Source organism: Duganella callida (assembly GCF_004614165.1).
GTDB lineage: Bacteria > Pseudomonadota > Gammaproteobacteria > Burkholderiales > Burkholderiaceae_D > Rugamonas > Rugamonas callida.
On sequence record NZ_SPVG01000023.1, the window covers coordinates 56,544 to 105,063 of the forward strand.

At 63.0% G+C, this 48,520-nt stretch carries 39 protein-coding genes (1 of these 39 running past the window's edge); 24 read left to right on the forward strand and 15 right to left on the reverse strand.

Annotated features, from left to right (window positions below):
• The 8 genes from E4L98_RS02295 to puuE form a co-directional block, all read right to left on the reverse strand.
• Nucleotides 1-1,204: the 5' portion of a bifunctional metallophosphatase/5'-nucleotidase gene (locus E4L98_RS02295; protein WP_135199950.1), read on the reverse strand. The gene continues 482 nt to the left of window position 1, outside the view; 1,204 of the gene's 1,686 nt are visible here — the first part of the coding sequence; it begins with the start codon at nt 1,202-1,204; the stop codon falls past the left edge of the window.
• Nucleotides 1,205-1,351: 147 nt separating this feature from the next.
• Nucleotides 1,352-4,768 carry a TonB-dependent receptor gene (locus tag E4L98_RS02300; protein WP_135199951.1) on the reverse strand — a complete coding sequence of 1,139 codons (3,417 nt, stop codon included), beginning with the start codon at nt 4,766-4,768 and terminating at the stop codon, nt 1,352-1,354.
• Nucleotides 4,769-5,332: 564 nt separating this feature from the next.
• Nucleotides 5,333-6,820 (reverse strand): amidohydrolase family protein, encoded by a 1,488-nt coding sequence (locus tag E4L98_RS02305; RefSeq protein ID WP_135199952.1) that lies wholly within the window; start codon nt 6,818-6,820, stop codon nt 5,333-5,335.
• A gap of 17 nt (nt 6,821-6,837) precedes the next feature.
• Nucleotides 6,838-8,145: a guanine deaminase gene (gene guaD / locus E4L98_RS02310; RefSeq protein WP_135199953.1), complete on the reverse strand. Its 1,308-nt coding sequence runs from the start codon at nt 8,143-8,145 to the stop codon at nt 6,838-6,840.
• 29 nt (nt 8,146-8,174) lie between these two features.
• Entirely contained in the window at nt 8,175-9,335 is a 1,161-nt protein-coding gene (gene xdhC, locus E4L98_RS02315) for a xanthine dehydrogenase accessory protein XdhC (RefSeq protein WP_135199989.1), read from the reverse strand.
• Nucleotides 9,335-11,668: a xanthine dehydrogenase molybdopterin binding subunit gene (xdhB, locus tag E4L98_RS02320; protein ID WP_135199954.1), complete on the reverse strand. Its 2,334-nt coding sequence runs from the start codon at nt 11,666-11,668 to the stop codon at nt 9,335-9,337. The genes xdhC and xdhB overlap by 1 nt, the downstream gene beginning before the upstream one ends.
• Nucleotides 11,669-11,679: 11 nt before the next feature.
• The gene (xdhA, locus tag E4L98_RS02325) at nt 11,680-13,149 is read right to left on the reverse strand and encodes a xanthine dehydrogenase small subunit (protein WP_135199955.1); all 1,470 of its coding nucleotides are present in this window, start codon (nt 13,147-13,149) and stop codon (nt 11,680-11,682) included.
• A gap of 3 nt (nt 13,150-13,152) precedes the next feature.
• A complete protein-coding gene (puuE, locus tag E4L98_RS02330) occupies nt 13,153-14,112 on the reverse strand; it encodes an allantoinase PuuE (RefSeq protein WP_135199956.1) in 960 nt (319 codons plus the stop codon).
• Nucleotides 14,113-14,221: 109 nt separating this feature from the next.
• On the opposite strand from puuE, the gene uraH reads away from it, so the two are divergent.
• The 8 genes from uraH to E4L98_RS02370 all read left to right on the forward strand — a co-directional run bounded on the left by uraH (nt 14,222) and on the right by E4L98_RS02370 (nt 22,438).
• A complete protein-coding gene (gene uraH, locus E4L98_RS02335; RefSeq protein WP_135199957.1) occupies nt 14,222-14,575 on the forward strand; it encodes a hydroxyisourate hydrolase in 354 nt (117 codons plus the stop codon).
• Between the two features lie 26 nt (nt 14,576-14,601).
• Complete coding sequence (locus E4L98_RS02340) at nt 14,602-16,095, forward strand: tetratricopeptide repeat protein (RefSeq protein WP_135199958.1); 1,494 nt, start codon at nt 14,602-14,604, stop codon at nt 16,093-16,095.
• A gap of 11 nt (nt 16,096-16,106) precedes the next feature.
• Entirely contained in the window at nt 16,107-16,556 is a 450-nt protein-coding gene (locus E4L98_RS02345; RefSeq protein WP_135199959.1) for a hypothetical protein, read from the forward strand.
• A complete protein-coding gene (locus tag E4L98_RS02350) occupies nt 16,550-17,182 on the forward strand; it encodes a VOC family protein (protein WP_135199960.1) in 633 nt (210 codons plus the stop codon). Before E4L98_RS02345 ends, E4L98_RS02350 begins: the two co-directional genes overlap by 7 nt.
• A gap of 10 nt (nt 17,183-17,192) precedes the next feature.
• Entirely contained in the window at nt 17,193-17,954 is a 762-nt protein-coding gene (locus E4L98_RS02355) for an APH(3') family aminoglycoside O-phosphotransferase (protein ID WP_135199961.1), read from the forward strand.
• Between the two features lie 114 nt (nt 17,955-18,068).
• Complete coding sequence (locus E4L98_RS02360; RefSeq protein ID WP_135199962.1) at nt 18,069-19,352, forward strand: HlyC/CorC family transporter; 1,284 nt, start codon at nt 18,069-18,071, stop codon at nt 19,350-19,352.
• Nucleotides 19,353-19,475: 123 nt separating this feature from the next.
• Nucleotides 19,476-21,206: a type IV-A pilus assembly ATPase PilB gene (gene pilB, locus E4L98_RS02365; protein WP_135199963.1), complete on the forward strand. Its 1,731-nt coding sequence runs from the start codon at nt 19,476-19,478 to the stop codon at nt 21,204-21,206.
• 11 nt (nt 21,207-21,217) lie between these two features.
• Nucleotides 21,218-22,438, forward strand: coding sequence for a type II secretion system F family protein (locus tag E4L98_RS02370; RefSeq protein ID WP_135199964.1), 1,221 nt, complete (start codon nt 21,218-21,220; stop codon nt 22,436-22,438).
• 11 nt (nt 22,439-22,449) lie between these two features.
• Here the strand turns inward: E4L98_RS02370 and tssK are convergent, their stop codons facing one another.
• The gene (tssK, locus tag E4L98_RS02375; protein ID WP_135199965.1) at nt 22,450-23,805 is read right to left on the reverse strand and encodes a type VI secretion system baseplate subunit TssK; all 1,356 of its coding nucleotides are present in this window, start codon (nt 23,803-23,805) and stop codon (nt 22,450-22,452) included.
• 125 nt (nt 23,806-23,930) lie between these two features.
• Between tssK and tssF the strand changes: the two genes are divergently transcribed.
• The 6 genes from tssF (at nt 23,931) to E4L98_RS02405 (ending at nt 33,574) form a co-directional block, all read left to right on the forward strand.
• Nucleotides 23,931-25,760, forward strand: coding sequence for a type VI secretion system baseplate subunit TssF (gene tssF / locus E4L98_RS02380; protein WP_135199966.1), 1,830 nt, complete (start codon nt 23,931-23,933; stop codon nt 25,758-25,760).
• Complete coding sequence (gene tssG, locus E4L98_RS02385; protein ID WP_135199967.1) at nt 25,724-26,770, forward strand: type VI secretion system baseplate subunit TssG; 1,047 nt, start codon at nt 25,724-25,726, stop codon at nt 26,768-26,770. Before tssF ends, tssG begins: the two co-directional genes overlap by 37 nt.
• A 90-nt stretch (nt 26,771-26,860) precedes the next feature.
• Nucleotides 26,861-29,599, forward strand: a complete 2,739-nt coding sequence (locus tag E4L98_RS02390) for a type VI secretion system Vgr family protein (RefSeq protein ID WP_135199968.1) — start codon at nt 26,861-26,863, stop codon at nt 29,597-29,599.
• Nucleotides 29,600-29,614: 15 nt separating this feature from the next.
• Nucleotides 29,615-31,612, forward strand: a complete 1,998-nt coding sequence (locus E4L98_RS02395; RefSeq protein ID WP_229257198.1) for a phospholipase D-like domain-containing protein — start codon at nt 29,615-29,617, stop codon at nt 31,610-31,612.
• A 70-nt stretch (nt 31,613-31,682) separates the two neighbouring features.
• On the forward strand, nt 31,683-33,308 hold the full coding sequence (locus E4L98_RS02400) for a tetratricopeptide repeat protein (protein WP_135199969.1): 1,626 nt from the start codon (nt 31,683-31,685) through the stop codon (nt 33,306-33,308).
• Nucleotides 33,309-33,319: 11 nt separating this feature from the next.
• Complete coding sequence (locus E4L98_RS02405; RefSeq protein WP_135199970.1) at nt 33,320-33,574, forward strand: PAAR domain-containing protein; 255 nt, start codon at nt 33,320-33,322, stop codon at nt 33,572-33,574.
• A gap of 13 nt (nt 33,575-33,587) precedes the next feature.
• On the opposite strand, the gene dctA is transcribed toward E4L98_RS02405, so the two are convergent.
• On the reverse strand, nt 33,588-34,925 hold the full coding sequence (dctA, locus tag E4L98_RS02410) for a C4-dicarboxylate transporter DctA (protein ID WP_135199971.1): 1,338 nt from the start codon (nt 34,923-34,925) through the stop codon (nt 33,588-33,590).
• Between the two features lie 133 nt (nt 34,926-35,058).
• Nucleotides 35,059-36,225 carry a mandelate racemase/muconate lactonizing enzyme family protein gene (locus E4L98_RS02415; protein ID WP_135199972.1) on the reverse strand — a complete coding sequence of 389 codons (1,167 nt, stop codon included), beginning with the start codon at nt 36,223-36,225 and terminating at the stop codon, nt 35,059-35,061.
• Nucleotides 36,226-36,318: 93 nt separating this feature from the next.
• On the opposite strand from E4L98_RS02415, the gene E4L98_RS02420 reads away from it, so the two are divergent.
• Entirely contained in the window at nt 36,319-37,263 is a 945-nt protein-coding gene (locus E4L98_RS02420; RefSeq protein WP_135199973.1) for a LysR family transcriptional regulator, read from the forward strand.
• A 23-nt stretch (nt 37,264-37,286) separates the two neighbouring features.
• Here E4L98_RS02420 and E4L98_RS02425 read toward each other — a convergent pair whose 3' ends face one another.
• Nucleotides 37,287-38,018: a sensor histidine kinase gene (locus tag E4L98_RS02425; protein WP_167761258.1), complete on the reverse strand. Its 732-nt coding sequence runs from the start codon at nt 38,016-38,018 to the stop codon at nt 37,287-37,289.
• A 211-nt stretch (nt 38,019-38,229) separates the two neighbouring features.
• On the opposite strand from E4L98_RS02425, the gene E4L98_RS02430 reads away from it, so the two are divergent.
• From E4L98_RS02430 to E4L98_RS02445, 4 genes are read left to right on the forward strand one after another with little or no spacing between them, the layout of a single operon-like run.
• Entirely contained in the window at nt 38,230-39,102 is an 873-nt protein-coding gene (locus tag E4L98_RS02430; RefSeq protein ID WP_135199975.1) for a prepilin peptidase, read from the forward strand.
• Nucleotides 39,099-39,749, forward strand: a complete 651-nt coding sequence (coaE, locus tag E4L98_RS02435) for a dephospho-CoA kinase (protein ID WP_135199976.1) — start codon at nt 39,099-39,101, stop codon at nt 39,747-39,749. Before E4L98_RS02430 ends, coaE begins: the two co-directional genes overlap by 4 nt.
• 60 nt (nt 39,750-39,809) lie before the next feature.
• Nucleotides 39,810-40,565: a cell division protein ZapD gene (gene zapD, locus E4L98_RS02440; RefSeq protein ID WP_135199977.1), complete on the forward strand. Its 756-nt coding sequence runs from the start codon at nt 39,810-39,812 to the stop codon at nt 40,563-40,565.
• 9 nt (nt 40,566-40,574) lie between these two features.
• Nucleotides 40,575-40,748 (forward strand): DNA gyrase inhibitor YacG, encoded by a 174-nt coding sequence (locus tag E4L98_RS02445; RefSeq protein ID WP_135199978.1) that lies wholly within the window; start codon nt 40,575-40,577, stop codon nt 40,746-40,748.
• 63 nt (nt 40,749-40,811) lie between these two features.
• Here the strand turns inward: E4L98_RS02445 and mutT are convergent, their stop codons facing one another.
• From mutT to argJ, 3 genes are read right to left on the reverse strand one after another with little or no spacing between them, the layout of a single operon-like run.
• Nucleotides 40,812-41,207, reverse strand: coding sequence for an 8-oxo-dGTP diphosphatase MutT (gene mutT, locus E4L98_RS02450; protein ID WP_135199979.1), 396 nt, complete (start codon nt 41,205-41,207; stop codon nt 40,812-40,814).
• A complete protein-coding gene (locus E4L98_RS02455; protein WP_135199980.1) occupies nt 41,204-42,073 on the reverse strand; it encodes an ATP-binding protein in 870 nt (289 codons plus the stop codon). Before E4L98_RS02455 ends, mutT begins: the two co-directional genes overlap by 4 nt.
• Nucleotide 42,074: 1 nt before the next feature.
• Nucleotides 42,075-43,313 (reverse strand): bifunctional glutamate N-acetyltransferase/amino-acid acetyltransferase ArgJ, encoded by a 1,239-nt coding sequence (gene argJ / locus E4L98_RS02460; protein ID WP_135199981.1) that lies wholly within the window; start codon nt 43,311-43,313, stop codon nt 42,075-42,077.
• Nucleotides 43,314-43,651: 338 nt separating this feature from the next.
• On the opposite strand from argJ, the gene E4L98_RS02465 reads away from it, so the two are divergent.
• From E4L98_RS02465 to E4L98_RS02485, 5 genes are all read left to right on the forward strand, one after another.
• Nucleotides 43,652-44,866, forward strand: coding sequence for a porin (locus tag E4L98_RS02465; RefSeq protein WP_135199982.1), 1,215 nt, complete (start codon nt 43,652-43,654; stop codon nt 44,864-44,866).
• A 16-nt stretch (nt 44,867-44,882) separates the two neighbouring features.
• Nucleotides 44,883-45,290, forward strand: coding sequence for a type 2 periplasmic-binding domain-containing protein (locus tag E4L98_RS02470; protein ID WP_135199983.1), 408 nt, complete (start codon nt 44,883-44,885; stop codon nt 45,288-45,290).
• 79 nt (nt 45,291-45,369) lie between these two features.
• Nucleotides 45,370-47,361: a sensor histidine kinase gene (locus tag E4L98_RS02475; protein WP_135199984.1), complete on the forward strand. Its 1,992-nt coding sequence runs from the start codon at nt 45,370-45,372 to the stop codon at nt 47,359-47,361.
• An 80-nt stretch (nt 47,362-47,441) separates the two neighbouring features.
• Nucleotides 47,442-48,149, forward strand: coding sequence for a hypothetical protein (locus E4L98_RS02480; RefSeq protein ID WP_135199985.1), 708 nt, complete (start codon nt 47,442-47,444; stop codon nt 48,147-48,149).
• Nucleotides 48,146-48,520: HAD family hydrolase (locus tag E4L98_RS02485; RefSeq protein WP_503826136.1), on the forward strand; the 375-nt coding region annotated here is incomplete at its 3' end. The genes E4L98_RS02480 and E4L98_RS02485, both read left to right, overlap by 4 nt.

A 48,520-nucleotide genomic window follows, 5' to 3' on the forward strand; every position in this document is an offset into this window, starting at 1 on the left:
GATTCTGCAGCGCGATCTGCGCGCCGAACGGACGGCCGGCGGACAGCATGGAATCGGCCACCAGGTCTCCCAGTGCCGACTCGCGGTCATGTTCCTTTTCGCGCTTCACCGTCGGCACGGCGATCGCCGCCACCGGACGCGCCAGCGCGGCGGCGCTGCGCTCGCGCGCCTTCCGCAGATACGCCGACAACACGGGATCGGCCGGCCACTCGCCCGGCGTCATCACCTCCTGCCGCGCGCTGACATCGCGCACGGTATTCGTATTGGTGTCCACCAGCAGGCGGATGCGGCCCAGCAGGTGGCCGGCCGTGTCGGACTGCGTCACCAGGCGGCCATCCACCTTGCACAGATAACCCTGGTGCGAGTGGCCGCTGATCACCAGCCGGATCGCCGGATCGAGGCGCTTGACGACATCGACGATGTCGCCGCTCAGGTGCGAACAATCCTGCTGATCGAATTTATCGGTGGTGTGTCCGCCCTGGTGGATCAGCACCACGAACACGCCCACACCCTGCTTGCGCAGTTCAGGCAGCTGGCGGTTGATGGCGTCCGCCTCGTCGCCGAACTCCAGACCGGCGATGCCGGAGGCCAGCGAGGCCTCGGCGGTTTCCTTCAGCACCGCGCCGATGAAGCCGATCTTGACGCCATGCGCGCTCTCCACCTGGTAGGCCGGCAGCAGCGGCTTGCGCGTGTGCATGTCGATCACGTTGGCGGCCAGGTACTGGAAGCGGGCGCCCTCGTAAGGGCCGTCGAACTTGCAGGCTTTGTCTTCGCGCGGCGATTTGCAGCCGCCCTTCTGCTGGCGCAGCAGCTCGACGCGGCCCTGATCGAATTCGTGGTTGCCCACCGAGGTCGCGCGCAGCCCGAGCAGATTCATCGCGCCTATGGTCGGTTCGTCCGCCCACATCGACGAGATGGCCGGACTGGCGCCGACCAGATCGCCGGCGCCGACCAGCAGCAGTTCCGGATCCTGTTTGCGCCACGCCTGCAGCGCCGCGCCCACGGTGTCGATGCCGCCGGCCTGGATCACCCGCTCGCCGCGGCCGGACACGCTGTCCAGCGTATAGCGGCTGGCTTCAAGGTTCCCGTGAAAATCGTTGAGCGCGACCAGCTGCACTTCGGTCACGCCGGGCGGCAGCGAAGCGCAACCGGCCAAGGCGGCAGCCAATGCAGCGGCCCACATCGGGCGCAGATATTTTTTCATTACTTAGCAAGCGGAGGTGAATCGAATATTGTACCGCCCAACCGGGCCGTCAAAAATGACAGCAGTTTTACGTTACAAAATAAAAAAACGGCTGATGTTGCCACCAGCCGTTTTTGTCAGACAGGGATCAGACCAGTCGTGCCGAGCTTAGAACTCGTACTTGACGGTAGCCTGGATGGCCCACTGCGATTCGCCTTTGACCTGGCGGATATCGACGGTCTCCACATCACGCACGCGGTAGATGTAGCGGCCCTGCGCATCCAGACCCTGGTAGTCGACGAAGCTGCGTGCCAGACCGCCGTTGGTCTGGAAGCCCACTTCATTGATGTGGCCCCACTTCTTGTTCAGCAGGTTGCCGAAGTTGAAGATGTCCAGCGAGAAGGTGCCCTTGTTACCCTTGAACAGGCCAGGGATTTCCTGAGCGATACGCACGTCGAAGCTGTTGGTCCATGGCGCGAAGTCGGTGTTGCGGCCGACCACGCCACCAGCCGATTTCTTCAGGATCGAATTGCCGTTGACGATGCTCCAGAACTTGTCTTCGTTGGCGTGGTTGGTCGCGGTATCGCCGTAGAACACCACCTGGCCCGAACCTGGCGCCGACGGGATGAACATCAGGTCGTTGCCGGCCAGGCCGTCACCGTTCAAGTCATTGTTGACGGTCCAGCTGTACGGCTTGCCCGAACGGCCTTCGTAGAAGATACCCAGGGTGGTGTTGTACGAACCGATCAGACGCTTGCGGAAGTTCACCAGCGCGCTGATACGGTCTTTCACCAGGTAGTTCGAGTTGGCGTTGACTTCTTCGTTAGGATTGAAGATCGAGCGGCTGGCGTAGTTCGACGACGAGGTCGACGAGGTCAGCGGCGAGACTTCCTTGGCACTGGTGTAGGTGTACGCCAGCGACCAGTTCCAGCCGTTCATCATCGGACGCGACAGCGACACGGTGGCCACGTTGGAACCGCCCTTGTCGGTCTTGGTGGCGACCAGCACGTTGTTGAAGGCCGAGTTGCTCAGTGCCTTGGCGGTGAAGCCCGTGCAAGCACCGTTGGTGATCGACGAACCGGTCGCCGACCAGCAAGCCGTGTTGTAGCCCTGCGCGTTGTAGTACAGCGGACGGCCGTCGGTACCGGTCTTGGTCGGCAGACCCAGGTTGGCGTTCTGGTAGTAGATCGCGTCCTTGGCCTTGGTGTTCAGGTATTCCAGACCCAGCACCAGGTTGTACCATGGCAGTTCGGTTTCCAGCGCGATGTTCGACTTCCACACCGACGGCTGACGCAGGCCAGGGGCCAGGACGTCGACGTTGGCGGCCGGGATCGAGCCGGTGAAGCTGGTGACCTGGTTGTTGATATCGGCACGGAACAAGCCATCGGTGGTCGGGCAGGCCGCGTAGCCCGAGATGCCGCAACCCACGGTGCGGGTCTGCACGCCGGTGTTCGAGAACGGGTTGGACAGCCACACGGTCAGTGCCGAACCCTGGAACAGGCCGGCGCCGCCGCGCACCTGCATCTTGCGCTCGCTGTCGAAGGTGTAGTTGAAGCCCACGCGCGGCTGGATCAGGTCCTGGCCGTCGAAGGTGTTGGTGTTGTCCAGGCCGAAACCGCCGGTGGCACGGGCGCCGGTGGCCGGGTTGCCGGCGACGGGCGCCAGCGCCACGGTGGCGTTACGCAGCGGACGGCCGCCGACGGCGGTCTTGTCGTAGCGGATGCCGTAGTTCACGGTCAGGTTTTTGTTGACGGTCCAGGTATCCTGCGCGAAGCCGCCATAGTTCTTCATGTCGAACTGGGCTACTGCGTCGTCCAGGGTCAGGCCCGGGTTGGCCACCTGCACGCTGTACGAGGTCGGACGGCCGCGACGGAAGTTTTCCAGCACGGCGGCTTCCACCTGCGCGTTGGTGGCGGTGGCGCAGTTGAAGGTGCTGCTGTTCAGGAACTGGTAGTTGACGTTGTTGATACAGCCGAAGGTGTAGTTACCCCAGACGTTCTGCAGGAACGCGTTGTACACCTTGTTCTTGCTGTAGTCGCCACCGAACTTGACTTCGTGGTCGCCCAGCGACCAGTTGCCGGCGCCGTAAGCGTCGGTGGTCTTGGTGCCCAGGATGTTGCGCTGGCGGCTGTTGTCGGTACCGAAGTTCAGGAAGCGGTTGGCCGACGACACGGTCGACGGGGTGCCGGCCGGCAGCGCGCCCGAGAACTGCAGGCCGATCAGCGGCAGGGTCGAATTCAGCTTCGGCAGCGAGTCATAGTCGCGGGTCGACAGTTTGAACTCGGTCGAGAAGGTCGGAGTCCAGTCGGACAGCAACTGCGCGACCTTGGTCTCGATGGTCTTGTTCTGCTGATACCACTCGGAGTTCAGCGAAATGCCGGTGGCCGACAGGCCGGTGAACTGCGGCTCGCTCTGGTCGGTCTTCGAGTAGCGGAACATGGCGCGGTGATTCTCGTTGATGTTCCAGTCGACTTTCACCAGCTTGTCGGTCACGTTCAGCGCGGTACCCGAGGGCACGTCGCTGTTGCCGATGTCGATGCCATAGGTGTTCTTGGCAATCGCTTGCGCCGAGGCGATGGCCGATGGGGTGATACCGACGTTGGTGACCGAGCTGCCCAGCGGGCCAAAGGCCGGCGCGGTACGGGTCGATTCCAGCTTTTCCCAGCCGGCGAACATGAACAGCTTGTCCTTGATGATCGGGAAGCCCAGGGTGCCGCCCTTGGTGGTTTCCTTGAACGGCGCCGGTGCGGCGTAGGTGTCGGTCGACGCGTTGTAGCGGTCGCCGGCCAGCTTGTCGTTACGGAAGACGTAGTAGACCGAGCCCTTGACGGTGTTGGTGCCGGACTTGGTCACGGCGTTGATGTTGCCGCCGGTGTAGCCCTTCTGGGTCACGTCGTAGTTGGCGACGTTGATCTGCACCGACTGGATCGCTTCGATCGAGATCGGCTGCTTGGCGGTCGGCGAGCCGGACGCTTCCAGACCGAAGGTGTCGTTCACCGACACGCCGTCGATGGTCAGCGAGTTATAGCGCGAGTTCTGGCCGGCCACGGACATTTCGCCGCGTTCCTTGTCGGTCTGCGACACGCGCGGGTCGGCACGGGCATAGTCCTGCAGGTTGCGGTTGATCGAACCCTGGATTGCCAGGTCGCTGGCGCTGATGCTGGTGCCGGCGCCCATCGCGGTGCGCGAGAACTTGTCCGAACGGTTGTTGCTGCCGGCCACGGTCACGGTCTGCATCGCCGCGCCCAGGGTAGCGTCCACGTTGGCGGTTTCGGCCAGCTGAATGTACACGCCTTCACGCTTCTCGGTCACGCCATCCTTGGTGATGGTGATGGTGTACGGACCGCCGGTACGCAGACCGCGCTGGACATAACGACCCTCGGCGTCGGTGACGACGTTGGTGACCGAACCCGATTCGTTGTGCACGATGGAGACCACCGCACCAGCGGCCGGCTTGCCGTCGCCGGTGACGATGTGGCCACCGATCGCCGACGTCGTGTTCTGTGCCATGGCCGGTACTGTCGCGAGTGCGATAGACAGGCTGAGCGCCATCTGCGTCAGCTTGAGCCGTTTATGATTGATCATTGTATAACCCCAATAAAGACTAATAGTTATTGAGACCCTGCGGTAACAGAGCCCCTCTTACGTTTGCTGCAACTGGTTCCGACCGTCCAAACCCCGGCGTGCCAGTGGGCAGCGGGTGAGTGTACATGGCCAATATGTCACGGTGATGACGCAGAAATCTGGATAAATAGGGCAAGAAACTTGCTGTTTTGGATCGATTTTTCCGAACTATGCCACTAAGCAAAAATGCATGACAAATACGATTTACCTTGGCAATTCAGATGATAAACGTCTAAATAAGTCATGCCGAGGTAACAATTTCATGCAGGAAGTGACAAGCGGAAAACGGGACGCCGGAATTATATGTCACAAGCTGTAACATGAATTCCTTTCATTGCCTATTTAATAATAATGTCGAGCGCGCATACTAAATTATGTCGCAAGATGGCCACATAGTTAGCAGAATTGAAGTTTCTCCTGATAACTACTGGCATTTGTGACAACGCGAAGAACAGCGTTGTGCGGGGCAGATTTTTGTAACAAGATGGCCGGTTGTGGGATCCATACGACAACCGGCCGACCGCATCAGCGTCCGGCGCGCGGCTGGGCGGTGCTGATCTCGGCTTCGAATTTGGCAAACTTGCCGTCCAAAGCCTTCAAAAGACGTTGTTTATCCGCATCGGCCAGGAAGGAATAACGGATGCTATCGTATGACAGTTTTTTGACTTCGGCGTAATCGGGCTGATATTGGGCCGCGTACTGCACGTACTCGCCCGACAGGTTGTTACGCGACACGCCGGCGTCGTCGGTCGACAGCACGAACGGCACACCGAACTTGCGGTACAAGGTGACCGGGTGGGCCTGCCCTTTTACGCCCAAAATAAAGTCGTTACTGGACAAATTGACCTCGACCGCGATCTTGTCATCGCGCATTTTTTTCATGATCGCCAGCGGGTTCGATTCATGCGCGATGTCCATGCCGTGGCCGATGCGGTTGGCACCGGCGACGTCGATGGCCTGCCTGATGTGGAAGGTCAGCCCCTCCGGCGGCACCATGCCCAGCGACAGTTCGCCGGCGTGCAGCGCCAGTTTCACGGTCGGATATTTCGCCTTCAGGAATTTATACATCTGCATGTGCAGCGCATAGTCGCGCATCGACACGTTGACGCTTTCCTGGCCGACGATGTTGATGCCGACGATCTTCGGATGGCTGGACGCCAGCACGAAGCTGGACAGGATCTGCGAATACACCTGCGACGGCGACAGGAAGCGCAGCGCGAACGGCTGATAGCGCAGCGTGAAGTTATCGTCGTCGATGCCCGCGCCTGCGCTATCGACATTGGCCTTGTACGAGGCGATCCAGCCCTGGAAAGCCTGATCCTGCTCCAGCCTGGCGCTGAGGGCGGCGAAATCCGCCTCGCCGACGCCGCCGGCCAGCGCCTTCCTGTCGAAGTCCACGTCCTGCGCGATCGGTGCGATTTCGTAGATGGTTTCGATGTAGCTCAGGTTTTCCTGGATGGCGCGCTGCTTCAGGCGTTGCAGGCCGTCGGCGGCGTTGGTCGAGGCGACCGGGCCAAAGTAGGCGAAGGTGTCGAAGAACTGGCGGTCCGGCGGCGACTGGATCGCACCGTGGTTGTAGAAGTCCTTGTCCGACCAGCGCTGCAGCAGGTTGGCCAGCACGGTGTTGTCGTTCATGACATCCTGGCCGGACAGGCAGACACGGTCGGCGGCGGGACGCGCCTGATCGGCCTTGGTCACCTGCTTGTCGACGTTGATCTGGTAGGTGCTCTTGTTGACGCAATAGCCCTGCTTGTCCACCCATTCCAGATACTGCTCGGCATAGATCGCGCCCGAGTAGTGGTGATGCAGGTCGCCGCCCTTGGGCATCATGGTGAAGAACATCGTCAGCTCGGCCAGTTTCGGCTCCTTCGCGTTGACCAGCGAGGCGAAATAGCGCCTGGTGGCTTCCTCGTTGCCGCTGGCGGCCTGCGCGCCTTGCGGCATGGCGCAGAACACGGCGGCGGCCAGCGCGGCCGCCCTCAGTGTGGCGATGCTGGCGATGTGATTCTTCATTAGTCTTCCAATCCGAATTAAGTGGTTTCGCGGACATGCACCTGCTGGCCGGCGGCGTAGGTCGCGGCAATCGCGCGGTCGTCGCCCAGCAAGGCCAGCGCGAACAGCAGTTCTTCCAGGCTGTTGACACGCGCCGTCCGGCGCTGCAGCAGCGGCGTGGCCTGCGGATCGATGACGATGAAGTCCGCTTCCGCCCCCTGGACAAAGCTGCCTACCGTGCCTTCCAGCTGCATGGCGCGCGCGGCGCCCAGCGTGGCCAGGTAGAACATGCGCAGGGCCGGCAGGTAACTGCCCTTCAAGCGCGCTACTTTATAGGCTTCATTCATCGTTTGCAACATGGAGAACGAGGTGCCGCCGCCGACATCGGTGGCCAGCGACAGCGGCACGCCCGCCGCGTCGGCGCGCTCGAAGTCGAACAGGCCGCTGCCCAGGAACAGGTTGGAGGTCGGGCAGATGGCGGCGGCCGACCGCGTCTCCGCCATGCGCTGGCGGTCGCGCTCATCGAGCCAGATGCAGTGGCCATACATGGCGCGCGGGCGCATCATGCCGTAGCTGTCGTAGACGTCGATATAGCTGCGCGAGTTGGGGAACAGCTCGCGCACCCAGGCGCATTCGGCCTCGTTCTCGGAAACATGGGTCTGGATGAAGGTGTCCGGATAGGCGAGCGCCAGCTCACCCGCCAGCTGCAATTGCGCTTCGGTGGAGGTCGGCGCGAAGCGCGGCGTGATCGCGTACAGCGCGCGGCCGCGCTTGTGCCAACGCTGGATCAGCGCCTCGGTGTCGCGCGCGCTGGTTTCGGCGGTATCGCGCAGGAAGTCGGGGCAGTTCCGGTCCATCATCACCTTGCCGGCCACCATGCGCAGGTTGCGCTGTTCGGCGGCGGCGAAGAAGGCGTCCACCGATTGCGGATGCACGGTGCAGTAGACCATGGCGGTGGTGGTGCCGCAGCGTAGCAGCTCGTCGAGGAAGAAATCGGCGACGTTGGCGGCATGGTGGCTGTCCTCGAACTGGCGCTCGGACGGGAAGGTGTAAGTCTCCAGCCATGGCAGCAGGCCCGCCGACGGCGAGGCGATCATGTCGGTCTGGGGATAGTGCAGATGGGTGTCGATAAAGCCCGGCATCAGCAGCTTGCCGCTGTAGTCGTGCACCACGGCGCCGGGCGGCAGTGTGGCGTGCAGCGCGGCATAGTCGCCGGCCGCCTGGACTTTGCCGTCGGCGACGATCAGCAAGCCGTCTTCGAACCAGTCGTGCGACTGTGCGCTGAAGGCCGGATCGGCGAGAAAGTGCAGCAAGCTGCCACGATAGGCTTGCAGGTTGGAGGTCATAAGGTCTTTCTTGAACTTGAATGCGAATATTAGCTTGCGGCGGCCAGACGTACCGGCGTGCCTGCGTTCAGCGCGGCGATCTGCTGCTGTTCCCACACCATCAGCAGCTGCGCGCACACCGAGGCGGCGATGGCGGCCGGCAGTTTGCTGGTGATGCCGGGCAGGCCGATGGGGCACACCATGGCGTCGATGCGCTGCGGCGGGATGTCGCGCGCGGCCATGCGCCGCTCGAACTGCACGCGCTTGGTTTGGGAGCCGATCAGGCCGAACCAGCCGACATCATCGCGCCGCAATATCGCCTCGCTCAGCCGCTGATCGAGCGCGTGGCTGTGGGTCATCACCAGGTAGCTGGCGTTCGGCGGCGCGGCGGCCACCAGGGCTTCCGGCAGATCGGTCGCTTCCACCGTCACGTTGGGCGGGATGGCGGCGGGGAACATGTCCTCCCGCTCATCGACCCAGGTGACGGTGCAGGGCAGTTCGCCCAGCATGCGCACGATCGCCGCGCCGACATGGCCGGCGCCGAATAGTACCAGATGCGCGCGCGGCGCGAGGCAGGGGTCCACAAGCCAGCGCCTGCCGGCGGCGTCGCGCAAGACATGGGTGCCGCGCTGGCGGTCGATCTGTGGCATGTCGGCGCCGACAAGCGCCAGGTCGGGTCGTGCCTGATCGCCATGCACCGACTGCGGGAAGCCGTCCGCTGCCTTGGGTCGCCCGGCCGCCGGGAGGCCGGCGACGATGGCGCCATCGGCATCGAGCAATAGCGACATTGACGGGCCATCGATGGCGCTGAGGCGCCAGTTGTCTTCGCGGCGGCGCGCTCGCAAGCTTGCCAGCACCGCACCGAGCGCAGGATCGACGAACTCGAACGCCAGGTGCACCACACCGCCGCAGCACTGGCCGAGGCGCGGGCCGAGCGGATAGCGCTCGATCCGTGCAGCGGCCGACCAGCCATGGCGCTGAACGAGGCTGGCGCTGGCCTCGGCATCGGCGGCGGCATCTGCACTCGCCAGCATCATGCGCGCCTGCTCGACTGCGCACATTTCGAGATGGCCGCCGCCGATGGTGTCGTACTGGCCGCGCGCCGTCACCAGCATACGGGCGCCGGGCTCGCGCGGGCCGGAGCCTTCCACGATCGCCACGGTCACCAGCACCGCCGGTTCCGCAATCCGCGCTGTCAGCCACTCGTCCATCATGCCGCCATTTCCACCGCGGAGATGGCCCGCAGTATCTCTTCGCTGGTGGCCGGTGCATGCAACGGCGGATTCACCTTGTGCCCGCCCACCGACGAAATCGCGTCGCGTATCGCAAAGAACACCGAAAACGGCAGCAGCAAAGGCGGTTCGCCCACCGCCTTGGAGCGGTGGATGCTGTCCTCCACATTGCTGTTATCGAACAGCTTGACGCGGAAGTCCTCGGGGCAGTCCGAGATACCGGGGATCTTGTAAGTCGACGGCGCGTGCGTCATCAGCTTGCCGGCGGGATTCCACCACAACTGCTCGGTGGTCAGCCAGCCCATGCCCTGGATAAACGCTCCCTCCACCTGGCCGATATCGATGGCCGGATTCAGAGAGCGTCCCGCATCGTACAGGGCGTCGGCGCGCAGCAGCTTCCATTCGCCAGTCAGCGTATCGACCACCACCTCGGACACGGCCGCGCCGTAGGCATAGTAGGAGAACGGATGGCCGCTCATGGTCTTCGGGTCCCAGTGCAGGCCCGGCGTGGCGTAAAAACCGTCCGACCACAACTGCACGCGCGCCAGATACGCCTTCTGCACCAGCTCCGGAAACGCCACCTTGTGACCATTCACATGAACGTGATTATCGAAGAAGCGCACCGGCTGGCCATCCTCATCGCCATACAGTTTGACCGCATACGCCGCCAGACGCTCGCGTATCTGCCGCGCCGCATCCTGCGCCGCCTTGCCGTTCAGGTCCGCGCCGGTGGAGGCCGCCGTCGCCGAGGTATTCGCCACCTTGCTGGTGTCGGTGGCCATGATGCGCAGCTGGGACATGTCCAGTCCCAGCTCATGCGCCACCACCTGCAGTACCTTGGTGTTGATGCCCTGCCCCATCTCCGTGCCGCCGTGATTGACCAGCACGGAGCCGTCGACATACACATGCACCAGCGCGCCCGCCTGATTCAGATGGGTCACATTGAAGGCGATGCCGAACTTCAGCGGCGTCAGCGCCAGTCCCTTCTTCAGCACCGGGCTGGCGGCGTTGAACGCCTCCACTGCCTGGCGGCGTGCGCGGTAATCGCTGCTCTGCTCCAGCTCCGCCGTCAGCGCCTCGATCACGTTATCGACGATCTCCTGGCCATACGGCGTCACATTGCGCTCGGTCTTTCCGTAGAAATTCAGACGGCGGATATCCAGCGCGTCGCGCCCCAGATTGCGCGCAATCTCATCGATGATGTATTCGATCGCAATCGCGCCTTGCGGACCGCCGAAACCACGGAACGCCGTATTCGACTGCGTATTGGTCTTGCCGCAGCCGGCGCGGATATCCACATCCGACAGATAGTAGGCGTTATCGAAGTGGCACACCGCGCGCGTCGCCACCGGCCCGGACAGATCGGCCGAAAAACCGGCGCGCAAGGTCATGTCCACCCGCGCTGCCAGGATCTTGCCGTCGCCGTCGTAGCCGACTTCGTATTCATAATAGAAGCAATGGCGCTTGCCGGTGACCAGCATATCGTCATCCCGGTCGGCACGCAGCTTGACCGGGCGGCGCAATTTGGACGCCGCGATGCCGGCCGACGCCGCCCACAAGGCCGACTGCGATTCCTTGCCGCCGAAACCGCCGCCCATGCGCCGGCACTCAACCTGCACCTTGTGCGAATGGACGCCGATGGCATGCGCCACCACGTGCTGCATCTCGCTCGGATGCTGGGTCGAGCACTGCACCAGCAGCGCATCGTCTTCCTTGGGAATCGCGTAGGCGATCTGGCCCTCGAGATAAAACTGTTCCTGGCCGCCGACGAACAGCTGCCCCTTCACCACATGCGGCGCCTTCTCGAACGCGGCCTGATAGTCGCCTCGCTTCAGCTGCATGGGCGGCAGCACGTACGCGCCTGCGGCCTTGGCTTCCTGCGGCGTGAAGATCGCCGGCAATTCCTCATACGTTACCAGCGCGCGGCGCGCGGCGCGGCGCGCGTTGTCGTGCGTGTCGGCCACCACCATGAACATCGGCTGGCCGACATACATCACCTCTTCCACCGCCCAGATAGGATCGTCGTGGATGATCGGACCACAGTCGTTGGTGCCGACGATATCGGCCGCGGTGTACACCGCCACCACGCCAGGCGCGCTGCGCACCGGCGCCAGATCCATGGCCGTGATGCGCGCATGCGCCTTGGACGACAAGCCCAGCGCCCCATGCAGCGTGCCGTGCAGCTCGGGGATGTCGTCCGTGTAGGTGGCCTGACCCAGCACGTGCAGCTCGGCCGATTCATGCTTGCGGCCGACGCCGACCGCCTTCCAGGCCGCTTCGGTAATCACAGTTGGAGCAACGGGTTGATTCATGATGGCTCCTTTCAGGCGCTGACGGCGAAGGCGTTGACCGCCTGCGGCGGCAGAGGCGCATCGGCGCGCGTCTCCAGCCAGAAACGGCGCAGCAGATTCTGCGCGGTCTGCATGCGGTAGGCGCTGGACGCACGCATGTCCGACAGCGGCGCAAAGTCCTGTTGCAGCAGATCCATCGCCGTGCGCAGATTGGCTTCGTTCCAGCCCATGCCGGTGAGCGCCGCTTCGGCGCGCGGCGCCCGGCGTGGCGTCGCCGCCATGCCGCCATACGCGATGCGCGCATCGACCACATGATCGCCATCGAGCGTGAACGCAAACGCCGCGCACACCGCCGAGATGTCCTGGTCGAAGCGCTTTGCCAGTTTATACGTGCGGAATCGGACATTCGCGCGCGGCAGCGGCACGCGCACCGCCGCCACAAACTCGCCTGGCTGCAGATCCTTTTTCTGATAATCGAGATAGAACGCTTCCAGCGGCAGGACGCGACGACCGGCGGCGCCCTGCAGCACCACCTCGCTGCCCAGCGCGATCAGCCATGGCATCGAATCGCCGATCGGCGAGCCGTTGGCGACATTGCCGCCCAGCGTACCCGCGTTCCGTATCGGCAGCGAGGCAAACCGCTGCCACAACTCGCTGAGCTCCAGCGGATACAGTTTGCACAGCGCCGCATACGCATCGTTGAGCGACACGCCCGCGCCGATTTCCAGCATGCCGTCGCGCTCCCGCACCGTTTGCAGTGCGCTGACGTGGCCCAGATAAATGATATCGCCCAGTTCGCGCATCTGCTTGGTGACCCACAAGCCGATGTCGGTGGACCCGGCCAGCAGCGTCGCCTTGGGATGCGCATCGCGCAGCGCCACCAGCTCCTCCAGCGTGCGCGGCGCATGGAACGACTGGCCGCGCGCCGTGTAGGTCGCGCCGGCCTCGCGCCGCAAGACTTGCAGTTGCAGCGTCACGGTCGCGCGATCGAAGTCCGCCTTCGGCAATTCGGTCATGCGCTGCGCCGCGTCGATGATGGGACGATAGCCGGTGCAGCGGCACAGGTTACCGGACAGGCAGTCGTCGATTTCCTTGCGCTGCGCCGGCTGGCCATCCTTGTCCAGGTACATGCCCCACAGCGACATCACGAAACCCGGCGTGCAGAAACCGCACTGCGAGCCATGGCATTCCACCATCGCCTGCTGCACCGGATGCAGCGCGCCGTCCGGCTGCTGCAGGTCTTCCACCGTGAACAGGGCCTTGCCGTCTAGCGTGGGCGCGAACTGGATACAGGCGTTCACCGCCTTCATCTCCAGCTGGCCGGCGGCGTTCAGGCTGCCGACCACCACGGTGCAGGCGCCGCAGTCGCCTTCCGCACAACCTTCCTTGGTGCCAGTGCAGTGCAGATCCTCGCGCAGATGCTGCAGCACGGTGCGGGTCGGCGCGGCGTCATGGATTTCCTGGACGGCGCCACGGTAGTAAAAACGAATCGGTTCGGACATCTCTTATACCTCAAACTGCGGTGGGTGCGTCTTGTGCCAGTGTTCGGCGATATCGATACGACGCGTGATCCAGACCTTGTCATGGCGCTGCACATAATCGAGGAAGCGCGCCAGTGCCGCCGCGCGCGCCGGCCGCCCGACGATGCGGCAGTGCAGGCCGATGGACAGCATCTTCGGCCGGTTCAGACCATCCGGGTCGCCTTCCGCGTACAGCACATCGAAAGCATCCTTCAGATAATCGAAGAACTGCGTGCCGGAATTGAAGCCCTGCGCGGCGGCGAAGCGCATGTCGTTGGTGTCCAGCGTGTACGGCACGATCAGCTGCGGCGCGCTGACCGCCACACCCTGCGCATTGGTGTAATCGACCTTCTGCCAGAACGGCAGATCGTCGCCATAGTGATCGGCGTCGTAGCGGAAGCCGCCGTGCTCCATCACCAGCCGGCGCGTCTGCGGCGAATCGCGGCCGGTGTACCAGCCTTGCGGCGCGCTGCCGGTCAGTTCGCGGATGATGTCCACCGCTTCCTTCATGTGCGCGCGCTCGGTGGCTTCGTCCATGTTCTGATAGCTGATCCAGCGCAGGCCGTGGCAGGCGATTTCGTGGCCCAGTTGCTGGAACGCGGCCACCGCTTCCGGATGGCGTTTCAGCGCCATCGACACGCCGAAGATGGTCAGCGGCAGCTTGCGGTCTTCGAACATGCGCAGCAGGCGCCACAGGCCGGCGCGCGAGCCGTATTCGTACAGCGATTCCATGCTCATATGGCGGTTGCTGAACGAGGCGGCGCCGATGATCTCGGACAGGAAAGTCTCGGAACCGGCGTCGCCGTGCAGCACGCTGTTTTCCCCGCCCTCCTCGTAATTCAGGACGAACTGCAGCGCCACGCGCGCCTGATTGGGCCATTGTGCGTGGGGCGGCATGGGGCCGTAGCCGATCATGTCGCGCGGGTAGTTGTCGTAAGTGGTCATGGCGCAGGCAAGTCTATGGGGAATATATACTTAATCATATATGCCCAGCCGCGCAGCGGTATATGATTTAGACAATAGATACCTGTCACAAGCAAATATAGGACCAATCATGGGCAAACTCAGCACGCACGTTCTCGACATCACCCAGGGCAAGCCGGGCGCCGGCGTCAAACTGGCCTTGTACGCGGTTTCACCACAGGGCCGTGAGCTGCTGAAGAACGATGTCACCAACGCCGATGGGCGTTGCAGCACGCCGCTGCTGGAAGGCAACGCACTGAAACAGGGCAAATACGAGCTGGTGTTCAGCGCGGGCGACTATTTCGCCGGCCAGGGCGTGGCGCTGCCAGAGCCGCGCTTTATTGACGAAGTGACCATCGCCTTCGGCGTCGCCCACGCCGACCAGAACTACCATGTGCCGCTGGTGGTGTCGCCCTGGGCTTATTCGACTTACCGCGGCAGCTAGACGGGCTCTGTTAAGATGCCGGCACTATGACTGACTCCCTGGCCGCATCTTTTTTACAACAAGCCGTTCAGCTGCATCAGCAGGGACGGCTGGAACCGGCACAGGCACTGTACCGGCAAGTTCTCGACCTCAATCCCCGCCAGTTCGACGCCCTGCACCTGCTGGGCGTGATCGCGCGCCAGCAGGGCGACGCGGCCGGCGCCATCGACCTGATTGCGCGCGCGATCGCCATCGACGGCGCGCAAGCCAGCGCGCACTGCAACCTTGGCGTGGCGCTGATGGATACCGGCCGCGCCGACGACGCGCTGGCCAGCCATGAGCGCGCGCTGGCGCTGCATCCTTCCTATGCACTGGCGTGGAGCAATCGCGGCAACGCCTTGCGCAAGCTGGGGCGGCTGGAGGAAGCGCTGCAGAGTTACCAGCGCGCGCTGCAGATCCAGCCCCAGTACGCGGAGGCGCACTGCAACCGCGCCATCGCGCTGCAGGACATGGGCCGCTATCTCGACGCTCTGGGCGCTGCCGAGGACGCGCTGCATCTGAAAGACCGCTACGCCGACGCCTGGCTGGCGCGCGGCCACGCCCTGCACTGCCTGCGCTACCTGCCGGAAGCGGTGGAAAGCTTTGATCGCGCCATCCATCTGCGCCCCGACTGGGCGGAAGCGTATAGCGCGCAGGGTGCCTCGCTGCACAAGCTGGGCGAATTCGGCGCCGCGGTGGACAGCTTCGATCAGGCGCTGAAGCACAAGCCCGGTTACGCACTGGCGCACTACCAGCGTGGCAACGCCCTGCGTTCGCTGGACCGCCGCGAGGAAGCCATTGCGGCCTACCGCGCCGCGCTGGCGCATGGCGACGATCCGGAAACCATCGCATTCGCGCTGGCCTCGGTCGGCGCTGGTCCGACGCCGGCCGCGCTGCCGGACGAGTATATCCGCTCGCTGTTCGACCAGTACGCCAATCACTTCGACCAGCACTTGACCGAAGTGCTGGGCTATCGCACCCCGGCTTTTCTGGATCAGATGCTGCGCCGCGTGGCGCCGGCCACGGATCTGGCCACGGTGGATCTGGGCTGCGGCACCGGCTTGTGCGGCCCGTACCTGCGTGCGTACTCGAGCAGGCTGGACGGCGTCGACCTGTCGCGGCAGATGCTGGACAAGGCCGGCGAGCGCGGCGTGTACGACAGCCTGGCTTGCGCCGACCTGGTCAGCTATCTGACCGGCCGCGACGGCGCCTGGGATCTGGCGGTGGCGGCCGACGTATTCGTCTACATCGGCGATCTGGCGCCCGTATTCCGCGCCGTGCACGCCGCGCTGCGTCCCGGCGGCCGCCTCTGCTTCTCGGCCGAGGCGGGCGTCGATGGCGATTACGTCCTGCGTCCCTCCAATCGCTATGCACATACGCTAGACTATCTGCAACGCCTGGCGGCCGAAACCGGGTTCACCGTCCTCGCCGCCGAAGCGCTGGAAGCGCGGCAGGAAAACGGCCACCCCATCGCAGCACATGCACTGATCCTCACCAAATAAGGAGCAACGCCATGGAATCCAAAATCGAACTGGTGCAGCTCTGGTCCGACGAAGATATGGCGGAATTCCAGGTGCTGGCCAGCGATGGCGCAGCCAGTTTCTCCAACAAAATTTATGTCGGCCACAGGCATCTGGAAGAAGCCGTCCGCGGCTTGCAGGGATTCAAAGACCAGATGCATGGCGGAATTTATGATTTGAAATTCGGCGTATTCGGTCCCGAGTTCGGCTCAGGCGCCTTTCTCGCGCATCTGCGCTTCGAAAAGCACGGCAAGCTGCACCTGACCGTCAACCTGCAGACCGAATTTTTCGCATTCGGCGAAGATGAAGTCGCCAACGAAATCACTCTGCATCTGCTTTCCGAGCCCGCCCTGCTCGACGACTTCGTACGCGGGCTGGACGCGATCAGTAAAGGCTACAGCAAGGATGCGACACTGAAGACGGTGGCCCCTAGCCCATGGTGATCGATCACATCTTCATCCGCGCCACGCCGGACGCGCCGGAAGCCGCCGCGCTGCGCGAGTTCGGTTTGACCGAAGGTTCCGGCAACCGCCATCCCGGCCAGGGAACGGCCAACCGCCGTTTCTTCTTCGCCAATGCCTTTCTCGAACTTCTATGGCTCACCGATGTAGCCGAAGCCACCAGCGATATCACCGCGCCAACCCATCTGTATGAGCGCCTGACGCAAGACGATACCAGCCCGTTCGGCATCTGCTTTCGCCCCTCCGGCGCAGGAGAATCGGCGGCCTTCCCCTGTTGGCCGTACCGTCCGGCATATCTGCCGCCGGGCATGCAGATCGACTTCGCCGAAGACGCTCCGCTGGCGGAGCCCATGTGGTTCTTTTTCGCTGCGGCCCAGGCACCGGCGGCGAGCGGCGTCGAACCCGTGCATCACCCCGTCGGCGCGCAAAACATCACCGCGGTCGAGGTCACTGTGCCGCAAACGGCACCGCTTTCCGCAGCCGCCCGCGCCAGCCGCATCAGTTTCAAGCAAGGAGCAGCCCACCTCCTCGCCATCACCTTCGACCACGCCATGCGTGGCCTGAGCAAAGACTTTCGCCCTGCCCTCCCCTTGATCATCCGATACTGATTCCGATTCCATGAGACCGATTCCAGAATTCATCGGCGACGCCGAACTGCAACTTGACGATGTCGGCGAGTCGCCTTGCCGGGTCCAGCGTTTTCGGCGCGGGAACGAACTTTATTTTTTGAAGACGTCGCCAGCGGTGTACGCGGACACGACTTACAGCGTTCTGCGCGAGGCTGCTGTGATGCAGTGGCTGTCGGGGAAACTGAAAGTGCCGGAGGTAGTGCTGACGGCACAAGATGAGCAACAGGAATACATGATCACCCGCGCCGTGCCTGGCGTGCCGCTCTCCTCGCTGGTGGAGAACAAGCGGCCGGTGCTGGCATTATTTCAGGAGGCGTTGCGGCAGGTGCAGGCGGTGCCCATCGCCGATTGTCCGTTCGATTCCGGCGCGGCCGCCCGCTTGCGTGAACTGGTATTTTTGCTCGGGCATGGCCTGATTGATGAAGACTACGACTTCAGCGCCTGGCCGAAGCTGAGCACGCCTCAGGATCTGCTCGCCCATCTGCACGCCTCCGCCCCACAGGAAGACCTGGTGTTTTCACATGGAGACCTGGGCGACAGCAATATCTTCGTCAGCGAGCGCGACGAACTGTATTTCATCGATCTCGGCCGCGGAGGCAAGGCCGACCGCTGGCTCGACATCGCCTTTGTCCATCGCAACCTGCGTGAAGACGTCAGCCCGCGCAGCGCCCGGCAATTCCTGGCGGCGCTGGACCGCCCCGATGTTGCCGCCAAACGCACGTTCTTCGAACAGTTGGACGAGCTGTTCTGACTTCTGGCCGAACTTGCACGTCAGCCATCATTGCCTTAGAATCTGAAACTGTTGCCCATTGTTGTCGCCTCGCGGCCGACCACTTCCCCATGCAAGATTCTTTACGGTGACCCATTGGATACCGTGCCCTTTTGGGTGCAATTCCTTGCACTCGCGCTCCTGATCCTCTGCTCAGCCTTCTTCGCGATGGCTGAAACCGCGCTGATGGCGGCCAACCGCTATCGCCTGCGTCACGAAGCCAAACGCGGCAACCGTCGCGCCATCACCACCTTGTGGCTGCTCGACCGCACCGACAAGCTGCTGTCGCTGGTGCTGATCGCCAACACGCTGATCAACGCCATGTGTACCGCGCTGGTCACCTCGATCGCCATCCAGACCTTCGGCCACGACGACAACGTCATCACCGTGTCGACCGGCGTAGTGGCCTTCCTGCTGATCGTGTTCGCCGAGATCGCGCCCAAGGTGATCGGCGCCACTTTCCCGGAACGCATCGCCAAGCCGACCAGCATGGTGCTCAAGCCGCTGATGGCGCTGGCCAAGCCGGTGATCTGGTTCGTCAACCTGTTCGTGTCGCAGCTGCTGAAGGTGTTCGGCATCAAGGCCGGCTCGCACGCGCACGACCCGCGGCTGTCGCCGGAAGAACTGCGCTCGATCGTGCTGGAAGGCGGCAACTTCATCCCGCAAAAGCACAAAAGCATCCTGCTCAACCTGTTCGACCTGGAAACCATTTCGGTCGAAGACATCATGACCCCGCGCTCGCAGATCGAAGCGCTGGACCTCGATCTGCCGATCGAGGAAATCATGCGCGAGCTGACCACCTGCTACCACAACAAGCTGCCGGTCTACGAGGGCGAGATCAATCGCATCGTCGGCATTCTGCATGTGCGCAAGGCCGTGGCCCTGCTCAATCAGGAAGACGAGCTCAGCCATCGTCACCTGCGCCAGCTGCTGACCACGCCCTATTTCATCCCGCAGGACACCCGGCTGTTCACCCAGTTGCAGTACTTCCAGGAGAACAAGGAACGCCTGGGCATCATCGTCGATGAATACGGCGAAGTGCAGGGGCTGGTCACGCTGGACGACATCATCGAAGAGATGATCGGCGAATTCACCACCTCCGCCCCCAGCGCCGCCCGCGCGGACAGCCTCACCGGCTGGGACGCCAAGGGCGAATGCCTGCTCGACGGTTCCACCCCGCTGCGCGACGTCAACAAGCGCCTCGGCCTGAATTTCCCGCTCGACGGTCCCAAAACGCTGAACGGCATGCTGCTGGAACTGTTGCAGGATATCCCCGAGGCGCCGATCAGCATCAAGGTCGACCAGTGCATCATCGAAGTGGTGCAGGTGCACGACCAGGCCATCAAAGTCGTGAAATTGCGACAACTGGCGCCGCACTGATCCAGCGCAATCGCGTGGGCTAACGCAACAGAGCGGAGTACAATCCTTGTCAGGTGCTTTACAAAAATAATGCTCGAGAGCATTATTCTGTGATCGGCTCCCTTCCACCTGACAGACGTCTCTATGGCAGCAGTCCTACCGAACGCAGCGCCAGGCGGCCCCATGCCAGGGCTGGCGAGGGCATTGATGCAAGCGGGGCGGCTTTCCGCCACCCAGGCCGAAGCCTTGCAAAAAAAATCCGTGGCCGAGAAGCAGGCTTTCATCGATGTCCTGCTGTCCAGCGGCGCGATCGAGTCGAAAGCGCTGGCCGTATTCTGCGCCGAAACCTTCGCCTATCCCCTGCTCGACCTCGGCGCCCTCAGTCCCGAGGCGCTGCCCGCCAAGATCATCGACAACAAGCTGATGCAGGCCCAGCGCGTGATCGCCCTGGCCAAGCGCGGCAACAAGATGTCGGTGGCGATCTCCGATCCGACCAATCTGCAGGCGCTCGACCAGATCAAGTTCCAGACCGAATCCACGGTCGAGCCGGTCATCGTGGCCCACGACGCGCTGCTGCAGCTGCTGGCGCGCATCAGCAAGAACAGCGAACAGAGCATTGCCGAGCTGGCCGGCGAGGAAGCGGAAATCCAGTTTGCCGAGGAAGAGGAGGCCGCCTCCAATGTGGCCGACGCGGCCGCCAACGAGGTCGAAGACGCGCCGGTGGTGCGCTTCCTCAACAAGATGCTGATGGACGCGGTCAACCTGGGCGCCTCCGACCTGCATTTCGAACCGTTCGAGAAGTTTTACCGCATCCGCTTCCGCGTCGATGGCGTGCTGATCGAGCATGCCCAGCCGCCGATCTCGATCAAGGAAAAGCTGGTCTCGCGCATCAAGGTGCTGGCCAAGCTCGACATCTCGGAAAAGCGCGTGCCGCAGGACGGCCGCATGCGCCTGATCGTCTCGCCGACGAAGACCATCGACCTGCGTATCTCCACCCTGCCCACGCTGTTCGGTGAAAAGACGGTGATGCGTATCCTCGACGCCACCCAGGCGCAGATGGGCATCGATTCGCTCGGCTACGAGCCCGACCAGCGCGCGCTGCTGCTGGACGCCATCCAGCGGCCCTACGGCATGGTGCTGGTGACCGGGCCGACCGGCTCCGGCAAGACGGTGTCGCTGTACACCTGCCTCAACATCCTGAACAAGCCCGGCATCAACATCTCCACCGCCGAAGACCCGGCCGAGATCAACCTGCCCGGCGTCAACCAGGTCAACGTCAACGACAAGGCCGGGCTGACCTTTCCGGTCGCGCTCAAGTCGTTCCTGCGCCAGGACCCGGACATCATCATGGTCGGCGAGATCCGCGACCTGGAAACGGCCGACATCGCCATCAAGGCGGCGCAGACCGGCCACATGGTGTTCTCCACCCTGCACACCAACGACGCGCCGTCGACCCTGACGCGGCTGATGAACATGGGCGTGGCGCCGTTCAACATCGCCTCGTCGGTGATCCTGATTACCGCGCAGCGGCTGGCGCGCCGCCTGTGCAGCTGCAAGCAGCCGGTCGAGATCGCGCCGGAGCTGCTGCTCAAGGCCGGCTACGCGCCCGAAGAACTGGACGGCGCGTGGAAACCCTACGGCCCGGTCGGCTGCGAGCGCTGCAACGGCAGCGGCTACAAGGGCCGCGTCGGCATCTACCAGATCATGCCGATCACGCCGGCCATCGAGGCGCTGATCCTGGCGCACGGCAACGCCATGCAGATCGCCGCCCAGTCGCAGGCGGAAGGCGTGAAGTCGCTGCGCCAGTCCGGCCTGGTCAAGGTCAAGGCAGGCTTGACCAGCCTGGAAGAAGTGCTGGGCTGTACCAACGAATAACGGGACACATCATGGCGACATCGGGCACGCGCAGTCAGGTCAGGGAATCGGTGTTCGCCTGGGAAGGCAAGGACAAGACCGGCAAGACCGTGCGCGGCGAAATGCGCGCCGGCGGCGAGGCGGTGGTCAACGTCACCCTGCGCCGCCAGGGCATCATGGTCACCAAGGTGCGCAAGAAGGCTTACCGCTCCGGCAAGCGCGTCACCGACAAGGACATCACCCTGTTCACGCGCCAGCTGGCCACCATGATGAAGGCCGGCGTGCCGCTGCTGCAATCGTTCGACATCGTCGGCAAGGGCCACGCCAATCCCTCGGTGTCCAAGCTGGTGATGGACCTGCGCGCCGACATCGAGACTGGCACCAGCCTCAACCAGGCGTTCCGCAAGTTCCCGTTGTACTTCGATCCGCTGTTCTGCAACCTGGTCGGCGCCGGCGAACAGGCCGGCATCCTGGAAGACCTGCTGAACCGGCTGGCGATCTACAAGGAAAAGACCCAGGCCATGAAGGCCAAGATCAAGTCGGCGCTGACCTACCCGGTGGCGGTGCTGGCGGTGGCCTTCATCGTCACGGCGGTGATCATGATCTGGGTGGTGCCGGCCTTCAAGGACGTGTTCGCCAGCTTCGGCGCCAACCTGCCGGCGCCCACGCTGTTCGTGATGGCCTTGTCGGAATTCTTCGTGCAGTGGTGGTACATCATCTTCGGCGGCCTGTTCGCGGCGATCTACTTCTTTTTCCGCGCCTGGCAGCGCTCGCTGCAAATGCAGCGCTTCATGGACAAGCTGATGCTGCGCCTGCCGATCTTCGGCGAAGTGATCCGCAAGGCCACCATTGCCCGCTGGACGCGCACCCTGTCCACCATGTTCGCCGCCGGCGTGCCGCTGGTCGAGTCGCTGGACTCGGTGGGCGGCGCCGCCGGCAACGCCGTCTATCTGGACGCCACACGCAAGATCCAGACCGAAGTCAGCACCGGCACCAGCCTGACGGTGGCTATGCAGAACGCCGACGTGTTCCCCAACATGGTCACGCAGATGGTCTCCATCGGCGAGGAATCCGGCTCGCTCGATGCCATGCTGGGCAAGGTGGCCGACTTCTACGAGGACGAGGTCGACGAGGCCGTGGCCTCGCTGGCCAGCCTGATGGAGCCGGCCATCATGGTGATACTAGGCGTGCTGATCGGCGGCCTGGTGGTGGCCATGTACCTGCCGATCTTCAAGCTCGGTTCGGTGGTCTGATAATGCCAGCGTCAACCGGAGAGTGCGAACAGTTCCAGTTGTAGTCCGTCAAATCCTTGCTGCGGCACGAAAATGGTCATGGCTTGCGCCTTGAGCATGGATTCATACAGCTGGCCCTTGGGTACGATCGAAAAATAATAGGTGTTGGGCCGGACCGGTACCTCGGCCGGCACCTGCGGCAGATGCACCAGTTCGATACCCCGAAGCGCCGAGTTCACGATACTGTCGATGTCATCCGGTGCAGCAATCTTGAACCGCAGTGGCACGATCTGGACCAGCTCCAGCGCCGGCACATTGGCGCTGACCGCCACGCCGAGCCGCGTGCGCTGGTCCACCTTGGCGGGGTCCAGCTGCGCGCGATAATGCCGGCTGCGCTGTCCATCTTCGAGCAGCGGAATGGCGAAATAGCGCGACGAAATGACGGTGTCCAACAGATCGCGGATGATTTCGTTGAGGCGGATGAATCCGGGTGCGGCATTCTCATGCTCATACACCGGCAATTCGGCCAGCGCATATCTGGTCGACAACGCCATCAGTCCGCCGGCGAAGGCCGTCAAGCGGTCGAATAAATATTCCGGATGATGCTGGCGTTGGCGGGCCAGGTGGGTCAAGCCGGCGGTGCCGGCGCACACGGCATGCAGCATCCAGAACGATGCCAGATCGCCCTGGTATATTTCGACCACGTGATTGCCGGGCTGCCGATGGCGTTGATAGAGCGCCTCCACCTTGGCGCCCAGTTTCGCCAGCAGGTTGTCGAGCATCAGCGACAGCCCGGGCGCGGCCCGTATCGACAGGCCGGGCGCAAAGAAAGACCGGTCCAGTTCAAAACCGCCGCTGACCATGCGCCGTACGCGCGCCACCGGGAAACTCAGATGGTCGGCGCGCGAATCCAGGCTGGACAGCAAGTGCACGCTCCTGGCAAGGCAGCCGACGTCGATACTGAGCGCCTCGCCGAACAGGTCCGGCATTTCCTTTTCCACTGGCAGGTAGCGGGCCTGGCTGCGTGTTGCCGTGCCCTGTGCGACATTGCCGCCGTGCGCTTTCAAGGTTGGCAACGCCGCATAAAACGTCACGCTTTGCACTTCGGCAGGAATCGCGCCGAGATCCACCGGCGCCGGCAGCGCATCGGTGTGGGGCGCCTCATACATTTCGCCATCCTGGAAGATCAGCGACAGCAAATCGGCCGCCAGTACATTATTGGCCAGCGCGTCGGTATTCCACTGCGCTTCCCGCACGCCCCACAGATACGGATTGATCGTGCCGGCAAAGCGCTGCAGGCGCGCCTCGTGGTACGCGTCCTGCAGTTGCAATTGCTGCGGTCCCAGCGTTAGTCCCTCGATCCAGCGCACTTTCAATGGCAGTCCCATGTTTCCCCCTTTCGTTTCGACCGTTGCCAGCGTCGCCGATCCGGCCGCCATCGTTCTTGCGCCACAACAAATTGGCGCTGCGCAACTCAACAATAATGATCACTTCACGCTGCCGGGGAGTGTCCATGGAAGAGTTGCTGCCCTACTTCGAACGCGAACTCGCCCTGCTGCGACGGCAGGGTCGTGAATTTGCGGCGCACTATCCCAAGCTGGCTGCACAGTTGCAAATGCCGCGCGACGGCTGCGCCGATCCGCATGTCGAACGTTTGATCCAATCCACCGCATGGCTGGCAGCACGTATCGCCAAGCGTCTGGATGACGATTACCCGCAGTTCACCGCAGGGTTGCTGGAGATGTTGTTCCCGCATTATCTGCGGCCGTTTCCGGCGTGCTCCGTGGTGCGCTTCGAGCACCGCGATGCGCGCCAAGGTGCTGCGGGCGGCGTGCCGTCGGTGCCGCGCGGCACGCGGCTGGTGTCGGCGCCGGTACACGGCACGCCCTGCACCTTTGTCACCACGCTGGCGCTGGAGGCTGCGCCGGTGCGTATCGTCAACGCCGGATTCGTCCCGCTGATCACGCCGCCACCAGGCATTTTTCCACCCAACGGGGCCACGGCGGCCATCAGCATCACGCTGGATATTCCGGCCGCGCCGCTGGCGTCGCCGGCGCCAGTCGACATTTTCATCGACGGCGAGCCGTCATTCTGCGCCGCTTTGCGCGATAGTTTGTTCATGCGCGCCGTGGGCGCGTATGTGGAGCCTGAAGATGGACACTGGGCCGCCCTGCGCGCGTTACCCATCAGCGTCGGCGGTATGCGCGAAGAGGAAGCGCTGCTGCCGTTTCCGCCACGCTCGCACCCCGCTTACCGCCTGTTGACCGAATATTTCGCGTTCCCCGAGAAATTCAACTTCATCCGGCTCGATCTGGCGGCGCTCCACGCCACACAACCCCAGCCCAGCCGACGCGTCACCTTGCACCTGATGTTGGCCGGCTTGCGTCACGATACGCGCGCCGCGCGCCTGCTCGAAAGCCTGTCCGCCGATAACCTGCTGCTGGGCTGCACGCCGGTGGTGAATCTGTTCAGCCAGCACGGTGAACCGATCACCGTCAACCAGCAACAAAGCGCTTATCCGGTGCGATGTCATCCGGTTTTCCCGGCCAACTTCGAAGTGTATTCGATTGCGTCGGTGGCCTACCGCGCCCAGGGCCACGGCGAGCGCGTGGTGACGGTACGGCCGTTTTACTCGCTCCACCATGGCGAGGAGCAGCAGGCAGCGCCAATGTTCTGGATCGCGCGGCGCGACGACGAGCTCGCCATCGACAGTCCCGGTCACGAAACCAGCATCAGCCTGGTCGATGCGGACTTCGATCCGCAACGGCCGGGCCTGGCCACGCTGTCGCTGGAATTAAATTGCACCAACCGTGATCTGCCGGCGCGCCTGCCTTATGGTCAGCCGGACGGCGATCTGCACCAGGCCGATGCGACAGACAAGCTACGCATCCGGCTGCTGCGCCGTCCCACCGCGCCGTGCAGCCACGCGCGCGGCAACGGTGCCCACTGGCGACTGATTTCCCATCTGGCGCTGAACCATCATGCGCTGAGCCAGGAAGGTTTGCCGGCGTTCCGCGAAATGCTGGCACTGTACGACGTCCGTCAGTCGCCGGTGTCGCGACGGCAGATCGCCGGCATCGTCGGACTGGCGCAGACGCCCGCGACGACCTGGCTGCGCCATCCACGCGGCGCATCGCTGGCGCATGGCATGGCACTGCGCCTCACGCTCGACGAAGACGCGTTTGTCGGCAGCGGCATGGCCGTCTTCGTGCGGGTGCTGTCGGAATTCCTGGCGCTGTACGTGCAAGCCAACAGCTTTATCGAGCTGAGCATAGTGTCCCACCAATCTGGCGAGGAGCTGATCCGATGCAAACCGATGACCGGCGTCCTGCCGCCAGTGTGATGGCGCGCTTGCTGGACGCGCCCTACCGCTTCCAGTTGATTCCCACGGTACGCCTGCTGCTGCAATGGTTGAGCCGGCATGGTGTTCCGCGCTCGCGCGCCTGGGAATATGTGCTGCGTTTCCACAACAGCACGTGCCTGAATTTTCCGCCCAGCGAGATCGAAGGCATCCAGCTCACCGGCGTCAATGACTGGCAGCAGGTACCGTCGGTGCTGCGAGCCCAGGGATCGGTTCGTATCGACATCACGCCCAGGCTGATCGGCCTGCTGGGTGTCAACGGCACCTTGCCCTGGTCGTACACCGAGCGCATCGTCGCGCATGCGTACCGGGAAAAGACCGTCGCGGCGCGGGCCTTCATCGATGTACTCTCCCAGCGCATGGTAGCGCTCTACTGCCAGGCCTGGGAGCGGCATCGGCTCGAGCACGCGGCCGCCATGGACGGAACCGACCGGCAGTTGGAATTGCTGCTGTCGCTGGCCGGCACGCCGCGCCAGGCACTGGCCGACCGCCTGATCCCGGCAGATGCGGCAGCCCATTATGCGGGGCTGCTGCGCACCCGGCCCATATCCGCCAGCGCCCTCGCCAATATCGTGCAAGGCTACTTTAACGTGCCGGTGCAGGTGCGGCAATTCGTCGGCGGCTGGGACCACATTCCTGCCCCTCTGCGCAGCACGCTGGGCCCTGGCGGTCCGACGCTGGGGTATGGCGCAGCGCTGGGTGTGCGCATGTGGCGCCAGGACCGGCGCCTGCGACTGCTTGTCGGTCCGCTGGATGCGGACGCCCTCGAACGCTTCCTGCCGCGAGGCGATGCCAGCCGCACGCTGGCACATTTGCTGACCTTGCTCTCGGTGCCCGGACTGATTTACGAGCTGCAGGTGCTGCTTGCGCCGGATTGCGTCACACCGCTGAAGCTCGGCGCAAGGAAACGTCTGGGGTGGGACAGTTTTCTGCTGGCTGGCCCCCAGTCCAAGCCAGCCAAGACGCTGTGCTACCAGCTGGATCCGGCCTGAGCGCTTAGCGCGGTCTTGCGGACGCTCAAGACCGCGAGCGCGCTCCCTCACTATAGTTTGTCGATGGGCAGCACTACGCAAGGAGAGTAGATGGAACAACTGGCAACGCCATCCCGTTTCGCGGCCTTGTCCGTGCTGGGATTGAGCTCGCAGGGTGGCCGACTGCTGCGCATGGATTTTCCACGCGGTGATGGGCCCGCCAATACCGTCATGCTGGTCAACACCCTTACTGCCCGCGAGGAAATCTCGCGCGACTTCCAGTTCGACGTCGAGGTTCTGTCGGATGACGCACACATTCCACTCACAGCGATGATGGCGCGCATGGTCACGATTTCCCTGCTGCGCAATGACGGCACGCTGCGGTATTTCAATGGCTATGTCAGTGAGTTCCGCTTCGTCCGCGCGGACGGCGGCTTCGCGTTCTACCGCATGCGGCTGGCGCCATGGCTGACTTTCACCCGACTGCGCCAGAACTGCGCGTCTTTTCTCAATCTGAGCGTGATCGAGTTGACCGAAACGGTGTTCGCCAACTACGACCAGCATGCATGGAATACCAGCCTGGAGCGGGAATACCCGCAGGTCAGCTGCGCCAACCAATATAACGAGACCGACTATAACCATCTGCACCGGCGCTGGGAAGCGCATGGCCTGCATTACTGGTACGAACATCAGGCTGATGGTCACACACTCTGGCTGGGCGATGACAGCAGCCTGTGCCCGTCAATCGACGCTGCGGGCGGCATGATGGTGTTCCGCAGCGAATCGGGCGCGCGCGAAGGAGATGGCGTGCGCGAATGGCAGGCGGTACGCCGCCTGGGTCCCGGCAGCTCGGTGCTGAGCAGCTTCGATTACAAGCAACCAACGCCGCGGCACATCAGCGCCTACTCCCGCAACCATCAGGATGCTGTAGCCGAATTCGAGTGGGCCGAGTATGCCGGCGCGTACGGCTATCACGATGCCGACGATGGCGCTCTGCTGTCGCAGCGACGCATGGACGAACGCGATGCCAACCTCCAGTATTTTGATGGCGCCGGCAACGACCGGAGCGCGCAGGCCGGCCGCGTTTTCAGACTCGACGGTCACTTCAGCGGCGCCGCGCAGGCGCCCGCGGTTGACGGAGACGAGCACGCCGACGTCGCCGGACGAGAGTTTCTGCTATTGCGCGTCGAGCACAGCGCCAGCAATAATTATCAGGCCGGCGCACAGGGATTGTCACACTACGACAACCATTTCACTTGTGTCAGCAAGGACGTGCGCTGGCGGCCGGGACGTCAACACAACAGCACAGCCACCAGCTTCACCGGCGTGCAAACCGCGATCGTCACCGGGCCATCCGGAACCGAACTGTATACCGACGATCTGAACCGCATCAAACTGCAATTCCATTGGGATCGGCGCGGCCAGTACGACCATAACAGTTCGCCATGGATACGCGTCATGATGCCGCTGGCCGGCTGGCACCTGGGACAAAGCGGTTTGCCGCGCGTCGGCCAGGAAGTGGTGGTGCAATTCCTGGAAGGGAACCTCGATCGTCCCATCGTCATCGGCGTGGTCCACAACGCCGTCAACCCGCCGCCATGGGACTTGCCGTCGCAACAGGCGCTCACCGGCGTGCGCAGCGCCGAACTGGGCGCGAATCAGCGCGGCAACCACTTGCTGCTGGATGACACCGCCGGCGAAATCCAGGCCCAATTGCGCAGCGATCACCAGCATAGCCAACTGGCGCTGGGCCACATCACGCGCGTGGAAGACCACTCGGGCCGCCGCGATGCGCGCGGCCAAGGCTGGGAATTGCGCACCGACGGACACGGCGTGCTGCGCGCGGCACAGGGCATGCTGATCACCAGCGAAGCGCGGCCAGGCGCCGCCGGCCCCGCCAAAGCCATGGCTGAAACCGTGGCGCGCCTGCAGGCCGCCAGCGCGGTGCAGCGCGCGTCTGCCAATCAGGCCGGACAGCACAAGGCGCAGGAAGGCGCAGGGCAACAGTCGGCCGTGGCAGCCGTTCTGCAACAACAGTGCAGTGAACTTCAGGGCAGCGGTGGCAATTTCCCGGAGCTGGCCGCCGCGCACGTGGTGCTTGCCAGTCCGGCCGGCATCGAGACCAGCAGCGCGCAATCGACCCACATCGCCAGCGAAGTGCACACGGCGCTGACCACCGGCGGCTCGGTCTCGATCGCTGCCGGCGACAGCCTGTTTGCCAGCATCGCCCAAACCTTGCGCCTGTTCGTCCACAAGGCCGGCATGAAGCTGATTGCCGCCGCTGGCAAGGCGACGCTACAGGCGCAAACCGACGACGTCGACGTGATTGCCAACAAAGTGCTGCGCCTGATCAGCGAAGCGGATTGGGTCGATATCCGTGGTCGCCAGGGGGTGCGCCTGCATGGCAACAACTGCATGATCGAAATCAGCGACAAGGTACAGTTTTACACGTCGTCGCCGACGCTGTTCCACGGCAACCTCGAAACGCTGGCGCCGAAGAACCGCCCGCAACCCGCGCCGGAGCCGGCGTCCGCGCCAACCGATGGCGAGCTACACCAAACGCTGCGCGCGCATGTCGGCGGCAAATGCTACGCCAATGTGCCCTACACGCTGTATCGCGGCGAGACCAAACTGGAGGATGGCATCACCGATGAGCACGGCCGCATCGTGATCGCGCACCAGGACGGCACACCCGAATACCAGGTCGTGCTGGCGCCCGGCGAACGCTTCGTGCTGACCGTCAGTCCGCGCTTCGCCGATGGCGGCCGGGACGGTCACGACGAACAACAACTTTCCAATGCGGGCTGGCGCGCGCTGGACAGCGCCACCACGGGACGTCGCTATCATTGACCAATGGAGCACACGATGAGCGATCCAGTCAAGCGCAAGGAAGTCACGCATATCGACGAGGTCCGCCGTGCGGCGACCAGCACCGTGCAATGGTTCGCTGAAATGCGCAATCAGCGCGGTCAAGCGACCCACCCGATCACGCACAACAACCGCTTGACCATGTTTATCTGCGGCGAAAAAGGCTTTGCCGACATTGCCAAGGAAATCGCCCGCGCCCGGGAAAGCATCGACCTGTGCTGCTGGGGCTTCGATCCGGGCATGGAACTGATCCGTAACAAAGGCGCTACCTGGCCACGCGGCGACACTTACGGCGACCTGCTGATCGCGGCCGGCCGGCGCGGCGTCAAAGTGCGGCTGCTGGTCTGGTATGACGTGCTTGCGGTCGGCGCCAACACCATGCCCGGCTATAGCCATGGCCGGCTGACCTGGTGCATGCATCAGCGCGACTGGGCCACCGCGCGCCAGATCAATGCCCAACACAGCCGCGACACGCTGGCAGACTACGTTAAGCGCCCGTTCGGTCTGGCAAGGATGAAACAGGAGCACATTCTATTGTTTGCTTCCAGCGCCGCCCGGATTCAGCCAGACGAGATTCCCGTACTGGCGCGGGAAGAATACTGCAATAGCTGGTACAACGCCGCGTTCGACGGACATCTTGAAAACATCGAAATACTGACGCGTTTGATGAAGCAGACTGCGGCCACGGCTGGCCTCGACCAGCATGACACAGATCTGCCCCGGTCGCGCCTCGAGTGGCTGGAAAGTGAAGGCCTGCAAAAAGTGGCGACCCACCACCAAAAGCCGATCCTCATCGACTTTGCCTACAACGATGGCGAGAAAGCAGTCGGCTACATCATGGGCCTGAATTCCGTCACCGACTATTGGGACACCGAGAAACATTTGCTGGAAGACCCACAGCGGGAACAAGGTGGACGCAGGGAGGAAAAGGAATGCTTGCAAGGATACGAACATGACCGGGGGTTTCAGACATTCAAGCCCTACCGCGACTATGCCTGTCGCCTGGATGGCGGTGGCGCGCTGATCGCGATCCACCGCAATTTTGTCTCAGCCTGGCATCGTGCGGCGGTGAGCGGCAACGGTACTGAAGCAGCCATGGCCCGCGCGACCCGCGAGCATCTTGAAGACACCATACCAAAGGCGTTGACGCGCCCCGCGCAGCCCGGTGATTGCAGCGTGCAAATCATCCGCACCCAACCGGAGGAACAGGACAGCAGCATACGCGAAGTGTATTTCCAGGCGACCGACATCGCCACCATGGCCGCCGGCTACATCTACATCGAGAACCAGTACTTCCAATACGAAGCCTGGTCGCGCCGCCTGATGGAGTCGCGGGCGCGCGTGGTGGAGGGCTGGAAACGTGGCTGCGCAAAGGCAGGTAAAAGCATGAAGGATATGCCGATGCTGCACGTGATGATCGTCATTCCGGTCCCAGAGCGCAAACAGATGGTGCCGCGCACCTACGACGCGCTGGCGGTGCTCGGACAGCAGGCGGGCATGGTCGGGCAAGACCGCATGATTGAAGCGGCCAATAAAACAGCCTCTGCTGACCAGTATGACGCGATGGGCACTCCAATCAGCGGGGAAGGCCCGCGTGACGACGTGGTAGTCCACGCAAATGAGATCAGCAAGCCAAGCACCGAGTTTTTAGAAACGGAACTGCGCATGAAGGTGAGCGTTGCCATGCTCAATACCTGCGCATTTGTCGATGGTCACAATCGATATCGCGAAATATATATCCATTCCAAGCTTATGCTCATCGACGACACATTCATGACACTCGGCAGCGCGAACCTGAACACCCGAAGCATGGCGGTCGACAGTGAGATAAATTTAGCCACTGTGAACCCAACACTGACCGACGAGTTACGTAAGAACATCTGGTTATCTCTCAGCCAGAAAAAAATGAATAGATATTTATCCCTTAATGACATTAATTTCGCGCACATAGCTTGGTGTGAATTAATGACAGAAAATAAAAATAAAAAAAATTAAATAAAATGACCACCGGATTTATTTTTCCGTTTGAAGATGAGCGCAGCACGAAAATTCGTTTAGGATAATAATGCGCCGTTTAACTCTAGGTGTTTTTTATACCACGGGATCGATCATATTTATCGCCATTTTTTTTACCTTATATCACAAAGAATTCATGATACGAACTGAACCTTATTTATCAAAAAATATGATACCGTTATTCAACCCGCACATGCAGTCCTTCGAATGCGCATACGAAGCTCAACAACTTCCTCCGGTAGATGCACAAGCGGAAGCCTGGTTCTTAAATGCCCAGAGTCTATACTCGCCCGAGATCTTTTTTCGGGATCGCGACTACCAGCGAATCACTCAGTTGTTGGCTAGAGCCGCTAACCGTCATCATTGGAAAGCCATACTCAACCTTGCCTCGTTGTACCTCGATGACAATAATTCTCAACGAGACGAAAAATACGCCAAGACTTTAATAGAGTCCGGGATCAAATTAGGAATACCTACCGCGTACGACCGCATGGGAACCTACTATAGCACTGGTACCTACGTGAAAGCAGACCCAACTCGTGCTTATGCACTTTGGCAAAAGGCTGCAAAGATGGGAAGTCCTTCGGCTCAAGCCTTCATTGGTGAAAAGCTCAACGCAAGCCATGACAGCACCGATGGGACTTTCTGGGCAAATCGGAAGGTTTCGCTGCAAATGCTAATTTGCGCTATCGCTCAAGGCAACAGTGATGCAGCCTATAACCTTTCCTTCAGATATGCGTTACAACCGGACCGCGCGGCGACTAGGGAAGAAAAGCAATACGCATTACTCGCTACGCATCACGGAGTCAGGCTTGGCTGTGAAAAATGCGCAAATAAACTATTCCTACAATTTAGCAATCCTTTTGACCTTGACGAGATGATAGTCCCGTTTATTGATGAGGCGCGCGCAAAACGCTATTTCACGCTAGGAAAAGCTCTTGAATTCGACCATTTTCTTCGGTTTCCAAATCTGGACAAAGTGGTACCACTACCCCCAGCACCGCTACCACCATGGAACGGTGATCGCGACACCTTGGTTAACGCCGCCATGGGTGTAACGCCAGTACACTTTTTTGATGAGTCTATCCTCCCGGGCAAATCACGCTTTGATGTGCAGCCGCCATTTGCACTCCACAATACCCACCAAACTACCGACGCCAAGCAGGCGCCGAAGGAAGGGTACTGGCGACCGCTTGGTCCGGATCAGCAGCCGGTAATTGACGAATCAGGCAAGCCTGTCCGGCCAGGGCTGTACAAACAAAACGAAACCTTCACGTCATTTTTCCTCCCGCACAGCAAACCCGCAAAGCCGATTGAAAATATCCGCTGGGAATACTGGATCACGACTTGGGGCGACCGGGAAGCCGTGGAACCCCGTGCGCCGAAGGATCTGATCCGCGTCGTGCCCCGTCCTACTCCGTTTGTCAGCAGTGCGTCAGACCAGCCCTGCCCGCGAACAGGCACTTGGCAGCCTTGGGTGCCGGCTGATCACCCGCTCGCGCAGCTCATCAACCAGCATTGGCGGCAGGCGTGGGTGGTGGCCGGCCAGCCTTTCCCTCAGCCTAAAACCGATTGGTGGCTCGACCTGCCCGACTTGAAAATCACCTGGCACCTGATGGATGACACGCCAGTCAATATCAATCAGCCACTGCCCCCATCGCGGGATTCACAGTGAAGGAATATTTCATGAGACATGAAGGCCGCGGCGTCATCCGCGTCAATGATAAAACCGACCATGGCGGCGAGGTGGTTTCCGCATCATCGGGCACCACGGTGATGGGCCGCCTTGCCGCACTGGACGGCGATTTGACCTTTTGCCCGCGCTGCAAGGGCAAGTTCCCGATCAAGCCGGACGGTGCAGGAGCGAGGCATGAGGGCCGTCCCTATGCTTATCAGGACGACCTCACCGCCTGTGGTGCCAAGCTGATTTCTTCGCTCTAAGCCGGAGCGGCGCTCAGGCTCTATGGCCCTCCGCTTTCGCCGGGACGACGGAGGTGTAAGCTGGCGTTTCGCTGGCGGGCGTGGTGCCGGCCGGCGCCAGTTCGCGACGGTCCAGCACGGCCCGCGCCTGCGCCAGGTCCAGTTTCTTCTCCCAGCGAGCCACCACGACGGTGGCGACGCCATTACCAACCAGATTGGTCAGCGCGCGCGCTTCGTTGAGGAAGCGGTCCACGCCCAACAGCAGCACCAGCCCCGCCACCGGTATCTTGTGCATCGACGCCAGGGTCGCGGCCAGCGCCACGAAGCCGGCGCCGGCCACGCCGGCCGAGCCCTTGGAAGTGAACAGCAGCACACCCAGCAGCACCAGCTGGTCCCACAAGCTGAGGTCGATATTCAGCGCCTGCGCAATGAAGATGGCAGCCATGGTCAGGTAGATTGCCGTGCCGTCGGCATTGAAGGCATAGCCGGTCGGCAGTACCAGGCCCACCACCGGTTTCGGAATGCCCATGCGCTCCAGCTTGACCAGCATCTGCGGCAGCACCGCTTCGGTCGAAGCCGTACCCAAGGTCACCAGCAATTCATCCTTGATGTAACGGAGGAATTTGAACAGCGACAGCCCGCACATCCGCATCACCGTGCCCAGTACCACCACGATGAACACGATCGAGGTCAGGTACAAGCACAGGATCAGCTCGCCGTACGAGGCCAGCGTGCCGATGCCGTACTTGCCGACCGTGAACGCCATGCCGCCGAACGCGCCCAGCGGCGCCACGTACATGGCGATGCGCACCACGCCGAACATCCCGTGCAAAAACATGTCGAGGATGTCGATGAACGGTTCGACCGGCTTGCCCAATCGCGCCAGCGCGATCGCGAACAGCAACCCGAAGAAGATAATCGGCAGCATGTCGCCATTGGCAAACGCGCCGACCACGCTGTTCGGTACGATATTGATGATGAAGTCCAGCGCGCCGCCCTGCTGGTGCGCCTTTTGCGCATAGGTCGCCACTGAGGCGCCATCGATGTGCGCCGGGTCGATGTTCATGCCGGCGCCCGGCTTGAACAGGTTGACCACCACCAGCCCGATCGCCAGCGCGAAGGTGGACGCCACTTCAAAGTACAGCACCGCCTTCAGCCCGACGCGGCCGGCCGAGTGCACGTCGTTCATGCGCGCCACGCCGACCACGATGGAGGCGAAGATGATCGGCGCCAGCAGCATCTTGATCAGCTTGATGAACAGATCGCCGAGCGGTTTCAGTTGCTCGCCCAGGCCGGGCATGTAATGGCCGAGTATGGTCCCCGCTACGATGGCGATCAAGACCTGAACGTAGAGTTTGGATAGGTGTCGCATGCATGTCTCCTTGCAATGCTGATGGCAAACGCGAGCGCGTAACAGCACCGGCGGCGCTGCTACGTCGATCACTACGGATGAGTTGGAGACCGCGCCTCTTGTATGCCGGGCGCTGTGGATGGTCGGTCCGCGGTCAGGCGGACAGTTTCTGCATTTCCGCGTACAGATCGGCCTTGCCTTCAAAGCCGATGCCCGGCAGGTCCGGCATGGTGATGTAGCCGTTGTCGACCTTGACGCCATCCGGGAAGCCGCCGTACGGCTGGAACAGGTCCGGATAGGACTCGTTGCCGCCCAGGCCCAGGCCGGCCGCGATGTTCAGCGACATCTGGTGGCCGCCGTGCGGAATGCAGCGCGCTGGCGACCAGCCGTGCTCGCGCAGCATGTCCAGCGTGCGCAGGTATTCGACCAGGCCGTAGCTGAGCGCGCAGTCGAACTGCAGCCAGTCGCGGTCGGCGCGCATGCCGCCGTAGCGGATCAGGTTGCGCGCGTCCTGCATGGAGAACAGGTCTTCGCCGGTCGCCATCGGGTTCTTGTAATAGTTGCGCAGCGTGGCCTGCAGCTCGTAGTCGAGCGGATCGCCCGGTTCCTCGTACCAGAACAGGTCGTATTGCGACAGCGCCTTGGCATACTTGATGGCGGTGTCGAGGTCGAAGCGGCCGTTGGCATCCACCGCCAGCTTCTGGCCGTCCTGCAGTACCGACAGCACGCTATCGATGCGGCGCAGGTCCTCGTCCAGCGATGCGCCGCCGATTTTCTTCTTGACCACGGTGTAGCCGCGGTCGATATAGCTGCGCATCTCGTCCTTCAGCTTGCCGTGGTCCTGACCCGGATAATAGTAGCCGCCGGCGGCGTAGACGAAGATCTTGCGGTCCGGTTGACCGTCGCCGTAGCGCTCGGCCAGCAGCTGGAACAGCGGCTTGCCTTCGATCTTGGCCACCGCGTCCCAGATCGCCATGTCGATGGTGCCGATCGCCACCGATCGCTCGCCGTGGCCGCCCGGCTTCTCGTTGGTGAACATGCAGTTCCAGATCTTGTGCGGATCGAGGTTGGTGCCGGCGTCGTCGACCAGCGAGGCAGGATCGGCTTCCATGATGCGCGGGATGAAGCGCTCGCGCATCAGCTTGCCCTGGCCATAGCGGCCGTTGGAGTTAAAGCCGTAGCCCACCACCGGCTTGCCGTCGCGGATCACGTCGGTGATCACCGCGACCAGGCTCAGGGTCATTTTGCTGAAGTCGATGTAAGCGTTGCGGATCGGCGAGCTGATCGGCATGGTCTGTTCGCGGATGTCGACGATTTTCATGGAGTGTCTCCTGGGTGTGTCTGGAAAAACCGTAGATTAATCCCGGCCGACCCATCTATAATTCACTTCAATTCAATACTGAACTGAATGCCGATGAAGACCGAGCCGACTTCGGACATGCAATTCTTTGTGCTGGTGGCGCGCCACGGCAGCCTGTCCGCGGCCGCGCGCGCCATCGACCTGACGCCGCCGGCCGCCACCAAGCGGCTGGCCACGCTGGAAAGCCGGCTTGGCGTGCGCCTGCTGAACCGCACCACGCGTAGCGTCAGCCTGACCAGCGAGGGCGAAACCTATCTGCGCCACGCCACCCGCATCCTGGCCGAAATCAGGGAAATGGAAGACGCGGTGTCGCAGGCGCGCGCGACGCCGCGCGGCCTGCTGCGCGTGAATGCCACGCTGGGCTTCGGCCGCACCACCATCGCGCCGCTGATGTCGGCGTTTGCGCTGCGCTACCCGGAAGTGGAGCTGCAGATGGACGTCACCGACCGGCCGATCGACCTGGTCGAAAGCGGCTACGACCTGGCGATCCGCTTCGGCGCCCTGCCCGACAAGCGCCTGAACGCGCGCCGCATCCTGTCCAACCGGCGCTTCCTGTGCGCCTCGCCCGGCTACCTGGAGCGCCATGGCACGCCGTCCAGCCTGGCGGACCTGGCGCAGCACCGCTGCATCATCCACCGCCAGAACGACGACGCCTACGGCATCTGGCGCTTCACGTACCACGACCACAGCGAGGTGGTGAAAGTGCATGGCATGTTGTCCAGCAATGACGGTGACATCGTATTGGGCTGGGCGCTGGACGGGCACGGCATTCTCATCCGTTCAGAATGGGATCTGGCCAAATACCTGGACAGCGGCCGCCTGAAAATCGTGCTGCCGGAATTTACGCTGCCGTCTGCCGACCTGTTCGTCTACTACCCGAGCCGGCGCAACCAGACCATCCGCGCGCGCGCGTTCATCGATTTCCTGGTCGAACATTTCCGGGTACCGCAGAATGACGGCGGCCGCCAACGCATCGCTGGTGCAAGGCCGGCGGACTGAAAGGGGAACGGCGAGGCGGGCGGTCAGCTGCGCTGCTCGGTGCGGCTCAGCCACGCCGCCAGCCGGTGCTGCCAACCCAGCGGACGCGGCACCTGGTAGCAGATCCGGCCCGATGCGCGCAGTATCACTTCCGTGCCCCGCTCAGGCAGGCTCATCAGATCGAGCGTACCGCCCAGAATCGCCGCCCGTTCGCGCAAGGCGGCGAAGCTGCGCGGCGGCTGCGCCATGCCGCGGCCGTTGTCGCGCACGTACACGGTGAGGAACTCGCAGCCATAAACCAGCTCCAACTCCACATGGTCGGCCTGCGCGTGCCGGAAGGCGTTGTACAGCGCTTCGCGCGTGATGCTGTAGATCTCTTCGCCGCGGTCGCCATTGACCTGGGCCACATCGCCGGTCACCAGCATGCTGAAACGCGCATGGAAGTTTTCCCGCAGCGACTGGCCGACCGCCGCCAAGGCCTGGGCCAGGTTGTCGCCATAAACCACCGGAATGCGCAGCGCCAGGATCTGGTGGCGGCCTTCCGCCAGCACCTCGTCGGCCTGGTCGAGGATGTGTTCGATGGTGGCGCGTTCGGCGCTGTCGTGCGGCAGGCGGTCGCTGACGCCCTGGAAGCGCAGGATCATGCCCTGCATGCTTTGCAACAAGGTATCGTGCAGGCCGGTGGCCACGCGTTCGCGCTCCGACAGCAAGCGAACGTGGGAGGCATAATCGCGCCGCAGCCGGCGCAGGCAAACCAGAAAGACGGAGCCCAGCATCAGGCACGCGAGCAGCAGCCCAAGCATCATGATTAAGGGGGTGGACGACAAGACGAAGCTCCGGGCGGAAAAGCAGAGGCATCACATTGCCACCAATTGAATCTTATTACCATCTCTCTGACGAGGGAGTGCAACCAGAAATAAGCATCCGCAAGGGAGTGCGAATGCTTTAAGATGGGGCCGTGCCAATTTATGCTAGCTCACCACACCCATGCTGCAATCGACCCTGTTGTTCGCCGCGCCTGGCGACCTGCCCATCAGCCTGATCGCCGCCCTGTTCGGCCTGCTGATCGGCAGCTTTCTCAACGTGGTGATTCATCGTCTGCCTATCATGATGCAGCGGGAGTCCGACAACTACGTGGCCGAAGAAAGCGGCCAGCCGCATCCGCACACGGCGCGTTACAACCTGGTCGTGCCGCGCTCGGCCTGCCCGCATTGCGGCCACCAGATCACGGCCATGGAAAACATCCCGGTGCTCAGCTGGCTGGCTTTGCGCGGCAAATGCAGCAGCTGCAAGGCGCCCATCTCGGCGCGCTACCCGCTGGTGGAACTGCTGACGGCGGCCCTGTCCTTCCTGGTGGTGTGGAAGCTGGGCAGCGGCGGCGCCGGCCTGGGCGGGCTGTTCTTCCTGTACTCGCTGATCGCCATGACTTTCATCGACTATGACACCAAGCTGCTGCCGGACGACCTGACGTATCCGTTGATCTGGGCCGGCCTGCTGATCAACATCAACGCCACTTTCGTGCCGCTGCGCGACGCGGTGATCGGCGCGGCTGCCGGTTATCTGGCGCTGTGGTCAGTGTACTGGCTGTTCAAGCTGGTGACCGGCAAGGATGGCATGGGCTATGGCGACTTCAAACTGCTGGCCGCGCTGGGTGCGTGGCTGGGCTGGGCGATGCTGCCGATGATTATCCTGCTGTCGTCGGTGGTGGGCGCGCTGGTCGGCGTCGCCCTGATCGTGTTTGCCCGGCGCGCCCGCAACAACCCGATCCCGTTCGGCCCCTATCTGGCCGCGGCCGGGCTGATCGTCCTGCTGTACGGTGCGCCGCTGGCGGCCTTCACCATGGGCGTGGTTCAGCCATGAGTGCGCCCGTGTTTGCGGTTGGCCTGACCGGTGGCATCGGCTGCGGCAAGAGCACGGTGGCGGACATGTTCGCCGCGCGCGGCGCCAGCATCGTCGACACCGACCAGATCGCCCACAGCATGACCGCGCCGGGCGGCCCGGCCATGCCGGCGATCCTGGCGGAGTTCGGCCCCGAGTTTGTCGATGCGAGCGGCGCCATGGACCGCGCCCGCATGCGGGCGCTGGTGTTCAGCGACCCCGGCGCGAAAATCCGGCTCGAAGCCATCCTGCATCCGCGCATCCGCGACGCCGCGCTGGCGGCCGGCGCCGCCGCCACCGGCAGCTACGTGATCTACGCGGTGCCGCTGCTGATCGAGTCGGGAACCTGGCGTGCACGGGTTGCGCGCGTATTGGCGGTAGACTGTCCAGTCGAAGTGCAAATCGCGCGGGTGATCGCCCGCAACCACCTGCCCGAAGCGCAGGTGCGCGCCATCATCGCCAGCCAGGTCAGCCGCGAGGAACGGCTGGCGGCGGCCGACGATGTGATCGACAATGGCGCGGGCCTGGACGCGCTGGCGCCGCAAATTGCGCGTTTGCACGACTTATATCTAGCAAATTCGCTGGCATTTTCTCGTAGAACGGCAATAATGCCTTCGCAACGTTTGTAATTTTGCTTGGCTTGCTTCAAAATCACGGGAATTCAGGTCCATCTATAGAGGGATGTTATTTTGATCGTCTACGAATATCCTTTCAACGAGCGCATCCGCACGTTGTTGCGCCTGGAGGATTTGTACGAGAAATTCAAGTTCTTTGTGCATCAAGAACATCCCATGCAGCACCACGTGGCGCTGGCCACCATCTTCGACATGCTGGAAGTGGCCGGCCGCGCCGACCTGAAATCCGACCTGCTGCAGGAACTCGAGCGCCAGCGCCAGACCCTGCTCAGCTACCGCATGAATCCCAACGTGGAACCGCAGATGCTGGATGCCATCCTGGCCGAGGTCGATGGCGTCAGCAGCGCGCTGGTCGCGGCCCAGGGCAAGACCGGCCAGAATGTGCGCGACAATGAGTGGCTGATGAGCATCCGCGGCCGCACCATCATTCCGGGCGGCGCCTGCGAATTCGATCTGCCTTCCTATTACGCCTGGCAGCAGCGGCCGGCCGAGCAGCGCTTCAACGACATCGCCAACTGGTTCGCGCCGCTGGCGCCGCTGTTCGACGCGCTGGGCCTGGTGTTGCGGCTGCTGCGCGATTCGGGCGGCCCGGTCAAGATGATCGCGGCGGCCGGCAGCTACCAGCAGATGTTGCAGGGCAAGGTGTACCAGATGCTGCGGCTGACGCTGGACGAGGCGCAGGGCGCGATCCCGGAGATTTCGGCCAACAAGTACATGCTGTGGGTACGCTTCACCACCCAGGGCGGCGACCTGAAACCCAAGCCGCTGGAAGATGATGTACCATTCGAGCTCACGCTGTGCAACTTCTAATGTAAGCTCATGACCACTGTAGTTGAATGTCCGACCTGCGCCGCCAAGGTGGAGTGGAAGCCGGAAAACAAATATCGCCCGTTCTGCTCGGAACGCTGCAAGAAAATCGACCTGGGCGCCTGGGCCGAGGAAAAATACGTCATCCCCGCCGCGCCGCCCAAAGACGCCCACGACGAAGAATAACCCCTTGGGGACAGACCACGATTTTGCAACGAAGTTGCAAAATCGTGGTCTGTCCCCAAGTCGTTAGATGTAGCGCACCTGCTCGAGCCACTCCAGCAAGGGGATGGTGGCCGGCAGCAGCGGTTCCACGGCGACCGTGCCCTGCCAGGCAAACGCCTGGCCTTCCAGGCTTTGCGGCTCTCCCGACCAGTCGCGGCTGATGTAGAAGTGCAGCCGCACGTGGGCGTGCGGGTAGACGTACTCGACGCCGCACCACTCTTCCGCGCTGTGAATGGTCAGGCCCAGTTCTTCCACAAATTCGCGTTTCAGGGCGTCCAGGATGGTTTCGCCCGGATCGACCTTCCCGCCGGGGAATTCCCAGTAACCGTCATACGGCTTGCCCGCCGGGCGCTGGCCCAGCAGCACATCGCCATTCGGCTTGATCAGCACGCCCACGGCGACATCGACCGGTTTGCTCATGCCAGCCTCCCCGCGTAATCCTTGGCGAACTGCCACGCCACCCGGCCCGAGCGCGAGCCGCGCTGCAGCGCCCATTGCAGCGCCTCCAGGCGCGCGCCTTCGATCTGCTCGGGCGTGCAGCCCAGCGAGGCCAGCCAGTGACCGACGATTTCCAGGTAATCGGCCTGCTTGAACGGATAAAAGGTCAGCCACAGGCCGAAACGCTCGGACAGCGAAATCTTTTCTTCCACCGTCTCGCCCGGATGCAGATCGCCATCCTCGTCATGCTTGTAGCTCATGTTGTCGGACATGCGCTCCGGCAGCAGGTGGCGGCGGTTGGAGGTGGCGTAGATCAGCACATTGTCCGACTGCGCGGCGATGCTGCCGTCCAGCGCCACCTTCAGCGCCTTGTAGCCGCTCTCGCCTTCCTCGAACGACAGGTCGTCGCAGAAGACTACGAAACGCTCCGGCCGCCCCGCCACCAGGTCGACGATATCAGGCAGGTCGGCCAGATCGGCCTTGTCCACTTCGATCAGACGCAGGCCGTCGGCGGCGAACTGGTTCAGGCAAGCCTTGATCAGCGACGACTTGCCGGTGCCGCGCGCGCCGGTCAGCAGCACGTTGTTGGCCGGCTTGCCGAGCACGAACTGGCGCGTATTCTTTTCGATCTGCTGTTTCTGCGGACCGATGTGCCGCAGATCGTCCAGCGCGATGCGCGACACGTGCGCCACCGCCTGCAGGTAGCCCGGCGCGGTGCCGCGCTTGCGCCAGCGGAAGGCGTGACCGCCTTGCCAGTCCGGCTGCTGCCGCGCCGGCGGCAGGATGGCTTCCACGCGCGCCAGCAGAGCCTCGGCGCGCGCCAGGAATTGTTCGAGGGCCGCCGACATCTTACGAACGGTAGTCGGCGTTGATCGAGACGTAATCGTGCGACAGGTCGCAGGTGTACACGGTGGCGCTGGCCGCGCCGCGGGCCAGCCTGACGCGCACGGTGATCTCGCTCTGCTTCATCACGCGCTGGCCGTCTTCTTCCTTGTAGTCCGGATTGCGGCCGCCGTTCTTGGCCACCCACACGTCATCCAGGTAGAGGTTCAGTTTGGATACATCCAGATCATCCACGCCGGCATAGCCGATCGCCGCCAGGATGCGGCCCAGGTTGGGATCGGAGGCGAAGAAGGCGGTCTTGACCAGCGGCGAGTGGCCGATCGAGTAGGCGATCTTGCGGCACTCTTCCACGCTGGCGCCCTCTTCCACGATGATGCTCATGAACTTGGTCGCGCCTTCGCCGTCGCGCACGATGGCCTGGGCCAGGAACAGCGCCAGCTCGGTCACCGCGTCGCGCAGCTGTGCGTATTCCGGCTGCTCCACCGAGCTGATTGCCAGCGTACCGGCGCCGGTGGCGATCAGCATGAACGAATCGTTGGTCGAGGTGTCGCCGTCGATGGTGATGCAGTTGAACGAATGGTTGGCCGCGTGTTTGACCAGCTCATCCAGCACCGGCTGCGCCACCTTGGCGTCGAGCGCCAGGTAACCCAACATGGTCGCCATGTTCGGCTTGATCATGCCGGCGCCTTTCGAGATACCGGTCATGGTCACGCTGTGGCCGCCGATGGTGACGGTGCGCGAGCCGGCCTTCGGCTGGGTATCGGTGGTCATGATGGCTTCGGCCGCGTTGTACCAGTTATCGGCCTTCAGGCCGGCGATGGCTTGCGGCAGGCCGGCGATGACTTTCGCCGCGGGCAGCGGCTCCAGGATCACGCCGGTCGAAAACGGCAGGATCTGCGCCGCGTCCACGCCCAGCTGCGACGCCAGCGCGCTGCAGGTCTGGTTCGCCAGCGACAAGCCCAGCTCGCCAGTGCCGGCGTTGGCGTTGCCGGTATTGACCAGCAGCGCGGCGATCGGCTTGCCGCTGGTTTTGGCGGCCTGCAGATGGGCCTTGGCGATCTGCACCGGCGCGGCGCAGAAGCGGTTCAGGGTGAACACGCCGGCCACGGTGGCGGTCGGCGCCAGCTTCATCACCAGCACATCCTTGCGGTTCGGCTTCTTGATACCGGCTTCGGCAAAGCCGATTTCTACCCCGGCGACGGGCTTCAGTTCGGAGGCAATGGGCAGAGGGGAATTGACGGCCATATTCGTGATCTCGTGGGTGGAAAGAGGGAGCCGCTATTGTAATGCCTGACACGCGCACTGCGCGGTTTGTGACTTGCGGTACGCGTGGCAAACTTTCGCATTGATCAAAAAGCTACTGTAGCGATACCGTACAACTTGTTGTTTTCACGCGCTTTTTTGCGCAAAAGCCACAAAACTTTAGAACCTTGTTTCAGATTCCGCGCGGTTTAACGTTTTCTCATTTCATGCTGTATGGAAATTAGTCTAGGGTAACAACCAATGCCCAATCCCCGCATTACAAGAGACAACAAAGACGGCATAACCGTCTGACCACAACAACCCCCAAGGACTACCACCACATGAAAAAGCAACTTTTAGTCGCTGCTGTAATGGCGGCTGCCGCCGCTATGGCGCACGCCGGTTCTCTCGACCAGGGCAACCTGAGCATCAGCGGCTTCGGCACGCTGGGCGTCGCCAAGAGTAATACCGACCAAGCCCAGTTCGCCCGTTACAATCAGGCCGAAGGCGTGGGCGACAGTGTCCGCCTGGGTCTGGATACCAACCTGGGCCTGCAGGCCACCTATAAAATCAACGACTGGCTGTCCGGCACCGCGCAGGTGCTGACCCGCAAGAACACCAGCCCCAACTTCAGCACCGACCTGACCTGGGCCTTCCTCAAGGCGCGCATCAACGATGAAATCTCGGTGCGCGTGGGCCGCGTGGTGGTGCCGACCTTCCTGATTTCCGATTACCAGAACGTCGGCTATGCCAACACCATGATGCGTCCGCCGATCGAGATGTACGGCCAGGCTCCGATCGAAAACTCGGACGGCGCCGACATCAACTACCAGCACGCCTTCGGCGACCTCAACTTCACGGCCCAGGCTTTCGTCGGCGTCAGCCGCGGCAAGCTGTTCGTGTCGTCGGGTTCCGGCTCGACCGCCACCTACCGCGCACCGGACGCCGGCATCAGCCTGTCCGGCGAATACGGTCCGTTCATGGTCCGCGTGGCGCATGCGCGCGCCGACATGACCATCAACGACCTGCAACCGATCAACAGTCTGACCAGCACGCTGACCAGCGTCGGCTTCGCCCAGCTGGGCAAGGACCTCGGCTTCAACGATGGCAAGAAAGTCGCCTTCACCTCGGTCGGCGGCACCATGGACTGGAACAACATCGTGGCCCAGGCCGAATACGCCCAGCGCCGCGCCAAGGAACCGGTCTACCTGGCCGACACCAACGCCTGGTACGCCATGGTCGGCTACCGCATCGGCCAGTTCCTGCCGTACTACGCCCACGCCTCGTCCAAGGGCGCAGGCAGCAGCGTGAGCGTGCCATCGGCGCTGGCCAAGGTGCCGACGCTGAACGCGGCCGTCACCGGCCTGCTGACCTCGTCGCAACAGAGCAGCGACCTGATCGGCGTGCGCTGGGACTTCGCCAAGTCGCTGGCCCTGAAAGTGCAGGTCGACCGCGTCAAGCCGGAAGCCAAGTCGGGCTGGCTGATCCACACCCCGGCCGCCGGCTACAACAAGGACGTCACCGTCGTTGCCGCCGGCCTGGACTTCGTATTCTGATGGGGAGACGATAAAAATGAAAAAAATCCTGAGTGCATTGATCCTGGCGGCCCTGGGTGGCGCGCTGCTGCCCGCGTCGGCGGAAATCGTCGTCATCGTCAGCAAGCAGAACCCGGCCACGCGCATGTTTTCGGAACAGGCGTCGCAATTCTTCCTGGGTAAATCCAACCTGTTCACGCCGGTCGACCAGGCCGACGGCTCGCCGATCCGCAACGAGTTTTACAAGAAGGTGGCGGACAAGGACGCGGCCCAGGTGAAAGCCCTGTGGTCCAAGCTGGTGTTCACCGGCAAGGCCACGCCGCCCAAGGAATATCCGAACAGCGCTGACGTGAAGAAAGCAGTTGCTGCCGATCCCAAGGCAATCGGGTATATTGACAAGTCGGCAGTTGACGATACCGTCAAAGTGATCCTGACCCTGCCTTAACGCCAGTTGGTCCACCCCGCCATCCGCACCGGATGGCGGGGGCGTACGCTCCTGGCATCGCCCATGAGGAGAGTACGTTTTGAGCTTGTCGCTACGCGCGAAATTTCTGATGCTGAGCGCCGTGATCCAGGCGCTGGTGGTCGGCCTGCTGATCTGGAACAGCCTGCGGCTGATGAACCACGCGGTGCACACCAATGCCGAACGGGTCGCACAGGAATACGCGGTCACGCTCAACCTCTCCCTCAGTCCGTACGCCACGCGCGGCCGCCTGCCCGAGCTGACCGGCCACCTCGCCGAGATGCTGGCCGATCCGGACGACAGCTATCTGCGCTATCTCGCCATCCTCGACGAGCAGGAACGTCCCATCATCGAAGTCGGCCGGCGCGACATGCCGCTGCCGGCCGTGCTGCGCAGCGCCGCCGCCGCCAGCTACAAGGGTGTGCGCACCGTGATCGACGGCGCCACCCTGCACGCGCGCTCGCCGCTGCTGCTGGCCGACAACCGCGTCGGCAGCATCAATTTCGGCCTCAGCACCAAAGATCTGAAGCAGGCGCGCGACGAAGTGATGATGCAGGGCAGCGCCATCGCGCTGATCGGCTTCGCCTTGGGCGTGCTGATGTTTTACGTGTTCACCCATGGCATCGGCAAACGCCTGCAGGCGCTGACCGGGCAGGCGCAGCAGGTGGCGCTGGGCGATTACAGCGAGGCGCTGCCGGTGCGCGGCACCGACGAAATCGCCCTGTTTGCGCGCACGCTGAACGCCATGAGCGAGGCCATGCGCGAGCGCATCGCCCGGCTGGAGCAGTCCGAACACCGGCTGTCGGAATCGGAGGCGCGCTTCAAGACCCTGTTCGAGATGGCGCCGCTGCCGCTCACCGTGTCCGACCGCGATGGCCACATCATGGCCGCCAACCGCGCGCTGCGCGCCACCTTCGGCCCGGCCGCCGACAACCTGATCGGCAAGCGCAGCGACCAGGTGCCGTTCTGGGCCAGCCCGCTGGAACGCCAGCGCATCTGGAAAATGTACCGCGACGAGGGCGCGGTGCAAGGCGCGGTGGCCGGCGTGCTGCTGCCAGACGGCAGCGTCGGCAGCGTGGCGATCTGGTCGTCGTCGCTGACGCTGGACGGCAATCCCGCCATCATCTGGGCGTTGCTGGACCTCACCGAGGAACTCAACGCCAAGCGCGAACTGAAAGAGCTGAACACCTCGCTGGAAACCCGCGTGCGCGAACGCTCGGCCGCGCTGGAGCGTGCCAACGCCGATCTCAGCGCGGCGCTGCAGACGCTGCAGCACACCCAGCACGAACTGCTGGCGTCGGAAAAGATGGCGTCGCTGGGCTCGCTGGTGGCCGGCATTGCGCATGAGCTCAACACGCCGATCGGCAACAGCCTGCTGGCCTCGACCGCGCTGCGCGACCGCGTGAGCGAATTCGACGCGCGCATGGCCGCGGGCGCACTGCGCCGCTCCGAGCTGAGCGCGCACCTGGAGGAAGTGCGCACGGCCAGCGAGCTGATCTCAGGCTCGCTGCACAAGGCGGCCGAGCTGATCTCGTCGTTCAAGCAGATCGCGGTGGACCAGACCAACGACCAGCGCCGCGCGTTCGACCTGCGCGCCGCGGTGCAGGACACCATCGCCACCTACATGCCGCGCCTGCGCCGGGTGCCGTGCGAGGTAGTGCTCGAGATCCCGCCGGGCGTGATGTTCGATTCCTATCCGGGCAGCTTGTACCAGATCCTGAACAACCTGATCACCAACGCCCTGGCGCATGCGTTCGACAGCCGCCAGGGCGGCACCATCCGCATCCGCGCGCAGATCACCTACGACGACATTGTCGAGCTCAGCTTCAGCGACGATGGCTGCGGCATGATCGACGACGTGCTCAAGCGTGTGTTCGATCCCTTCTTCACCACCAAGATGGGCCAGGGCGGCACCGGGCTGGGCATGAATATCGTGTATAACATTGTCACCGGCGTGCTGGGCGGGCGCATCGCCATCGAATCCGCGCCGGGCGCCGGCACTACCGTGCGCATGCTGCTGCCGCGCGTGGCGCCGCAGCGCGAGACTAAATAAGTTATCTTTGGTAAACTGGCCCATCGCTGGGCCGGCCGGCCGCGGCGCAATCCGCATCGCAGGGTGCAACTGGAGCGTACATGGTCCCTACAATTATTTTCCCCTCGATGAATCCGGAACTGTGTGCGTTTGCGCGCGCCTTCATTCCGCCCGAGTGGCCGGTGATCGTCAAGGACGGCAACCCCGAGCGCCATTTCGACGAGCTCAAGACGCTCGACATCCAGACCAAGTGGGCCGTCAACGTCGACGAGGATTGCTTCGTCATCAACCCGCAGGCGATCGTGGAGCTGATCGCCCACATGGAAGCATCGGGCTACGACACGGCCGCGATCCAGGACGGCGCCAGCAACCTGCGCGCCCATAACCCGGTGATGTTCAACCCGTTCTTCTTCGTGTTCAACGTCGCCAAAGTCCAGGCGGTGCCCAAGGTCACCACCGACATCCCGACCATGGTGGCCACCAGCCGTCAGTTCGCGCCGCTGCAGCGCTACTTCGATCTGCCGTTCGAGTTCGACGGTTTCGAACCATACTACCCGTTCTTCACCGACCTGCTGCTGGCCGGCCTGCGGCCGCTGTTCCTGAACAACCATGCCTGGGAAGCCTTCGACCCGGCCCCGACCGGTCTGGGCAAGCCAAGCATCGTGCTCGACGAACGCGGCAACGAACTGTGCATCCACGCCTGGTATTCGCGCCTGTACCACGAGCCGGTGGTGCGCGCGCGCCTGGACGCCTGCATCCGCTACGCCTACGACCAGCGCCGCAAACTGCTGGGCCTGCCGCCAGCATGAGCCAGGTCAGCACCGTCTCGCTGCCCGGGCGCGGCTTCGACGCCTTCCTGTTCGACATGGACGGCACCATCCTCACCTCGATCAAATCGGCCGAACGCGTGTGGGGCATCTGGGCCGCCGCCCACGGGCTGGACGTGCAGAAGTTCCTGCCCACCATCCACGGCAAGCGTTCCGAAGACACCGTGCGCGCGCAGAACCTGCCGGGCATCGATCCGGTGGTGGAAGCGCAGCGCATCACCCTGGCCGAAATCAACGACGTCGACGGTATCGACGCCATCACCGGCGTGGCCGACTTCCTGGCCAGTCTGCCGGCGGGGCGCTGGGCCATCGTCACCTCCGCGCCGCGCCGGCTGGCGGCCGCGCGCATCGCC

What these genes read in the sequence shown, in the direction of transcription:
- E4L98_RS02300 (WP_135199951.1), bottom strand. Translation starts at nt 4,768, where the DNA reads ATGATCAATCATAAACGGCTCAAGCTGACGCAGATGGCGCTCAGCCTG.
- E4L98_RS02305 (WP_135199952.1), bottom strand. Translation starts at nt 6,820, where the DNA reads ATGAAGAATCACATCGCCAGCATCGCCACACTGAGGGCGGCCGCGCTG.
- guaD (WP_135199953.1), bottom strand. Translation starts at nt 8,145, where the DNA reads ATGACCTCCAACCTGCAAGCCTATCGTGGCAGCTTGCTGCACTTTCTC.
- xdhC (WP_135199989.1), bottom strand. Translation starts at nt 9,335, where the DNA reads ATGGACGAGTGGCTGACAGCGCGGATTGCGGAACCGGCGGTGCTGGTG.
- xdhB (WP_135199954.1), bottom strand. Translation starts at nt 11,668, where the DNA reads ATGAATCAACCCGTTGCTCCAACTGTGATTACCGAAGCGGCCTGGAAG.
- xdhA (WP_135199955.1), bottom strand. Translation starts at nt 13,149, where the DNA reads ATGTCCGAACCGATTCGTTTTTACTACCGTGGCGCCGTCCAGGAAATC.
- puuE (WP_135199956.1), bottom strand. Translation starts at nt 14,112, where the DNA reads ATGACCACTTACGACAACTACCCGCGCGACATGATCGGCTACGGCCCC.
- uraH (WP_135199957.1), top strand. Translation starts at nt 14,222, where the DNA reads ATGGGCAAACTCAGCACGCACGTTCTCGACATCACCCAGGGCAAGCCG.
- E4L98_RS02340 (WP_135199958.1), top strand. Translation starts at nt 14,602, where the DNA reads ATGACTGACTCCCTGGCCGCATCTTTTTTACAACAAGCCGTTCAGCTG.
- E4L98_RS02345 (WP_135199959.1), top strand. Translation starts at nt 16,107, where the DNA reads ATGGAATCCAAAATCGAACTGGTGCAGCTCTGGTCCGACGAAGATATG.
- E4L98_RS02350 (WP_135199960.1), top strand. Translation starts at nt 16,550, where the DNA reads ATGGTGATCGATCACATCTTCATCCGCGCCACGCCGGACGCGCCGGAA.
- E4L98_RS02355 (WP_135199961.1), top strand. Translation starts at nt 17,193, where the DNA reads ATGAGACCGATTCCAGAATTCATCGGCGACGCCGAACTGCAACTTGAC.
- pilB (WP_135199963.1), top strand. Translation starts at nt 19,476, where the DNA reads ATGGCAGCAGTCCTACCGAACGCAGCGCCAGGCGGCCCCATGCCAGGG.
- E4L98_RS02370 (WP_135199964.1), top strand. Translation starts at nt 21,218, where the DNA reads ATGGCGACATCGGGCACGCGCAGTCAGGTCAGGGAATCGGTGTTCGCC.
- tssK (WP_135199965.1), bottom strand. Translation starts at nt 23,805, where the DNA reads ATGGGACTGCCATTGAAAGTGCGCTGGATCGAGGGACTAACGCTGGGA.
- tssF (WP_135199966.1), top strand. Translation starts at nt 23,931, where the DNA reads ATGGAAGAGTTGCTGCCCTACTTCGAACGCGAACTCGCCCTGCTGCGA.
- tssG (WP_135199967.1), top strand. Translation starts at nt 25,724, where the DNA reads ATGCAAACCGATGACCGGCGTCCTGCCGCCAGTGTGATGGCGCGCTTG.
- E4L98_RS02390 (WP_135199968.1), top strand. Translation starts at nt 26,861, where the DNA reads ATGGAACAACTGGCAACGCCATCCCGTTTCGCGGCCTTGTCCGTGCTG.
- E4L98_RS02395 (WP_229257198.1), top strand. Translation starts at nt 29,615, where the DNA reads ATGAGCGATCCAGTCAAGCGCAAGGAAGTCACGCATATCGACGAGGTC.
- E4L98_RS02400 (WP_135199969.1), top strand. Translation starts at nt 31,683, where the DNA reads ATGCGCCGTTTAACTCTAGGTGTTTTTTATACCACGGGATCGATCATA.
- E4L98_RS02405 (WP_135199970.1), top strand. Translation starts at nt 33,320, where the DNA reads ATGAGACATGAAGGCCGCGGCGTCATCCGCGTCAATGATAAAACCGAC.
- dctA (WP_135199971.1), bottom strand. Translation starts at nt 34,925, where the DNA reads ATGCGACACCTATCCAAACTCTACGTTCAGGTCTTGATCGCCATCGTA.
- E4L98_RS02415 (WP_135199972.1), bottom strand. Translation starts at nt 36,225, where the DNA reads ATGAAAATCGTCGACATCCGCGAACAGACCATGCCGATCAGCTCGCCG.
- E4L98_RS02420 (WP_135199973.1), top strand. Translation starts at nt 36,319, where the DNA reads ATGAAGACCGAGCCGACTTCGGACATGCAATTCTTTGTGCTGGTGGCG.
- E4L98_RS02425 (WP_167761258.1), bottom strand. Translation starts at nt 38,018, where the DNA reads ATGCTGGGCTCCGTCTTTCTGGTTTGCCTGCGCCGGCTGCGGCGCGAT.
- E4L98_RS02430 (WP_135199975.1), top strand. Translation starts at nt 38,230, where the DNA reads ATGCTGCAATCGACCCTGTTGTTCGCCGCGCCTGGCGACCTGCCCATC.
- coaE (WP_135199976.1), top strand. Translation starts at nt 39,099, where the DNA reads ATGAGTGCGCCCGTGTTTGCGGTTGGCCTGACCGGTGGCATCGGCTGC.
- E4L98_RS02445 (WP_135199978.1), top strand. Translation starts at nt 40,575, where the DNA reads ATGACCACTGTAGTTGAATGTCCGACCTGCGCCGCCAAGGTGGAGTGG.
- mutT (WP_135199979.1), bottom strand. Translation starts at nt 41,207, where the DNA reads ATGAGCAAACCGGTCGATGTCGCCGTGGGCGTGCTGATCAAGCCGAAT.
- E4L98_RS02455 (WP_135199980.1), bottom strand. Translation starts at nt 42,073, where the DNA reads ATGTCGGCGGCCCTCGAACAATTCCTGGCGCGCGCCGAGGCTCTGCTG.
- argJ (WP_135199981.1), bottom strand. Translation starts at nt 43,313, where the DNA reads ATGGCCGTCAATTCCCCTCTGCCCATTGCCTCCGAACTGAAGCCCGTC.
- E4L98_RS02465 (WP_135199982.1), top strand. Translation starts at nt 43,652, where the DNA reads ATGAAAAAGCAACTTTTAGTCGCTGCTGTAATGGCGGCTGCCGCCGCT.
- E4L98_RS02470 (WP_135199983.1), top strand. Translation starts at nt 44,883, where the DNA reads ATGAAAAAAATCCTGAGTGCATTGATCCTGGCGGCCCTGGGTGGCGCG.
- E4L98_RS02480 (WP_135199985.1), top strand. Translation starts at nt 47,442, where the DNA reads ATGGTCCCTACAATTATTTTCCCCTCGATGAATCCGGAACTGTGTGCG.